This window comes from Thalassospira sp. GO-4 (genome assembly GCF_023588965.1).
In the GTDB taxonomy this organism is placed as follows: Bacteria; Pseudomonadota; Alphaproteobacteria; order Rhodospirillales; family Thalassospiraceae; genus Thalassospira; species Thalassospira povalilytica.
The window spans coordinates 2,462,713-2,520,383 of the sequence record NZ_CP097807.1 but is presented as its reverse complement, the minus strand read 5'-3'; the positions used below and the strand labels follow the sequence as shown (position 1 = coordinate 2,520,383).

The 57,671-nt window shown below is 55.5% G+C and carries 51 protein-coding genes and 1 riboswitch (2 of these 52 only partly in view); of the genes, 24 read left to right on the top strand and 27 right to left on the bottom strand.

What is annotated here, in order from left to right; genetic code table 11:
- Positions 1 to 1,624 carry the 5' portion of a heme lyase CcmF/NrfE family subunit gene (locus tag M9H61_RS11650; protein ID WP_114113195.1) on the bottom strand. The gene continues 359 nt to the left of window position 1, outside the view, so 1,624 of the gene's 1,983 nt are visible here — the first part of the coding sequence; it begins with the start codon at positions 1,622 to 1,624; its stop codon lies beyond the left edge, outside the window.
- A gap of 235 nt (positions 1,625 to 1,859) precedes the next feature.
- Between M9H61_RS11650 and M9H61_RS11645 the strand changes: the two genes are divergently transcribed.
- Positions 1,860 to 2,840: a cation diffusion facilitator family transporter gene (locus M9H61_RS11645; protein ID WP_228196060.1), complete on the top strand. Its 981-nt coding sequence runs from the start codon at positions 1,860 to 1,862 to the stop codon at positions 2,838 to 2,840.
- A gap of 82 nt (positions 2,841 to 2,922) precedes the next feature.
- Here the strand turns inward: M9H61_RS11645 and M9H61_RS11640 are convergent, their stop codons facing one another.
- The 8 genes from M9H61_RS11640 to M9H61_RS11605 form a co-directional block, all read right to left on the bottom strand.
- Positions 2,923 to 4,065 (bottom strand): ribonucleotide-diphosphate reductase subunit beta, encoded by a 1,143-nt coding sequence (locus M9H61_RS11640; protein ID WP_250280548.1) that lies wholly within the window; start codon positions 4,063 to 4,065, stop codon positions 2,923 to 2,925.
- 21 nt (positions 4,066 to 4,086) lie between these two features.
- Positions 4,087 to 7,053 carry a ribonucleoside-diphosphate reductase subunit alpha gene (locus M9H61_RS11635; protein WP_250280546.1) on the bottom strand — a complete coding sequence of 989 codons (2,967 nt, stop codon included), beginning with the start codon at positions 7,051 to 7,053 and terminating at the stop codon, positions 4,087 to 4,089.
- A gap of 107 nt (positions 7,054 to 7,160) precedes the next feature.
- Positions 7,161 to 7,386, bottom strand: a riboswitch (cobalamin riboswitch).
- A gap of 182 nt (positions 7,387 to 7,568) precedes the next feature.
- The gene (locus M9H61_RS11630; protein WP_250280544.1) at positions 7,569 to 8,330 is read right to left on the bottom strand and encodes a PhoH family protein; all 762 of its coding nucleotides are present in this window, start codon (positions 8,328 to 8,330) and stop codon (positions 7,569 to 7,571) included.
- Between the two features lie 338 nt (positions 8,331 to 8,668).
- On the bottom strand, positions 8,669 to 9,895 hold the full coding sequence (arsJ, locus tag M9H61_RS11625; protein WP_250280543.1) for an organoarsenical effux MFS transporter ArsJ: 1,227 nt from the start codon (positions 9,893 to 9,895) through the stop codon (positions 8,669 to 8,671).
- 11 nt (positions 9,896 to 9,906) lie between these two features.
- Positions 9,907 to 10,923, bottom strand: coding sequence for an ArsJ-associated glyceraldehyde-3-phosphate dehydrogenase (locus tag M9H61_RS11620; protein ID WP_250280541.1), 1,017 nt, complete (start codon positions 10,921 to 10,923; stop codon positions 9,907 to 9,909).
- A gap of 22 nt (positions 10,924 to 10,945) precedes the next feature.
- A complete protein-coding gene (arsB, locus tag M9H61_RS11615; protein ID WP_305879855.1) occupies positions 10,946 to 11,983 on the bottom strand; it encodes an ACR3 family arsenite efflux transporter in 1,038 nt (345 codons plus the stop codon).
- A 23-nt stretch (positions 11,984 to 12,006) separates the two neighbouring features.
- On the bottom strand, positions 12,007 to 12,519 hold the full coding sequence (locus tag M9H61_RS11610; protein ID WP_250280537.1) for an arsenate reductase ArsC: 513 nt from the start codon (positions 12,517 to 12,519) through the stop codon (positions 12,007 to 12,009).
- Positions 12,520 to 12,547: 28 nt separating this feature from the next.
- The gene (locus tag M9H61_RS11605; protein WP_068519890.1) at positions 12,548 to 12,886 is read right to left on the bottom strand and encodes a helix-turn-helix transcriptional regulator; all 339 of its coding nucleotides are present in this window, start codon (positions 12,884 to 12,886) and stop codon (positions 12,548 to 12,550) included.
- Positions 12,887 to 13,045: 159 nt separating this feature from the next.
- Between M9H61_RS11605 and M9H61_RS11600 the strand changes: the two genes are divergently transcribed.
- The 3 genes from M9H61_RS11600 (at position 13,046) to M9H61_RS11590 (ending at position 16,197) form a co-directional block, all read left to right on the top strand.
- Positions 13,046 to 13,411, top strand: coding sequence for a helix-turn-helix transcriptional regulator (locus tag M9H61_RS11600; protein ID WP_068519889.1), 366 nt, complete (start codon positions 13,046 to 13,048; stop codon positions 13,409 to 13,411).
- A 49-nt stretch (positions 13,412 to 13,460) separates the two neighbouring features.
- A complete protein-coding gene (locus M9H61_RS11595; protein WP_250280535.1) occupies positions 13,461 to 14,498 on the top strand; it encodes a permease in 1,038 nt (345 codons plus the stop codon).
- Positions 14,499 to 14,601: 103 nt separating this feature from the next.
- Positions 14,602 to 16,197, top strand: coding sequence for a peptide chain release factor 3 (locus M9H61_RS11590; RefSeq protein WP_068519888.1), 1,596 nt, complete (start codon positions 14,602 to 14,604; stop codon positions 16,195 to 16,197).
- Between the two features lie 72 nt (positions 16,198 to 16,269).
- On the opposite strand, the gene M9H61_RS11585 is transcribed toward M9H61_RS11590, so the two are convergent.
- The 3 genes from M9H61_RS11585 to M9H61_RS11575 form a co-directional block, all read right to left on the bottom strand.
- Positions 16,270 to 16,599: an AzlD family protein gene (locus tag M9H61_RS11585; protein ID WP_250280533.1), complete on the bottom strand. Its 330-nt coding sequence runs from the start codon at positions 16,597 to 16,599 to the stop codon at positions 16,270 to 16,272.
- A complete protein-coding gene (locus M9H61_RS11580; protein WP_250280531.1) occupies positions 16,596 to 17,408 on the bottom strand; it encodes an AzlC family ABC transporter permease in 813 nt (270 codons plus the stop codon). Before M9H61_RS11580 ends, M9H61_RS11585 begins: the two co-directional genes overlap by 4 nt.
- Before the next feature lie 166 nt (positions 17,409 to 17,574).
- Complete coding sequence (locus M9H61_RS11575; RefSeq protein ID WP_068519885.1) at positions 17,575 to 18,483, bottom strand: LysR family transcriptional regulator; 909 nt, start codon at positions 18,481 to 18,483, stop codon at positions 17,575 to 17,577.
- Positions 18,484 to 18,665: 182 nt separating this feature from the next.
- Here M9H61_RS11575 and M9H61_RS11570 point away from each other — a divergent pair, with 182 nt between their 5' ends.
- The 6 genes from M9H61_RS11570 to M9H61_RS11545 all read left to right on the top strand — a co-directional run bounded on the left by M9H61_RS11570 (position 18,666) and on the right by M9H61_RS11545 (position 24,533).
- Positions 18,666 to 19,766 (top strand): PotD/PotF family extracellular solute-binding protein, encoded by a 1,101-nt coding sequence (locus M9H61_RS11570; protein WP_101247269.1) that lies wholly within the window; start codon positions 18,666 to 18,668, stop codon positions 19,764 to 19,766.
- Positions 19,767 to 19,907: 141 nt separating this feature from the next.
- A complete protein-coding gene (locus M9H61_RS11565; protein WP_250280528.1) occupies positions 19,908 to 20,957 on the top strand; it encodes an ABC transporter ATP-binding protein in 1,050 nt (349 codons plus the stop codon).
- On the top strand, positions 20,954 to 21,805 hold the full coding sequence (locus M9H61_RS11560) for an ABC transporter permease (RefSeq protein ID WP_068519882.1): 852 nt from the start codon (positions 20,954 to 20,956) through the stop codon (positions 21,803 to 21,805). The genes M9H61_RS11565 and M9H61_RS11560 overlap by 4 nt, the downstream gene beginning before the upstream one ends.
- Positions 21,802 to 22,608 carry an ABC transporter permease gene (locus M9H61_RS11555; RefSeq protein WP_250280526.1) on the top strand — a complete coding sequence of 269 codons (807 nt, stop codon included), beginning with the start codon at positions 21,802 to 21,804 and terminating at the stop codon, positions 22,606 to 22,608. Before M9H61_RS11560 ends, M9H61_RS11555 begins: the two co-directional genes overlap by 4 nt.
- 65 nt (positions 22,609 to 22,673) lie before the next feature.
- Complete coding sequence (speB, locus tag M9H61_RS11550) at positions 22,674 to 23,726, top strand: agmatinase (RefSeq protein ID WP_101247266.1); 1,053 nt, start codon at positions 22,674 to 22,676, stop codon at positions 23,724 to 23,726.
- A 3-nt stretch (positions 23,727 to 23,729) separates the two neighbouring features.
- Complete coding sequence (locus tag M9H61_RS11545; protein ID WP_250280525.1) at positions 23,730 to 24,533, top strand: carbon-nitrogen hydrolase family protein; 804 nt, start codon at positions 23,730 to 23,732, stop codon at positions 24,531 to 24,533.
- A 74-nt stretch (positions 24,534 to 24,607) separates the two neighbouring features.
- Here M9H61_RS11545 and M9H61_RS11540 read toward each other — a convergent pair whose 3' ends face one another.
- Complete coding sequence (locus tag M9H61_RS11540; RefSeq protein ID WP_101247264.1) at positions 24,608 to 25,501, bottom strand: AraC family transcriptional regulator; 894 nt, start codon at positions 25,499 to 25,501, stop codon at positions 24,608 to 24,610.
- Between the two features lie 429 nt (positions 25,502 to 25,930).
- Between M9H61_RS11540 and M9H61_RS11535 the strand changes: the two genes are divergently transcribed.
- The 6 genes from M9H61_RS11535 (at position 25,931) to M9H61_RS11510 (ending at position 36,086) form a co-directional block, all read left to right on the top strand.
- Positions 25,931 to 28,048, top strand: coding sequence for a methyl-accepting chemotaxis protein (locus M9H61_RS11535; protein WP_228196075.1), 2,118 nt, complete (start codon positions 25,931 to 25,933; stop codon positions 28,046 to 28,048).
- Positions 28,049 to 28,357: 309 nt separating this feature from the next.
- Entirely contained in the window at positions 28,358 to 29,515 is a 1,158-nt protein-coding gene (locus tag M9H61_RS11530) for an efflux RND transporter periplasmic adaptor subunit (protein WP_250280522.1), read from the top strand.
- A 2-nt stretch (positions 29,516 to 29,517) separates the two neighbouring features.
- The gene (locus tag M9H61_RS11525; RefSeq protein ID WP_114113180.1) at positions 29,518 to 32,712 is read left to right on the top strand and encodes an efflux RND transporter permease subunit; all 3,195 of its coding nucleotides are present in this window, start codon (positions 29,518 to 29,520) and stop codon (positions 32,710 to 32,712) included.
- A 1-nt stretch (position 32,713) separates the two neighbouring features.
- A complete protein-coding gene (locus M9H61_RS11520) occupies positions 32,714 to 34,165 on the top strand; it encodes an efflux transporter outer membrane subunit (protein ID WP_250280520.1) in 1,452 nt (483 codons plus the stop codon).
- A 153-nt stretch (positions 34,166 to 34,318) separates the two neighbouring features.
- A complete protein-coding gene (locus tag M9H61_RS11515; protein WP_250280518.1) occupies positions 34,319 to 34,930 on the top strand; it encodes an alpha-ketoglutarate-dependent dioxygenase AlkB in 612 nt (203 codons plus the stop codon).
- Between the two features lie 109 nt (positions 34,931 to 35,039).
- Complete coding sequence (locus M9H61_RS11510; RefSeq protein ID WP_250280517.1) at positions 35,040 to 36,086, top strand: LacI family DNA-binding transcriptional regulator; 1,047 nt, start codon at positions 35,040 to 35,042, stop codon at positions 36,084 to 36,086.
- 35 nt (positions 36,087 to 36,121) lie between these two features.
- On the opposite strand, the gene M9H61_RS11505 is transcribed toward M9H61_RS11510, so the two are convergent.
- Together M9H61_RS11505 and M9H61_RS11500 are read right to left on the bottom strand one after the other, a co-directional pair.
- A complete protein-coding gene (locus M9H61_RS11505; protein WP_250280514.1) occupies positions 36,122 to 37,288 on the bottom strand; it encodes a glycosyltransferase in 1,167 nt (388 codons plus the stop codon).
- Positions 37,289 to 37,340: 52 nt separating this feature from the next.
- Positions 37,341 to 37,928 carry a DNA-3-methyladenine glycosylase I gene (locus M9H61_RS11500; RefSeq protein ID WP_250280512.1) on the bottom strand — a complete coding sequence of 196 codons (588 nt, stop codon included), beginning with the start codon at positions 37,926 to 37,928 and terminating at the stop codon, positions 37,341 to 37,343.
- Between the two features lie 470 nt (positions 37,929 to 38,398).
- Here M9H61_RS11500 and M9H61_RS11495 point away from each other — a divergent pair, with 470 nt between their 5' ends.
- Genes M9H61_RS11495 through folD form a run of 3 tightly spaced genes read left to right on the top strand, consistent with a single transcriptional unit; the run spans position 38,399 to position 39,939 of the window.
- A complete protein-coding gene (locus tag M9H61_RS11495) occupies positions 38,399 to 38,695 on the top strand; it encodes a YggT family protein (protein ID WP_068519870.1) in 297 nt (98 codons plus the stop codon).
- A gap of 16 nt (positions 38,696 to 38,711) precedes the next feature.
- Positions 38,712 to 39,047 (top strand): DUF167 family protein, encoded by a 336-nt coding sequence (locus M9H61_RS11490; protein WP_228196081.1) that lies wholly within the window; start codon positions 38,712 to 38,714, stop codon positions 39,045 to 39,047.
- Complete coding sequence (gene folD / locus M9H61_RS11485; protein ID WP_250280510.1) at positions 39,040 to 39,939, top strand: bifunctional methylenetetrahydrofolate dehydrogenase/methenyltetrahydrofolate cyclohydrolase FolD; 900 nt, start codon at positions 39,040 to 39,042, stop codon at positions 39,937 to 39,939. Before M9H61_RS11490 ends, folD begins: the two co-directional genes overlap by 8 nt.
- A gap of 62 nt (positions 39,940 to 40,001) precedes the next feature.
- On the opposite strand, the gene M9H61_RS11480 is transcribed toward folD, so the two are convergent.
- Positions 40,002 to 40,802, bottom strand: a complete 801-nt coding sequence (locus M9H61_RS11480; RefSeq protein WP_250280508.1) for a hypothetical protein — start codon at positions 40,800 to 40,802, stop codon at positions 40,002 to 40,004.
- Positions 40,803 to 40,826: 24 nt separating this feature from the next.
- Positions 40,827 to 42,821 (bottom strand): SLC13 family permease, encoded by a 1,995-nt coding sequence (locus tag M9H61_RS11475; RefSeq protein ID WP_250280507.1) that lies wholly within the window; start codon positions 42,819 to 42,821, stop codon positions 40,827 to 40,829.
- A gap of 231 nt (positions 42,822 to 43,052) precedes the next feature.
- On the opposite strand from M9H61_RS11475, the gene M9H61_RS11470 reads away from it, so the two are divergent.
- On the top strand, positions 43,053 to 44,273 hold the full coding sequence (locus tag M9H61_RS11470) for a winged helix-turn-helix domain-containing protein (protein WP_250280505.1): 1,221 nt from the start codon (positions 43,053 to 43,055) through the stop codon (positions 44,271 to 44,273).
- Positions 44,274 to 44,393: 120 nt separating this feature from the next.
- Here M9H61_RS11470 and M9H61_RS11465 read toward each other — a convergent pair whose 3' ends face one another.
- The 7 genes from M9H61_RS11465 to M9H61_RS11435 all read right to left on the bottom strand — a co-directional run bounded on the left by M9H61_RS11465 (position 44,394) and on the right by M9H61_RS11435 (position 51,827).
- The gene (locus M9H61_RS11465; RefSeq protein WP_068519864.1) at positions 44,394 to 45,164 is read right to left on the bottom strand and encodes an SDR family NAD(P)-dependent oxidoreductase; all 771 of its coding nucleotides are present in this window, start codon (positions 45,162 to 45,164) and stop codon (positions 44,394 to 44,396) included.
- An 80-nt stretch (positions 45,165 to 45,244) separates the two neighbouring features.
- Positions 45,245 to 46,252 (bottom strand): ABC transporter ATP-binding protein, encoded by a 1,008-nt coding sequence (locus M9H61_RS11460; protein WP_068519863.1) that lies wholly within the window; start codon positions 46,250 to 46,252, stop codon positions 45,245 to 45,247.
- A gap of 40 nt (positions 46,253 to 46,292) precedes the next feature.
- Entirely contained in the window at positions 46,293 to 47,123 is an 831-nt protein-coding gene (locus M9H61_RS11455) for a carbohydrate ABC transporter permease (RefSeq protein ID WP_068519862.1), read from the bottom strand.
- A gap of 10 nt (positions 47,124 to 47,133) precedes the next feature.
- The gene (locus M9H61_RS11450) at positions 47,134 to 48,006 is read right to left on the bottom strand and encodes a carbohydrate ABC transporter permease (protein ID WP_068519861.1); all 873 of its coding nucleotides are present in this window, start codon (positions 48,004 to 48,006) and stop codon (positions 47,134 to 47,136) included.
- Between the two features lie 154 nt (positions 48,007 to 48,160).
- Positions 48,161 to 49,471 carry a sugar ABC transporter substrate-binding protein gene (locus M9H61_RS11445; protein WP_250280504.1) on the bottom strand — a complete coding sequence of 437 codons (1,311 nt, stop codon included), beginning with the start codon at positions 49,469 to 49,471 and terminating at the stop codon, positions 48,161 to 48,163.
- Between the two features lie 198 nt (positions 49,472 to 49,669).
- On the bottom strand, positions 49,670 to 50,620 hold the full coding sequence (locus M9H61_RS11440; protein ID WP_068519859.1) for a sugar-binding transcriptional regulator: 951 nt from the start codon (positions 50,618 to 50,620) through the stop codon (positions 49,670 to 49,672).
- A gap of 184 nt (positions 50,621 to 50,804) precedes the next feature.
- Positions 50,805 to 51,827 (bottom strand): aspartate-semialdehyde dehydrogenase, encoded by a 1,023-nt coding sequence (locus tag M9H61_RS11435; RefSeq protein WP_068519858.1) that lies wholly within the window; start codon positions 51,825 to 51,827, stop codon positions 50,805 to 50,807.
- A gap of 449 nt (positions 51,828 to 52,276) precedes the next feature.
- On the opposite strand from M9H61_RS11435, the gene M9H61_RS11430 reads away from it, so the two are divergent.
- The 4 genes from M9H61_RS11430 (at position 52,277) to sigJ (ending at position 55,693) form a co-directional block, all read left to right on the top strand.
- Entirely contained in the window at positions 52,277 to 53,500 is a 1,224-nt protein-coding gene (locus tag M9H61_RS11430; RefSeq protein ID WP_101247253.1) for a cyclopropane-fatty-acyl-phospholipid synthase family protein, read from the top strand.
- Between the two features lie 128 nt (positions 53,501 to 53,628).
- A complete protein-coding gene (locus M9H61_RS11425) occupies positions 53,629 to 54,051 on the top strand; it encodes a hypothetical protein (RefSeq protein WP_068519856.1) in 423 nt (140 codons plus the stop codon).
- A 134-nt stretch (positions 54,052 to 54,185) separates the two neighbouring features.
- Positions 54,186 to 54,620 (top strand): carboxymuconolactone decarboxylase family protein, encoded by a 435-nt coding sequence (locus M9H61_RS11420; protein WP_228196089.1) that lies wholly within the window; start codon positions 54,186 to 54,188, stop codon positions 54,618 to 54,620.
- 149 nt (positions 54,621 to 54,769) lie between these two features.
- Complete coding sequence (sigJ, locus tag M9H61_RS11415) at positions 54,770 to 55,693, top strand: RNA polymerase sigma factor SigJ (protein WP_250280501.1); 924 nt, start codon at positions 54,770 to 54,772, stop codon at positions 55,691 to 55,693.
- Between the two features lie 35 nt (positions 55,694 to 55,728).
- Here sigJ and leuB read toward each other — a convergent pair whose 3' ends face one another.
- From leuB to M9H61_RS11400, 3 genes are all read right to left on the bottom strand, one after another.
- Complete coding sequence (gene leuB, locus M9H61_RS11410; protein WP_250285046.1) at positions 55,729 to 56,829, bottom strand: 3-isopropylmalate dehydrogenase; 1,101 nt, start codon at positions 56,827 to 56,829, stop codon at positions 55,729 to 55,731.
- Between the two features lie 95 nt (positions 56,830 to 56,924).
- Positions 56,925 to 57,536 carry a 3-isopropylmalate dehydratase small subunit gene (leuD, locus tag M9H61_RS11405; protein WP_068519853.1) on the bottom strand — a complete coding sequence of 204 codons (612 nt, stop codon included), beginning with the start codon at positions 57,534 to 57,536 and terminating at the stop codon, positions 56,925 to 56,927.
- A 4-nt stretch (positions 57,537 to 57,540) separates the two neighbouring features.
- Positions 57,541 to 57,671, bottom strand: the 3' portion of a protein-coding gene (locus M9H61_RS11400) for a hypothetical protein (protein ID WP_068519852.1). Its footprint extends 58 nt past the window's final position; the window shows 131 of its 189 coding nt (coding positions 59–189); the start codon falls outside the window, past its right edge; the stop codon is at positions 57,541 to 57,543.

The following is a 57,671-nucleotide window of genomic DNA, read 5'->3' as shown; positions in this document are numbered from 1 at the left end:
GGATCGCGCTAAGCGTAAAGGTATGATCGGCAATTTGTGCACTTTCCCCGACCGCAAGCGACTGCACGGCTTCTTCGGTCCAGGCTTGTGATCCGGTAATCCCGGCAACCACGATTGCCACCCCGGCATGGGCCAGCATGGTGCCATGGGCCGAACGCGGAAGGTTCTTCATCCGGCGCAGACTGGTGGCGAACGGTTCGCGCAAAAGTTTGATCCGCCCGGCCCATTCAAGGATCGATCCGACAAACAGCCAGGTCGCCAGTCCAAGCCCGAACAGGGCAAAGGCCGGCCCGCCGGCAAGCCACAAGGTGACCAGAACGACCACAACCGTTGCCGCCAGCGCGATCTTGAGCTTGTTGAACACGCCCAAAAGGTCGGCACGTTTCCATGGCATCAGCGGACCCAGTGCCATGGCAATGATGACCGGGGTCATGATCGGCACAAAGGTCGCGTTGAAGAACGGCGCGCCTACTGAAATCTTTTCCCCGGTCACGGTTTCAAGCAACAGCGGATAAAGCGTGCCCAGCAACACCATGGCCGCCGCAATCGAAAGCAGCACATTGTTAAACACAAGTGCGCCTTCGCGTGAAATCGGCTGGAACAGTCCGCCACCCCGAAGGTTGGGCGCACGCCATGCATAAAGGCCAAGCGACCCGCCAACCGTAATAAACAGCAAGAACAGAATAAACACGCCACGCGTCGGATCGGTGGCAAAGGCATGAACCGATGTCAGCGCCCCGGAACGCACCAGAAACGTTCCAAGCAGCGAGAACGAAAACGCCAGGATCGCCAAAAAGATCGTCCAGCTTTTCAGCGCATCACGCTTTTCGACCACAATCGCCGAATGCAACAGCGCCGTACCGGCAAGCCAGGGCATGAAGGATGCGTTTTCCACCGGATCCCAGAACCACCAGCCGCCCCAGCCAAGCTCGTAATAGGCCCACCAGGAACCAAGCCCGATCCCGGCGGTCAGAAACACCCATGCCGCCAGTGTCCATGGACGGACCCAGCGTGCCCATGCCGGATCAACCCGTCCTTCAATCAGGGCGGCAACTGCAAAGGCAAAGGCAACGGAAAACCCGACATAGCCCAGATACAGGAAGGGCGGATGGATGGCGATGCCCGGGTCTTGCAGCAACGGGTTCATGCCCTCGCCGTCAAGCGGCGGGTTGATCACGCGCTCAAACGGGTTTGAGGTCAGAACGATAAACAGAATGAAGCCAACACCAATCAGGCCCATCACGCCCAGCACGCGGGCCAGAAGCGTTGGCGGAAGATTGCGCCCGAATGCGGCAACCGCACCACCAAACAGGGTCAGGATCATTACCCAAAGCAGCATCGATCCTTCGTGATTCGCCCACACACCGGTGATCTTGTAGATCATCGGTTTGGAGGTATGGCTGTTCGACAGAACATTGAGAACTGAGAAATCAGACGCCACATATGCATAGGTCAGCGCCAGAAAACTGGCGGCGACCAGCGCAAAACAGGTGATCGCCAGTCGCGGCGCCACCATCAAAAGAACCGGGTCTCTGCGCGATGCGGCCAAAAACGGCAAGGTCGACTGGGCGAGTGCCACAACAAGTGACAATATCAGTGCGTAATGTCCGATCTCTACAATCATTAGGTTCTCTCTTGTGCGCCCGATTGCGAGATATAATCCCTTAAAACAGGCTTGGAAACCTTGCGGAATATCAAATATGCGCTATTTGCTGCACAACGCTGGGCGAAAATATGGCAATAGTCATTACATATTATGCTCAAACAGGCTATAAAACCGCTGTCAGGTGGCAGATTGGGCGGCCAGAGGTCAACAACGTATGAGTCAATGTCCCGTCATTGACATAGCGCAGAAAGAAATGTGGGCACGTCGTGCAACGACGGCCTCCATTGTCATTGCTGCGACCCTGATCATCATCAAGGCTGTTGGCTGGTTCCTGACGGACTCGGTTAGTCTGCTGTCCTCCATGATTGATAGTATGCTTGATGTCGGCACGTCTGTGATCAACTTCATGGCGGTCCGTTCGGCATGGCGCCCGGCCGATCATGATCACCGTTTCGGCCATGGCAAGGCAGAACCCCTTGCCGGGCTGTTTCAGTCGGCCTTCATGATCGGGGCGGCTGTTCTGGTCCTGGCAGAGGCCGCATCAAGGCTCAATGAACCCAAACAGATTTCCTTTGCCTATGAAGGCATCTGGATCATGGCAGTGTCACTTGTCATGACAGTCGGTCTGGTACTTTTGCAGCGCAAGGCGGTGCGAATGTCGGGCTCGGTGGCGGTTGATGCCGATTCCATGCATTATAGCAGCGACATTCTGGCCAATCTTGCCGTGATCATTGCCCTGTTTGCCGGGGTATCGGGATTTGCCTGGGCCGATCCGGCAATCGGCGCACTGGTGGCAAGCTTCCTGCTGTTTTCCGCGATCAAGGTCGGACGCAATTCGGTCAAGGTCCTGATGGATGCGGAACTGCCCGATTCCGACAGCCAGCGCATTATTGAACTGACCATGAAAAACGCATCGGTGATCGGCATTCACCGCCTGCGCACACGGTCATCGGGCGTGCATCGCTTTGCCGAGATCGAACTGATCATGGATGGCGGGATGTTGATGCGCGAAGCCCACACCATCTGCCATCAGGTAATGGACAGCATCCGTTCCGAATATCCCGATCTTGATATCACCATCCATCCCGAACCGCCCGAAGACATCCATCTCGATGAATATAGCGGCTATACCGAAGACCCGGAATTCTGGCACACCGGTCGCGCCAAACGCGCCGGCCAACACGACATCCCGGTGTCCAACGCCGGAAGCGAAGTCGCCGCGATGGGGCGCTAACCGCCAAAAGACTAGGCTTGAATGAAAACGGCTGGAAACATGTTCCCAGCCGTTTTGTTTATGATGATGTTGGGTGTGGCAATCAGTCCCAGCTAAGCGCGCCGCCGTTCTGATATTCGATCACCCGGGTTTCAAAGAAGTTCTTTTCCTTTTTAAGATCCATGGCTTCTGACATCCAGGGGAATGGATTTTCGACCTCGTTAAACACCGGGGCAAGGCCAAGCTGACCACAACGGCGGTTGGCGATGAAATGCATATATTGCTCACAGAGCTCGGCATTCAGGCCAAGGAAGCCATTGGGCATGGTGTCGCGTCCATAGGCCGCTTCAAGTTCGGCAGCGTCACGCAACATCGCACGAATTTCTTCCTGAAATTCCGCTGTCCAAAGATGCGGGTTTTCAGCCTTGATCTGGTTGATGACATCAATCCCGAAATTGAGATGGATGCTCTCGTCACGCAGGATGTACTGATATTGTTCGGCGATACCGACCATCTTGTTGCGCCGGCCAAGTGACAGGATTTGCGCAAATCCGGTGTAAAACCACATGCCTTCAAACACGACATAGAACGCCACCAGATCGCGCAGGAAATCCTGATCGCGTTCGGGCGTGCCGGTGGCAAAATTCGGATCATCAAGGTGCTTGGTATAATTTAACGCCCATGCCGCCTTGTCGGTGATTGACGGCACTTCGCGGTACATGTTGAAAAGCTCGCCCTCATCCAGACCCAGGCTTTCGACGATATACTGGAAGGTGTGGGTATGAACCGCTTCCTCGAAGGCCTGACGTAAAAGATACTGGCGGCATTCCGGGTTGGTCAGGTGGCGATAAATTGCCAGAACGATGTTGTTGGCAACAAGGCTTTCGGATGCGGCAAAGAAACCCAGATTACGTTTCAGCATCCGACGTTCATCATCGGTCAGACCATCGCGCGATTTCCATAATGCAATGTCGGCCTGCATGGAAACTTCGGTCGGCATCCAGTGATTGTTGCAACCCGCAAGGTACTTGTCCCAGGCCCAGCCGTATTTAAGCGGCAGAAGCTGGTTCACATCGGCCCGCGAATTGATCATCGCCTTGTCACTGACCGTGACACGACCGCCGGAACGGTCAATCTCTCCAAGGCCGGTAGCATCATTTGTGTTGTCACCGGTGTCGGGTGAAGCCGGGGCGTCGGTTGTGTGGTTGGACGCGATCGGGGCGTCGTTTTCAATCCAGTCAAGCATGGTTCTTCTTCCGGTTTCTGTTTACTGGCAGGCTTCGCAATCAGGGTCGTCAAGGGAACATGCCTTGCCCCAGACGTCCCCGCCGGTAATCGCATCGGATGCGGCGCTCGCATCAATGACGGCGGATGGACGATTGCTGACTGCGGGCGCTGGTGCTGGTGCTGGTGCAGGTGCGGTAACAGGCGAAGGCGATGGGGCAGGGCTTGCTGCTTGCGGGGCATTCACCACCGCATTCAGGCGACCATCGGTGCCCTTAAGTGTCGATTTCTCGACATGGGTTGCAGCACTTGATCGCAGGTAATAGGTGGTTTTAAGCCCGCGTAACCACGCCAGACGATACAGATCATCCAGCTTCTTGCCAGACGGATTGGCGATATAAAGGTTCAGCGATTGTGCCTGATCAAGCCACTTTTGACGCCGTGATGCCGCCTCGATCAACCAGGAAGAATCAAGTTCAAACGCGGTCGCATAAAGTGCCTTCAGATCATCGGGAATGCGATCAATCTGCCCGATACTGCCATCATAATATTTCAGGTCGGAGATCATCACCTCGTCCCAAAGACCACGTTCTTTCAGGTCATGGACAAGGGCGGCATTGACCACCGTGAAGTCACCCGACATGTTCGATTTCACAAACAGGTTGCGATATGCCGGTTCAATCGATTGACTGACGCCGCAGATGTTGGAAATCGTCGCAGTCGGGGCAATCGCCATGGTGTTGGAATTGCGCATTCCAGTGGTTTTGACCCGTTCGCGCAGACCATCCCAGTCAAGGCGATGGCTTCGGTCAACAGTGAATTCCGAACGAACGTCGGCAAGCAGGTCAAGCGAGTCAATTGGCAGGATGCCCTTTGACCACAGTGATCCGTCAAAGCTTTCATACCGGCCGCGCTCGGCCGCCAGGTCAACAGATGCGGAAATGGCGTGGAAGGAAATGGCTTCCATGCTTTCATCGGCAAATGCGATGGCCTCTGACGAGGCATAGGCGATTTTCAGTTTCTGTAACGCATCTTGAAAACCCATCAGGCCAAGGCCGACCGGACGATGGCGCAGGTTGGAATAGCGTGCCTCCGGGATGGTGTAGAAGTTGATGTCGATCACGTTATCAAGCATCCGCATCGCGATTTCGACCGTTTGTGCCAGCTTGTCGTGATCAAGGCCGTCTTCGGTGACATGGGCCAGAAGATTGATCGAACCAAGGTTACAAACCGCGACCTCGTCAGCAGATGTATTGAGCGTAATTTCCGTGCACAGGTTTGACGAATGCACCACGCCACGATGCTGTTGCGGGGATCGGATATTGCACGGGTCCTTGAAGGTGATCCATGGATGACCGGTTTCAAACAGCATGGTCAACATGCGCCGCCAAAGATCCACCGCGCGCACGGTTTTGAAATTCGTGATTTGGCCGCTATTGGCCTTGGCTTCATATGCCTCATACGCGGTCTTGAATTTCGCACCATAAAGATCATGCAAGTCCGGCGTGTCATCGGGCGAAAACAGGGTCCATGGCGCATCTGCCATCACCCGTTCCATGAACAGGTCCGGCACCCAGTTGGCCGTGTTCATATCATGCGTGCGACGGCGGTCGTCGCCCGTGTTCTTGCGCAGATCAAGGAACTCTTCGATATCGATGTGCCATGTTTCGAGATAGGCACAAACAGCCCCCTTGCGCTTGCCACCCTGATTAACCGCAATCGCGGTGTCATTGGCGACTTTCAGAAACGGAACGACCCCCTGGCTTTGGCCATTTGTACCCTTGATATGCGCGCCAAGACCACGCACCGGGGTCCAGTCATTGCCAAGACCGCCGGAATATTTGGCCAAAAGCGCGTTGTCCTTGACCGATTTGAAAATGCCATCAAGGTCATCGGGCACGGTGGTCAGGAAGCAGGATGACAATTGCGGGCGGCATGTCCCGGCATTGAACAGGGTCGGGGTCGATGCCATGAAGACAAAGGTCGAAAGCTGATCATAAAATTCGATTGCCTTGGCTTCGCGGTCGATCTCACGGATGGCAAGACCCATGGCAACCCGCATGAAAAAGGCCTGTGGCAGTTCAAACCGCGACCCTTTGACATGCAGGAAGTAACGGTCATAAAGCGTCTGAAGTCCAAGATACTGGAAATTCAGATCACGTTCCGGCTTGATCGCCGCCGCGATTTTTTTCAGGTCAAACTTTGACAATTCCGGATCAATCAGGCCGGACTTGATGCCAGCCGTGATCGCGGCGGGGAAATAGGTCGCGTATCGTGCGCCCATCTCGGCCTGGGTGGCTTGTTCGGGCTGGTCGAAGACAAAGCTCAGGGCTTCTGTCCGAAGCTTGTCAAGTAACAGGCGTGCGTTGACAAAGGCGTAATTCGGTTCGCGCTCTACCAGTGTTCGGGCTGCCATGATCGGGGCAAGTGCCAATTCCCCGGTGGTGACACCGTCATAAAGGTTCTTTCTGGTTTCTTCCATGATCGGTGCTGTGCTGACGCCATCAAGGTCGCCACAGGCCTCGGCAATCACGGTCGCCAACCGGTCAATATCAAGCAACCTTTTGCTGCCGTCGGGCAGGGTGATATGAAGATCGGGCTGCCCGGCCTTTTTGCTTTTCTTGCGTGCATCAAGCTTGGCGCGTTCGCGCGCACGGTCTTCACGATACAGGACATAGGCGCGCGCAACCTTGTGATGTTCGCTGCGCATCAGGGCCAGCTCGACCTGATCCTGTATATCTTCGATCTGAAGGGTATGGCCCGGCGCGGCCCGCTTTAACAAGGTCGTGGTAACCTGATCGGCCAATCCATCGACAATGTCATGTACCCGACGTGATCCCGACGCGGTTTCGCCCTCGGCGGCAAGAAATGCCTTGGTCAGGGCTGTTTTGATTTTGGTTGCATCAAAGGCCGTGACCGATCCGTTGCGACGGATCACCTGATAGATGGTGTGTGAATTTGATGAAGGATCGGAAACGGCTGGCCGTTCCAACTCGACTGTTTCTGACATCGTAAGCCCCAATCATATGGGGGCAAAGGCCAAACGGAGGTATGCAGGGATGATTGGCGGTCTGCCAGTCAGATCACAAGCACTCCACCGGGACACCCCGCCCGTGAATGTTTACGTTCGCTCACGGCAGGTCTCCTGGCTTGCGGATCGATGCTTCATCCGGCCTTCCCGAAATGCCAAGCATTTCAGTGACCATGGTTGGATTAAAGCTAGCCGCTTACAGTTGCGGGGGCAGCTTCGGCATTGTCGTGCATATGCAAAACGCACCGAATTCCCTCTTAGCCTTCAAACCGATATGGTTCGGTAAGAAGGACCGTGATGTCTATATATTGGGTTCGGATTGAAAATTTCGTCAATATATATGTTTTCTTGACAGGTTTTACCGATCCCGGTGATCGGGCGCGAAGCCAAGAATTATCAGTCTATATAAGCAGATCCAAAAAAAGTGACGGGCCCTTTCGGGGCCCGTCCTTTTTTCTTCTTTGGTTTGCTGTGTCGGAACTTGATGACCGAAATCAGAGAACCGTAAGCATGCATGCAACCAGCGGATGGCGGACAATGTCCTTGTCGCGCAGCTGGACACAGGCGACATCTTCGACATTTTCAAGTCGTTCCGACATTTCCGAAAGACCCGACATTTCCGGCAGAAGGTCGGTCTGATCCGGATCGCCGGTCAGGATCATGGTGGAATTCCAGCCCAGACGGGTCACCAGCATCTTGAGCTGCCCGTATGTGCAGTTCTGGGCTTCGTCGATGACGACGAAGGCATTGTTCAGAGTACGGCCACGCATATAGCCGATCGGGGCAATCTCAATCGTGCCGTCCGAAAGGTATGTGCGCAGGCGCTTGGTGCCAAGGCGATCATTAAGCGCGTCATAAAGCGGGCGAAGATAAGGTGCCATCTTGGCTTCGACATCGCCGGGCAGGAAGCCGATATTTTCCCCGGCTTCAACAGCCGGGCGGGCCAGAACGATACGGCCGATATCACCCTTATCAAGGGCTTCGACCGCTTTGGAAACCGCGATATAGGTTTTACCGGTGCCTGCCGGACCAAGGGCAAGGACCAGGTTGAAGGCATCAATGGCCTCCATCAATGCGGCCTGGTTTTCACTTTTCGGGCGGATGTTGCGGCGGTAGCTTTGATCGCGTTGTCCTTTCTGTTCTGCGACTTCCCCCTGAAGCGGGTGCCAGTCAGCGTTCTTTTCATCAAACAGTTCATGGACATTGTTGTCGGACTGTTGCGGACGGTTACGACGGCGTGCTGCGCGCTTACCCATGACGATCACCTCATCAAATGTGCCAAAAAAGCAAAACGCGCCATTCCGTCATGGAAAGGCGCGCATTCAATTTTCATCTTGCGATGGAAGTGGCGGTAGGAGTTTCCGCCGGTCACAACATGTTGCATGTGCGATCCGGGGGGCGAAAATTCTCGTTGTAAGACGCTTTTTCGCGGCACTCGGGAACCCCTCCTGCGGTCCAGTGATTGACCGTTGATTGGAATCGTACCCCTATATGCAGTGTCTTGTCACGGTTTTTTGCACGATGAAATTTTCGTGAATCCGGATTGTGAGTCTTTTCAGTCATTTATCCCGCATCTGCGAAAGAACTTTTTTGTTCAACTCTGCGGTGTGACGGCGCTTCTTGCCGGAAGGGCGGCACTGATGATCCAGCTGATGGTCAAAAACGCGATCGACGTCACAAGGCATCCGACCAGCCCGCCATAGGAATAGGCAACGCCAGACAGAATGGTCCCGCAAAGCCGCCCGATGGCATTGGACATGTAATAAAACCCGACATTCATCGCGACCTTGTCGCCATCGGCATAGGCAAGGATCAAATAGGAATGCAGCGACGAGTTCACGGCAAAGACAATGCCGAACACCAAAAGCCCGCCCAGAACTGCAAGTTGCGGCGCAATCCCCTGTGTGACGGCAGCGGCAATGGCAGTGGTCACCGCGATCAGGGCTGCGATCCAGAACCGGGCGGTGCGGCCATCGGGTTCGTGTGATCCGGCCCGCAGCATTTTGGGCGCGAAGGCCTGAATGAAGCCGTATCCGATCACCCAAAGCGCCATATAGGTGCCAACCTCGATATGGTTCCAGCCCAGTTCGGCCGCCAAAAACACCGGCAGGCCGACCACAAACCAGATATCACGCGACCCGAACAGGAAAAGCCGTGCCGCCGACAGGACATTGATCTTGCGGTCACGCGAAAAGACGTCACGGAATTTGGGTTTGATCTTTTCTGACGGTCCGGACATCGCATTGCCCAGTGACAGTGCAACCGCGATCAGTGTGATGGCAAGACCGACTGCCATGGCAAGCAACGCCCCGGAAAATCCAAGCCAGGACAAAAGCGCACCGCCCATGAAAAAGCCGACGCCTTTAAGGGCGTTTTTCGACCCGGTCAAAAGGGCAACCCATTTGAAAAGCGCACCCCCGGCATCGGCAGGCACCAGAACCTTGATTGCCGATTTGCTCGACATCTTGGTCAGATCCTTGGCCACACCCGATGCGGCCTGAAGTCCCATGACATAGATAACCGAAATGGCCGGTGCCCAATCGGCCTGTGTTTGCGAAAGCGCGGCAAGCGATGCGATCTGAAGGATCAATCCGCTATAAAGGGTAAAGCGCAGCCCGCGTGTTTGTGCCAGCCATCCGCCAACCAGATTGGTTACAATCCCCGCCACTTCATAGAGGATGAACAGAAGGGCAATTTCAAATGCCGAATAGCCAAGGGCATGGAAATGCAACAGCACCAGCATCCGCAACGCCCCGTCAGTCAGGGTAAAGCCCCAATAGGCCCCGGTCACAAGTGCATAATTGCGAATGGCAGATGACATGATCGGCATTCCTAAAGCGATTGCGCGACTTTGGCAGCCAGATCCGCCATACGACAGACATAGCCCCATTCATTGTCATACCAGGCCAGTATTTTGACCTGTCGCTTGTCGATCACCATTGTCGATCCGGCATCAATGATCGAAGACCGGCTGTCATTAAGGTAATCAACACTGACCAGCGGGCGGTCTTCATAGCCCAGAATACCGGCAAGATAGGTTTCCGATGCCTCGCGCATCAGGCGATTGACCGTTTCAACATCGGTATCGCGTGCCACTTCAAACACGCAATCGGTCAGCGATGCGTTAAGAAGCGGCACACGCACGGCAATCCCGTTCAATTTGCCCGCCAATTCCGGATAAATCATCGTGATCGCGGTGGCGGAGCCGGTGCTGGTCGGGATCAATGATTGCAGGCACGACCGCGCCCGGCGCAGGTCATTATGCGGAAGATCGACAATCGTCTGGGTGTTGGTCACATCATGGATGGTGGTGATCGAACCATGCTTGATGCCAAGTTGTTCATGCATGACCTTGACCACCGGGGCCAGACAATTGGTGGTGCAGCTTGCCGCGGTCAAAAGATGATGTGTCGCCGGATCGTAAAGATCATCATTGACGCCATAGACGATATTAAGCGCACCTTCCTTGACCGGGGCTGCGACAATGACCTTTTTCACACCCTGATCAAAATAGGGCTGAAGCGTTTCGGGCGTTTTGAATTTGCCGGTGCATTCCAGAACGATGTCGCACCCCATGCCGGTCCAGTCGGTGTCGGCCGGTGTGGCGTTTTCGGAAAACGAAATCTTGTGGGTCTGATCAATCACCACCTGATCGTCGATGCAATCAACCCGGTTGGGCCAGCGGCCATGAACCGAATCAAATTCCAGAAGATGGGCCGCGGTTTTGGCCCCGCCCCGGATTTCATTGATATGAACAAATTCAAGGTTCGGGTGGCCCCAGCCCGCCCGTAAAACCAGCCGCCCCATGCGGCCGAAACCGTTGATGCCGATGCGTATTTTCTTGCTCATCTCGATAACCTGAATGCGTGGATTACTTGTTTTGCGGGGCGGTGTTTGATGCGAACCAGCCACGTGACCGGTTGGCAATGGCAACCAGCGACAACATCACTGGCACTTCGACCAGAACACCGACCACGGTCGCCAATGCCGCACCCGATGAAAAGCCGAACAGGCCAATGGCGGTGGCGACGGCCAGTTCAAAGAAGTTTGATGCACCGATCATCGCCGACGGGGCGGCAATCCTGTGCTCCACCCCCAGAAACTTGTTGGCGGCATAGGCGATGGCGGCAATGAAATAGGTCTGCAAAATGATCGGCACGGCGAGAAGCGCGATGATGATCGGCTGGGCAATGATCTGTTGCCCCTGAAAGGCAAACAGCAAGACCAGTGTTGTCAGTAGCGCAATCATCGAAACCGGTTTGAGCCGGGCATCAAATGCATTGAAATGATCAATGCCGCCCTTCATTACCCGACTTCGGATCACCTGACCGGCAATCACCGGAATGACGATAAAGGCGACGACCGAAATGGTCAGGGTTTCCCACGGAATGGAAATCGCCGAAATACCAAGCAACAGCGCAACAATCGGGGCAAAGGCGAAAATCATGATGGTGTCGTTAAGGGCCACCTGCGTCAGGGTGAAATTGGCATCCCCCTTGGTCAGATGCGACCAGACAAACACCATCGCCGTGCACGGTGCTGCCCCCAAAAGGATCAGGCCTGCGATATAGCTTTCAATCTGGGCCTCGGGCAAAAGCGGGCGAAACAGAAACCCGATAAACAGCCAGCCAAGGGCTGCCATGGTGAACGGCTTGATCAGCCAGTTCACGCCAAGCGTCACGCCAATGCCGCGCCATTGCCGACCGACTTCGTGCAGGGCGCCAAAATCGACCTTCATCAGCATCGGCACGATCATCAACCAGATCAGAACCGTCACCGGCAAATTGATCTCATAGGCCGTCAGATTGCCGATCGCCTGAAACAGGGCCGGAAACAGTTCGCCAAGCACAATGCCGGCCACGATGCTGACCGCAACCCAGACCGTAAGGTAGCGTTCAAACAATCCCATGGCGGCGGTCTCCTTTTTCTGTGTCATGCATCCTCGCGATCTGAAATATGGCCGATCCTGTCGATTTCCTTTTGCAGCGACAGGCGATCAAGCGATGCAAAAGGCAGGCTTGTGAAAATCGAAATCCGGTTGCGCAGCATCCGATAGGTATCGGCAAAGGCCAGCCGTTTTTCGGCGTCGCTGCCGGTAACCGCGGCCGGGTCGGGCACACCCCAATGGGCGGTCATCGGGGATCCGGGGAAGATCGGGCAATCTTCATTGGCGGTGGCGTCGCAAACGGTGAAAACGAAATCAAATTTGATCTCGTCCTGTTCGGAATAGACCTCCATCGCCTTTGAGGAAAAGCTGCTGATATCGTGCCCAAGGCTGCTCAGAAGCTCCTGCGCATAGGGGTGAATTTCGCCCCGTGGGTAGGACCCGGCGCTAAAGCCAAAGAAATGATCGTGACCTTCCTTTTTCAGGATGGCTTCGGCCAGGATGCTGCGCGCTGAATTGGCCCGGCACAAAAAAAGCACGTTATAGGTTCCACCAGACATGTGTTCGTCCCCTGAAAGGCAGATTGAATTAACAGCATTCTGTCTTTGGTGCCGTTACCGGTGCCAGCCCGCAAAGCTCCGGGCGCCCCTGACAGCAATCATCGGTCAGAAATCCCAGCAATGCCCGCATGGCGGCGGGTACAATGCGATAAATCATGGATCGGCCATCGCGCGTGGCGGTGATCAGTCCCGCATTGCTCAATGTCGCCAGATGCGATGACATTGTGTTGTGCGGGATGCCGATCTGGCGTGCCAGTTCCCCGGCGGCCATGCCGGTTTCCCCGGTCGCGGCCAGCAAGCGAAAAGCAGCCAGTCTGTGTTCCTGCGCCAATGCGGCCAGAGCGGTAATTGCGTTGTTTGTGTCCATATGTCTGGAATTATCGACATATCGATCGCTTGGCAAGTGACAATTGCGTGTCACGATGCTGTTTCAGGCCAAAAGTCGATTTTTATGATTTAGTATCAATACCTTATTCACAGCACAAAAATATGTTTAAATAACTAGAAATATAGTTATGATTGCGACATGAAAGAAAAAGACATTGCACCTGCCTTTGCTGCACTGGGTCACGAAGCCCGATTGAAAATCTATCGCCAACTGGTCAAGGCCGGACGCGATGGGTTGAATATTGGTGATATTGGCCGTTTGCTTGGATTGCCGGCATCGACCCTGGCGCATCATCTTGGCACGCTGGTTCAGGCCGGTCTTGTCACCCAGGAAAAACAGGGCCGTGAAACCCGCAACCGGGCGGATTTTGACGTGATGCAAAATATCGTCGGCTTCATTGCCGATGAATGTTGCAGCGGTGTTGATCTTTCACCCTTGTCATCAGGCGGTTCTACAACCGAAACCGATGCCACAAGTAACAAGGATTCCAAGGCCCTTGCATAAGCGGGTCTTTTGTTTGGGATAATATAACTAATTTTCTAGGGATATGGATATGACTGCCCTGACATTGCAACTCCGCCGTATCGGCGTTTCAGCCCGTCATTTTGACCGCGTTCTGTTGGCGGGACTGGCGATTTTGCTGGCGGTCTATCTGTTCGATCCTGCGCAACTGGTGCCAAGCATTGAATTCACCCTTGATGCCTTTATGGGAACCGCGCCCTATTTGTTGCTGTCGATTGCGATTGCTGCCTATGCCACGGCAAGCGGGGCGGATAACCTGATCTCGCGGGCCTTTGCCGGGCATCCGGTGCGCATGGTCTTTACCGCAGCCGCATTCGGGGCCTTGTCACCGTTCTGTTCCTGCGGGGTTATTCCGCTGATTGCCGCCCTGCTGGCCATGGGGGTTCCGCTTGCCCCGGTTATGGCATTCTGGCTGGCATCGCCGGTGATTGATCCGGCGATGTTTGTTTTGACGGCGGGCACCTTGGGAACCGATTTTGCGGTGATCAAAATGATTGCCGCCATCGCGCTTGGTCTGATGGGCGGGTTCGTCACCATGTGGCTGGTGGGGCGCGGGTTCCTGTCTGATCCGCTGCGCGACGGGGTTGGCAATGGCGGATGCGGCGGGGCCAAGGTGCGCGCGCCCAAGGAAGTCGTCTGGAAATTCTGGCAGGATGGCGACCGGGTTACCAGGTTCCGCAAAGCGGCGCTTTCAAACATGATCTTCCTTGGCAAATGGATGGCTTTTGCCTTTTTGCTCGAAAGCATGATGGTGGCCTATGTTCCGGCCGAAAGTGTCAGCGGCCTGCTTGGCGGGGATGGCGTTGGTCCGATTGCCATTGCCACCCTTGTTGGTGTTCCGGCCTATTTGAACGGTTATGCCGCCCTTCCGGTGATGCAGGGCCTGATTGCCCAGGGCATGCAATCGGGGGCGGCGATGGCGTTTCTGGTCGCGGGCGGGGTGTCGTCAGTTCCGGCGGCAATTGCGGTGTTTGCCTTGGTGAAAAAGCCCGTCTTTGTCCTGTATCTGGCCTATGCGCTGGTCGGATCGTTCGCAATCGGGGTGATTTCGCAGATTTGGCTGGGCTGATTGCAGCCCTACATGCCCGATATGACGATTTCACGGTGGCATTGGGCGTAAAAATCGCTACATTGCGCGCCAAGAAATTCATATCGGATTAAAGTTGATAACCATGTCGATGATTGACCAGCAGGTATCGCGTCGCCGTACCTTCGCCATCATTGCCCACCCGGATGCGGGTAAAACGACCCTGACCGAAAAGCTGCTGCTGTTCGGGGGTGCCATTCAGATGGCCGGTGCGGTGAAGGCAAAAAAGGAGCAGCGCGGCGCACGTTCGGACTTCATGAAGATCGAACAGGACCGCGGTATTTCCGTGTCTTCGGCTGTGATGACCTTCGAGTTTGAAAAGAACATCTTCAACCTGCTTGATACGCCGGGCCACGAAGACTTTTCCGAAGATACCTATCGCGTGCTGACCGCGGTTGATTCCGCCGTCATGGTGATTGACGGTGCCAAGGGTATCGAGGCCCAGACCCGCAAACTGTTTGAAGTCTGCCGTCTGCGTGACGTGCCGATCACGACGTTTGTCAACAAGCTTGACCGTGAATCCCGCGATCCGTTCGAACTGATTGATCAGATCGAACAGGACCTGGCCCTTGATGTGTCGCCGGTAACATGGCCGATCGGGTCGGGCCGTGATTTCCATGGTTGTTACGATGTGGTCAATGATCAGCTTCTGTTCATGGAAAAAGGCGGCAATGTCGTCAAGGAAGCCATCCCGATCAAAGGCCTTGACGATCCGAAGCTTGATGAGCTGATCCCGGATTATCTTCTGGAAAAGCTGCGCGAAGAAGTCGAAATGGTGCGCGAAATCTGCCCGCCATTTGATTTGCAAAGCTATCGCGAAGGGCATCTGACCCCGGTCTTCTTCGGGTCGGCTGTCAATAACTTTGGCGTGCGTGAATTGTTGCGCGGCATTGGCGATATCGCCCCAACCCCGCGCCCGCAAGAAGCCGCAACCCGTCTGGTCGAAGCAGTCGAACCCAAGGTCGCAGGCTTTGTATTCAAGGTTCAGGCAAACATTGACCCGAACCACCGCGACCGTATTGCATTCATCCGTCTGTGTTCGGGCCATTTCAAACGCGGCATGAAGCTTAAGCACGTCCGTGCTGGCAAACAGATGGCGGTGCATAACCCGATGCTGTTCTTTGCCAATGAACGTGACATTGCCGAAGAAGCATGGCCGGGCGACATTATCGGCATTCCGAACCACGGCACGCTGCGTATCGGTGATACCCTGACCGAGGGTGAAGACCTTCGCTTCCGCGGTGTTCCGGCCTTTGCCCCGGAATTGCTGCAGAAAGTCCGTCTTGATGACCCGCTTAAGGGCAAGCACCTTCAGCGTGCCCTTGAACAGCTTGCCGAAGAAGGCGCATCCCAGGTCTTTAAACCGATGATGGGGGCGGACTGGATCGTCGGTGTGGTCGGGCAGCTTCAGTTCGAAGTTCTCAAGGAACGCATCGCGGCTGAATATGGCATCAAGGTCCATTTCGAACAGACCCCGGCCTATGCGGCGCGCTGGGTCATGGGCGATGATCCGCTTGAGATCAAGAAGTTCCGCGATTCAAACCAGTCGGCACTGTTTGAAGACCATGACGACACACTGGTCTTTATCGCGCGTAACGCCTGGCACCTTGAAACCACGCAACGCGATTGGCCGAACCTTAAGTTCGAGTCCACCCGCGAACAAAATATGGTTGCTGCCTGATACAGGCATTCCTGCCAAATGCAAAAAGCCGCCCATCGTCGGGCGGCTTTTTTATTGGAATGACGCTGTTGCCTACGTGCCGATAAAATACCGCCCGACCGCCACCAGAACCATCCCCACGGCCATGGCCGCAAACAGGTTGCGCGCAAGCGCCATGGTAATGACAGTGGCTGCCGCACCGGCAATGCCGATGGCCCCGGCCGAAAGCGCACTGGGCACCCAGACCGAAATCAGAACCGCACCGGGAAGACGTTCGAGCACATGCGCCCAGCGGCCATGTTGCGGCAACCGATCGGCCATCAAAAGCCCGCCCAGACGCATGCCATATGTTACAGCCGCCATGCCAAGGATGGTCAAAACGGCTTCAAGGCTGAAAGTCGTCAGATCAGGGAACTGGGTCATTTGCTGGCCTCCGGGCTGAGTGTGCCTGTGGTGTCAGTGCCCTCTGGCGCGCCATAGGCATCACGGCCTTCCACGGCAAATTCGGCCTTAAGGCTGTCATCATCCATATCCGGGCGCCATGTCAGGGCCGCGGTGACAACACCGGCCCCCGCGCCGGCCAGGATCGACCAGGTGCCGGGCAGGGTATAATGCCCGATGATCGATCCGATTGCGGCGGCCACCCACGGTAAAAGGTCAACCTTGCCCTTCCACATGCCGATGGTCAGGGCCGCAAACACAGCGGTAAAGGCGAAATCAAGCGCATAGACTTCCGGGTCGGGAATACCCCCGCCCAGCAGGTAACCGGCAATATTGCCCGTCGCCCAGACCACACCAAGAAAGATCCCGCCACCCAGCAGAAAGCCCGGATTGGCAAGGTTTGGCTGGGTCATGGTCACCGCCCAGTTTTCATCGGCCACCATATGCATGCCGCAAATCTTGACCCAAAGCGGACGGCTGCGAAATACCGGGCGAAGCGACGCACCGATCAGGATATAGCGCATATTGATCACCGCTGTTGCGATGATGATGGTGGCGGCCGGAATGGTTTCGCGCCACAGATCAACCGACACGAACTGGGCCGATCCGGCAAATACCGTCAGGCTCATGAATAAAAGTTCGCCCAGCGACAAGCCGCGCTGGGACGCAAGAACGCCAAGCACCGCGCCAAAGATAATGGTGCTTGGCAAAAGTGGCAGGCACGCGATCGCGCCGCGTCTGATGGTATCAGGGTCGAAATGCCCGATTTGGGCAGGTCCGGGGCGTGACATTTCCGACATTTCCTATTGTTTTATGCGCCAGTTCATTTGGGGGCGACTGGCGGTTCCGGTTTGCTGGTGGGCGAGGAGCCAAGTCTTACAGGCTCCACTATCGGGCAGATCAGACAGGGCGTATTGGACGATATTGCTATTGCCCGATCAGGTGGTGATTTGAAATTCACACCCGCTTTGCGCCAAAGTCTTCGATCAGAAGGTCAAGAAACAGCTCGGCAACCGGATCAAGCTGCTTGTTGGAATCAAAGCTTGCCTGAAACATTGCCTCGACAAAGAACTGATCGGGGCGGATCGGGCGCATCCGTCCGGCTTCGACGAACTGTTTGGCATAATGTTCGGGCAAATAGCCCAGAAACGCACCCGACAGAATCAGGCGTGCCTCGGCCTCCATATCCGAAACCGTGGCGTGCGGGCGGGCGATCGCAAAATCCTTAAGGTCGCGGCCAAGCCAGAATTTGCGCCCGACAATCCGGAAACGCCGGATTTCGTCAATGTCGATTTCACTGTCGGGCTGATGATAAAGCGGGTGATCCACCCCGCAATAAAACCGGTGCATTTCCGGATAAAGCGAGATGTAGCTTAACCCCAAAACCGTTTTGGGAAAGGCACAGACACCGACCTGAATGGCGCCGGTCACGACTTCGCGCAGCAAATCATTGGGCGGATAGGTCACAACATTCAATGTTACATCCGGGGCCTGTTCGACAAAACGCGCGATGGTTTTTTCAATCTGGCGCGCCCCCGGATCGGTGATGGTGTTGTCGGTCAAACCGATGGTCAATGTGCCATTAAGCTTGTCGCGGAGCGACCGCATCTTGGTTTCATAATGCGATACCGATTTGAACAGGCGATGGGCTTCTTCGAATACCACCTGGCCTTCACGGGTCAGGGAAAAGCCGCTGCGCCCGCGTTTGCACAGACTAAATCCAAGCCTTGTTTCAAGGGCGGTGACATAACTTGAAATGGTCGACAGTGACAGATTGAGTTCACTTTGTGCGGCTGCAAATCCGCCGGCTTCAACGATGGTCAGAAAAATACGCAAAAGCTTGAGATCGGTTTGTTCCATCGCCATTCCGACACATCCCCCGTGACTTACTTTGAAGAATCCCAAAGTAAGTTTCAGCATTACGTGATTTTTTCGGGTCGCGCAATTTGATCTGCTAGGCAAACGACATCGCTGTTCTGGGAAAAGGCGGTGGCAAGAAACAAAAACACAGGCGGGCCAAGACCCGCCAATTATCAGAGGTGGATCACATGGACGACATGAAAAAGGGTATCAGCCGCCGTTCCGTGCTGGCAGGGATTGCTGGCGGTTCTGCGGTTGCGATGGCGGGGATCACGGGTTTTCCGGGCATTCTGAAAGCCCAGGAAAAAAGCCTCAAGATCGGGGCTTATGGCGGGTATTTCAAAGACAGCTTTGACAAGCATATCTTCCCCGAATTCACCAAGGCGACCGGCATTGCCGTCGAATCGATTGCCCAGCCGACGGGCGAAGCATGGCTGGTGCAGCTTGAACAGGCAGCGCGCGCCGGTCAGGCACCAGCCGACGTATCGATGATTTCACAGGTCAGCATGCTGCGTGGTTCAGCCGCTGGCATCTGGGCGAAACTTGATCCGGCCAAAATGCCTAATGTTGCAAACGTCATCCCGGCCTTTATCAACAAATATGATGATGGCAGTGTTTGCGGGGTTGGTGCGGTTACCTGGTACATCACCCTTGTTTCCAACTCTGACGTGATTGGCGAAGCACCGACCAGCTGGGCCGAACTTTGGAAACCCGAACGTGAAGGCCAGCTTGGTCTTCTTGCGCTTGTCACCAACTCCTTCCTGCTGGATGTCACGGCCAAAACCTATTTCGGTGGTCAGGAAATCCTTGATACCGAAGAAGGCATTCTCAAGGTCATGGACAAGCTGGCCGAACTCAAAGACAACGTGCAGCTTTGGTATCGTGACGAGGCCCAGTTCGAACAGGCACTCAAATCGGGTGAAATCCCGATGGGTCAGTATTACCACGATGTTGCCGGTCTTGCGGCGGCCGATGGTTATCCGGTGCGTTCGACCTTCCCCAAAGAAGGCGGCATTAACGATTCCGGCAGCTGGGCGGTTTCCAAGGCTTCTGAGAAGCTCGATCTGGCCCATGTCTTTATCGATTTCATGAGCCAGCCGGAAATCCAGGCATTGCTGTCGCGCAAGGTCGGCACATCCCCGACCATTCCGCGGGCCAAAACCGGCCTGACCGATGCCGAATTCGCGTCGGTTTCCTCGGAAATCGAACCGATCATTCCGCGTTATGACATGTATCAGCAGCGCGCCGACTGGCTGTCGCAGAAATGGACCGAACTGATTGTTGGCTAATTGCCAATCAGGGTCCGGCTTTTAACAGCTGATCTTGCAGACAGGCAGCATGCCCGGGGTGCAAATCACCCTGCCGGTCATCGACCATGGCCACGGCATGCTGCCTGGTTGCCTTGTCCAATGTCATAAACAGGATGCCCAATGTCTGGTCTGGTCTTTGATTCCATCGAAAAGAAGTTCGGTGACTTTACCGCCGTTCATGAAACCAGCCTTACGATCCCCAACGGGAAATTTGTGTGTCTTCTGGGGCCGTCGGGCTGTGGAAAGACGACCTTGCTGCGGATGATTGCCGGGCTCGAAGATCCGACCCATGGCCGGATCTTGCTTGAAGGAAACGACGTCACGCGCATTCCCACCCATCAGCGTGACTTCGGCATGGTGTTTCAGAACCTGGCGCTTTTCCCGCATCTGACGGTGGGCGAAAATATCGCCTATCCGCTGCGTATTCGCGGCGGATCAAAGGCCGATTGTTTCAAGGCGGTCAAACGTCTTCTCGAACTGGTGCAATTGCCAGATATGGCTGACCGTCCGGTCGCCAAACTGTCCGGCGGGCAGCGCCAGCGCGTGGCGATTGCCCGTGCGCTTGCACTTGAACCCAAGCTTTTCCTGCTTGATGAACCGCTTTCGGCACTGGATGCCAAATTGCGCGAAAGCATGCAGATCGAACTCAAACAGCTTCAGCAAAAGCTGGGAATTACCACCATTGTCGTCACCCATGACCAGCGCGAAGCCATGACCATGGCCGATCTGGTGGTGGTAATGTCCCAGGGCAAGGTTCATCAGGTTGCCCCGCCGGTCGAAATTTATCGCAAACCCAAGGATGCCTTTGTTGCCGACTTTATCGGCATGACCAACCTGATTACCGGGCGGGTCAACGGGGCGGACCAGATCGCCGTTGCCGGTGGTGTATTGCTGGCCGATGATGTCCCGGCATCGGGGGATGTGACCATTTCAGTCAGGCCGGAAAATATCCGCCTTGCAAAAGATGATTGTGCAAATACCCCGGGCATTTTGACAGGAACGGTGTCCTATATCCGTGATCTTGGTGCCAGTATCGAATTCTATCTTGATGTGTCCGGTCAACAGATTACCGCGATAACCACCCCGTCAGACCGCCCCGACGTTACGGCAGGTGACCGGGTTTCTGTGTCCTTCCCGCGGGAAGCCTGTGTGGTGTTGGGGGACGCATGAAGCTTAAACCGCAAAAATATGCCGACTACGCCACCATCGCATTCCCGGCCGGAATGCTGACGGTTTTCTTTGTGATCCCGTTCGGGATCATGATTGCCGTTTCATTCTTTCAGCGCGTGCAGGGGGCGTTTTACGAACCGGCCTTTGTTTTTGAAAACTATGCGCGCTTTCTGACCGGGTTCTTTGGTGGAATTCTGGGCTTTTCGATTGGTTTGGCAGCACTGGTGGCGGTGGTTTCGGTCGTTCTGGCCTTCCCGTTTACCTATATCCTGACCCGTATGAGCCGCCAGGCACAGGTTGTCTGGCTTGTGTTCCTGTTATCGGTGTTGTCGCTGTCAGAAGTCCTGATCGGCTTTGGCTGGTCGACCTTGCTGTCACGGACGGCCGGGATCACCAATCTTCTGGTGTCGCTAGGGATCATGGACAAACCGATGTCCTTGTCGCCCGGTTTCGGCGCGGTCATGACCGGTATGGTCTATCAGACATTCCCCTATACCGTGCTGGTGCTGTATCCCGCCCTGTCGCGTCTTGACCCGTCCCTGGTCGAAGCCGCCCGGACTCTCGGATCCGGACCGGTTCGCAGCTTTGCCAATGTTGTGGTGCCAGCCCTTCGCAACAGCATCGTTTCCACCCTGATCATGGTGTTTGTCTTTGCGCTGGGCTGTTATCTGTTGCCGCAATTGCTGGGCAAACCGTCCCACTGGACATTGTCGGTTTTGATCACGGATCAGGCGATCTATCAATCCAACATGCCATTTGCAGCGGCAATGGCGGTATTTCTGGTGCTGGTCAGTCTGTCGCTTGTCGCGATCTCGTTGCTCTATGGCAAAAAGGAGCACGCGGCATGATCAACAAATTTGTCCTGCGTCTGTTTCTTGGATCGCTTGTGCTGTTTCTGTCGGCCCCGCTTGTCGTGGTTGCCGGGGTGTCATTCAACGAAAAGAAATCGCTGTCCTTCCCGCCACTGGGTTTCTCGCTGGACTGGTATGCCCAGATTTTCACCGATGACGGTTGGCGTCAGGCCCTGTTTAACAGTGTCGGTGTGGCGATCGGGGCATCCTGTCTTTCGGTGATTGTCGCCTTTCCGCTGGCATGGTTCCTGTGGCGGTTTCATGCGCCCTGGGCCCGGATTGTCCAGGTGCTCGGACTGGCACCGTTTATCTTACCCCCGGTCATAACCGCGCTTGGATTCCTGAGTTTCTGGACCACGGCCGGGGCCTATGGGCAGCCATGGACGGTGGTGATCAGTCACGGCATTTTCTTTGTCACCTTGCCGCTGGTCACGCTCACACTCGGGTTTGATGCCGTTGATGACAGTCTGGTCGAAGCAGCCGCCACCATGGGCGCAGATGACAAGACCATTCTGCGCACCGTGATCCTGCCTTTGATCCTGCCCTATATCATTTCGGGCATGGCCTTTGCGTTCGTGCTGTCGCTCAATGAATATATCGTTGCCTATATGGCGGTCGGCTTCACGGTCGAGACCCTGCCGATCAAGATCTTCAACTCCCTGCGATATGGCTATACGCCGACCATGGCGTCCGTGACGGTCCTGTTTGTGGCTGTGGCGGTGATTGTGTTCGGCCTGATTGCACGGTTTGGCGATTTGCCACGATTGCTTGGCGCCTGGCGCCATGACGAGGATGGCTGATGCAATTTTTGATCTGCCATATCCCCAACAATAAACGTCCCACCCGACCCTAGGAGGCCACCATCATGAACAGTGAAAAACTCGCAAAACTGCGCGAGAAATATGGCAACGCCAAAGGCGGAGACATGTTCGATCCGCACTTCAAGGAAGTGGCCGAAACCCAGTTTTCCGCAAGCGGCGAACGCAAATGGCCGTTTGCCGGGGTGCCGACTTTCCTTGATGCGCCTTTTGCTCCCGATGCGGCAAAAAACAACTTTGATGGTCTGGATGTTGCCCTTGTCGGGGTGCCGATGGATTTGGGCGTGACGAACCGGGCAGGCGCACGTCTTGGTCCGCGTGCAGTGCGCAACATCGAACGCATTGGCCCGTATGAACATGTGTTGCGCATGGTGCCCGGTGCCCATTGCAATGTTGCCGATATCGGCGATGTGCCGTTCCGCAGCCGCTTCTCGCTTGAAAGCTGTCACGAAGACATTGTTGATTACTTCACCAAAATCGTTGATGCCGGGGTGATCCCGATTGCCATTGGCGGTGATCATTCGATCAGCTATTCAATCCAGCGCGCTGTTGGCAAGGACCGCCCGGTCGGCATGATCCATCTTGATGCCCATTGCGATACCAGCGGCGAATATGAAGGGGCCAAGTTCCATCATGGCGGCCCGTTCCGCCAGTCGGTGATGGACGGGGTTCTTGATCCGGAACGCACCATCCAGATCGGCATTCGCGGGGGGGCGGAATATCTTTGGGAATTTTCCTATGACAGCGGCATGACCGTCATCCATGCCGAAGAAGTCCCGAAAATGGGTGTCGATGCGGTGATTGCCAAGGCACGCGAAGTGATTGGCGATGGCCCGGTCTATCTTTCATTTGATGTGGATTGTCTGGATCCGTCCTTTGCGCCGGGGACAGGCACGCCTGAAATCGGTGGTCTGACCTCGCGCGAGGCACTGGCGATTTTGCGCGGGCTCAAGGGGCTTGATTTTGTTGGTGCCGATATTGTCGAGGTTGCCCCGCAATATGATGCCACCACCAATACCGCCCATGTCGGTGCCCAGGTGCTGTTTGAAGAACTGTGCCTGGTGACCGATGCAATCAAACGCCGCAAGGGTGAGGGATAAGTCATGAAAATCGCGGTTTATCAGTCCGGTCAGGACGCAGTCATTGATAAACCGACCCGGATCGCGAACCTTGCGCGCCGCGCGCGTGAGGCCCGCGATGCCGGTGCTGATCTGATCATCGCACCCGAGATGTATCTGACCGGCTATAATATCGGGCGCGCCGCCATTCTTGCGGAATCTGAAAAACTGTCGGGTGACAGCCTTACCGCGGTAAGCCGGATGGCACGCGAAACCGGGATTGCCATTGTTGTCGGTTTTGGCGAACTGGGCGATGACGGGCGCAATTACAATGCCTGTGCGCTGTTTGACAAGACCGGCAAACGCCGGTTGCTGCATCGGAAAATCCAGCTGTTTGGCGATCTTGATCGCAGTTGCTTTGCGCCGGGTAACAACCTGCCGCTGGTGGTGGACTGGAACGGCATCAAGGTATCGATGCTGATTTGCTATGACGTCGAATTTCCCGAACTGGTGCGCAGCATCGCGCTTAAGGGATGTGATCTTTTGCTAGTGCCGACCGCCCAGATGGCACCCTTTGACCGGGTCGCCGAAATGATGGTTCCGATCCGTGCGATGGAAAGTCAGATGTTTCTGGCCTATGCCAATCGCTGTGATCAGGAAGGCGATCTGGATTATGTCGGCAAAAGCGTGATTTGCAGCCCCTGGTCCGACCTTGCGCGCGCCGGTGGGGAAGATTGCCTGATCCTTGCCGAGCTTGATTTTGACGCCTTGAAAAAATCGCGCACGGAATTCCCCTATCTCGCGGATCGTCGCCCGGAAAGCTATGCGGGATTGCTCGACGAAAACTGATCGGGGCAGGGATCGCGATCAACTGCGATGCATCATCAAGGCATCTTGAAATGATCTGTGATCAGGCTTGATGATCATGCCTTGCGGTCAAGGCTTGCGATAAAGGCACCCGGACTGACGCCCCACATGGTTTTGAAATGCCGGTTCAGGTGACTTTGATCGGCAAAGCCGGTGGCCGCGGCCGCATCGGCGATTGTGGCGCCGTCAAACAGCATGCGTTTGGCCCGGCGCAGGCGCATGTGATTGAAATAGGCATGGGGCGGAAGCCCGGTTGCCTCGCGAAATACCCGCAACAGATGAAACCGGCTCAGCCCGGTGATGGTTGCCAGATCTTCAAGCGCGATATTTTCATCAAGATGGGCCGCCATATAGTCGATCACGGTCTGCACGCGCTTGTCTTCCGATCCCGGGCGATAGACAAAGGGCGGCGCATCCGCATGGCGCAGGGCCAGACGTGCCGCACTGTAAAGAAGCTGGCTGTCGCGTTCGAGCAAGCTTGTCGTTGCCGACAAATCCGGGCGGAACATGCGATGAAGCTGCTGCAATTGCAGATGCAGTTCCCGATCATCGACCACACAATTTCCAAAAAACGGAAGCCCGGTATTGGTCGGGGATAATTCACGCACCAGATCACCGAAAATCTCGGGTGCGATGAACATGATCTGATACTGATACCCGTCATCGGATGCCGGTCCGCCATCATGGACCTGCATCGGATTCATCATCAAAAGTTGCCCGCGCGATGCGACATAATTGGTTCCGCGCGTCATGAACTGTTCCGCCCCGTTCAGGATGGTGCCGAACGCGTAATAGTCATGGCTGTGCTTGGGAAAGGTGAAATTCTTGTAATCGGCTTCGAACAAATCAATGCCGTCAGCTGCCCGCCAGTGACGGGCAATCTCGCGGGGGCGCCGGGCCGCAGTCGGATGCGGTCGTGCGGCACCATTATGCGGCAAACCTGTTCCCATGTGCCAAGTATAGCGCCAAAAAATCCCCCGGCTTGAACAATATTGTCACGGTGACATTTTCGGCCAAGCCCCGTTTTTGCCGCATGCGGGCTATCGGTTGCTTTTGCCAATCCGCCATCATGTGTCCGGCGATGGCCGGGCAGGGGTTCACCCATGTTCGCCGCCCCGAATAGCTGCGAGTCGCCGCCGATCCTTGAAAAGTTCCAGAAACAGCGCCTTTGACAAGGTATCGGTCGCCCTCAACAGATGTATAGGGCGATGTTCATATGAACATTTTGATGCGCGATTCCTGTTGTTTTGCACCTGCGAAGTGATCGGAACGGTCAGGAATGGCGCGACAAATGCGGATTTCATCTAAGTGTTACAAAACGAAGCGATGCACCGTTGTAAGGATCGCGCCAAACGTCCCATTTTCTGTTTGGATCTTACATGTTTCTTGATCGAATTCGCATTGGATCACGCATCTTCGCAGGCTTCTTTGTTCTGGTTGTCCTGCTTGTCGGCCTCAGTGCACTGTCTTCGACATATCTGCTTGGCTTCGGGGCCCATGCCGACCGCATCGCCAAAAGCACAAGCCTCGTTGGTCTTGCCAATGACTACGCCCTGAAACTTGAACGCCTGTCAAACCAGGTTCTTCTGTTTGCCCAAACCGTCGATCCGCTTGATCGCGAAGGCATCGCGACCATCCGCCAGAATGCCGAACAAAGCGGCGCGACCCTGGTCGAAGCCCTGCGGGCATCGGGTGATGTTGCCCGTGCCGACACACTCGAAAGTTTGAGTGCCGATTACATCGCGACCCTTGAGCCATTGGTTCTGCGGGCCGAAAACCTGACAGCCGCATCCGACACCATGTTGCTGGGTGCCAATCAGCTTGGCAAATCGGCCGCCAAACTCGAAGAATTCATCGCCAAGCGCGATCCCGAAATCGCCGACAAGTTCGGAGACAAGCTGGGCGAGGCCAATCTGGCCGCCATCGTCAACAGCCTGCAATATTCCATCCTGCGCACGCCGGAATCCCTTGATCAGGCGCGCGCGAACACATCAGCGCTGACCGATCTTCAGGATGAAATCAAAAACGCGGTTGGCAAATTGTCCCGTAATGACAAAAAGCTTTTCTCCTATGCCGTGCGCGACAATGACCTTCTCAAACAGGGTGCAAACCAGCTTGAAGGCTCAATCGGCGGGTTCCGCCAGTCGATGGATGATTTCAAATCAGCCGTCCGCGAAGTTCAGACCATCACCCAGAATATCCGTGCCGAAGCCATGGAACATCAGACCATTCTGGTTGATGCGGCCCACGCGCAATCTGAAAAATCCGCACTGACCAACATCATTGTTGCGGCAATCGGCGTTGCGCTGGCGCTGGCCTTGGCGCTTGGCATCGCCATGAGCATCCTGCGCCCGCTCAAACGTGTGAATGGCGACATGACACGCCTGAGCGAAAATGACACCGACATTGATCTGGTTGATATCGACCGTCGTGACGAATTCGGTGCCATGTCGCGTACCGTTGCGATCTTCCGCGAAAATGCGCTTAAAATCGAACAGATGGCCGAAGAACGCATCACCCTGCAACGGATCGAGGAAGAAAAACGCCGCGCATCCCTTGGTGCCATGGCCGAAACCATCGAAGGTGAAACCACCGGTCTGGTCAAATCGGTCAACCATCAGGTCACCCGCATGCGCGAAGCCGTGACCGAGGTTGCCGCGGCTGCCGAACGTGTCACCACCCAGACCCAGAATGCCACCGATGCCGCACAGGACAGCCAGTCGCATTCCAACGCAATTGGCGATGCGGCCATCCGCCTGACCGAAGCCATCGGGTCCATCGCAAACCGCGTCGAACGTCAGCGCGAAATTGCCCAGAATGCGGTTGGCTCCACCGAACAATCGGCCAAGGCGGTCGATGACCTGCGCGAAGTCGCACTCAGCATCGAACAGATTGTTGATCTGATCCGTGGTATCGCCGGCCAGACCAACCTTCTGGCCCTGAATGCCACGATCGAGGCCGCGCGTGCCGGCGAAGCGGGCAAAGGCTTTGCCGTTGTCGCGGCCGAGGTCAAAAACCTTGCCGGTCAGACCGAACGTGCCACCGAACAGATCACCGAACATGTCAATGCCATGGGGGCTGTGACCGACCGGTGTGTTGCATCAATGGAAGATGTCGGCGTGACCGTGCGCTCGATGATGTCGATTTCCGATGAAGTCGCAGGCGACGTCGAACATCAGCGCCGCGAGACCGAGGAAATTACCGGCGCCATCGCACTGGCCGGGGATGCGGTACGCAATGTCGGTGCTGCCATTGTCGAAGTCTCCAACGACATCGAAGTCACCCGCAAGCTCAGCCTTGATCTTAACCGTCGCGCGGACGAGGTCGAACGCAATGTGACCGAACTGACCGCATCGCTTGATCGTGCTGTGGCCTCGGCCGCAAGCGACGATGAAGCATCGGTCAACGATGATCTGGCCCTTGATGACGGTTCTGACATCTGGCAACAGGACAATCTGGTGGCATTTCCGAAATCGGGGATGCTGGGCGCTGCCTGATCACGCCTTTATTTTCAAACAATTGGCCCGCACGTCACTTTGACTGTGCGGGCCAATTGTATTTTGATGTCACCATGGGTCAAAACAGCGACCAAATCGTGCAGAAAGATACAAACTGCGACGTTTCTGATACACTTTTTCTGTGGTTCTGCCCAACCGGTTGCAATATCTTTCCCGGTACAAGTGTTTCATAAAAAGAACAAGCACCCGTCACGGGTAATGAATTGAAATACGGAAACTTTCCCGGACGGGAACAGGGCTCTCTTGGGGAAGATCATGTGATCTGCCCGACTTGGAAGTATCAATGCGATGGCGCGTAAATCAACGCTTCTGATCGCAGGTGTCGCACTGGTTGCAGTCGCGGCGTCTGCCTATATTTTTGCCAAAGACGAAATCACGGCACTTGTGTCGCCCGGCGCGCCGTCCCAGCAGGCGCAGCAACGCGGCGGTGATGCCGGTGGTGAACGCAGTCTTCCGGTCATTGCCGAATATGCCACTTTGATGGATGAAAAGACCGTTGTTGAATCGGTCGGGACCGGTAAATCCGCACTCGGGGTTTCGATCTATCCGGCTGTTTCGGGCGAAGTATCAGACGTTTTGGTCCGCGCCGGTGACAAGGTCACCAAGGGCCAGGTTCTTGTTATCCTTAATTCAGAACGCGAACGGCTTGCCCGCAACCTTGCCGCGGTTCAGGTCAAGGACGCCGAACAGCTCCTTGCCCGCTATGAGCAGGCCCGCCCGCTGGGTGCTGTTGCCGCAAGCGAAGTTGATTCTGCGCGGACGGCCCTTGCCGAAGCCCGGATTCAGCTTGATCAGGCCGAAGTCGATCTTGCCGACCGCACCATTCTGGCCCCGTTTGACGGAATCGTCGGCATCCCGCAAATCGAGGCCGGTGACCGTGTCGACAGCTCAACCGTTCTTGTCACCCTTGATAATATCGAAAGCATTCTGGTCGATTTCGAAGTCGCCGAAACCCGGTTCGACAATGTTAAGCCCGGTCAGTCTGTCCGTGTCGAAACCTGGAGCCTGCCTGGCGAACTCTTTACCGGTGTTGTTGATTCCATCGGCAGCCGTATCGACCCCGAAAGCCGCACATTCGCCGTTCGGGCCCGTGTGCCCAATCCCAATGGCCGCTTGCTTGCCGGGATGTCCTTTGCGGTTTATGTCGATATCGAAGGCAAACGATATCCGTCTGTTCCTGAAATCTCTGTGTTGTGGGGCGATGGCGGGACTTATGTCTGGCGCATTGATGATAACAAGGTCGCCCGCATTCCGGTCCGGGTTGTCAAACGTACCAATGGCCGCATCCTGCTTGATGGGCCGATTGCCGATGGTGATCTGATCGTGGTCGAAGGCGTGCTGCGCCTGCGCCCCGGCCGGACGGTTTCGGCCAGTATCCGCAATGATGTTCGCAATGACACCCGCAACGGTGTTGCCACCCGCGAGGGTGACGGTGAGGGATCCTGATCATGACCGATCATTCCGGCAATCAGGATCAGAATGATCTTGCCTCGCTCAGTATCCGCCGTCCGGTGCTGGTCTGTGTTGTTTCCCTGCTGATCATCCTTGCCGGTCTGGCGGCGATGCTGGGTGTGGAAATCCGCGAACTGCCCAACGTTGACCGGCCGACCGTGACCATTACCGCAACCTATAGCGGCGCATCGCCGGAAACCGTCGATGCCGAAGTCACATCGGTTCTTGAAAGCGCTGCCTCACGCGTTAGTGGTGTCAAGGACATCAATTCCCAAAGCGAAGAAGGCAGTTCACGCGTTCGCATCGAATTCTTTCCCGATGTTGAAATCAATGATGCCGCAAGTGACATCCGCGAAGCCGTCAGCCGCGCCACCAGAAGCCTGCCCGACGAGGTCGAGGAAGTCCGCGTGGTCAAGGCCGACGCCGATGCCAGTGCCATCATGCGCATGGCCGTGGTCAGTAACCGCCTGACCGAGGAAGAACTTGCCAATATCGTAGATGACCAGATTTCCCCGGCATTGCTGGCGGTGCCCGGTGTTGCCGAAATCACGGTCAATGGCGACCGCGAAAAGGTCCTGCATGTGCGTGTTGATCCGCTGCGCATTGCAAGTTACGGCCTGTCGGTCAAAGACATCGCCGATGTGTTGCGCACGGCCCAGTTCGATATTCCGGCCGGCAGTTTTGAATCCACCGATCAGAAGCTTTTTGTCCGTGCCGATGCGTCGGTCTGGGAAGTCGACAAACTCAATCAGATGCTGGTCCGTGACAGCATCCTGCTTGGCGATGTTGCCGATATCTATTACGGCCCTGATGATGCGTCTTCCTATGTGCGTCTCGACGGGCGTGCGGTGATCGGCCTTGGTGTGGTGCGCCAGGCGCAATCAAACACCATTGCGATTTCCAATGGCATTCGCGATGCGGTCGAACGGCTTAACAATCAGTATGACGATATCGAAATCTTCGTGAACTCCGACGATGCGGTCTTCATCGAAGGGGCCCTTTGGGAAGTGATCACCAGTCTGGCGCTTGCCATCATAATCGTGATCGGTGTGCTGTATCTGTTCCTGCGCTCTTTTTCTGCCACACTGATCCCGACGGTAACCATTCCGATCGCGCTGGTTGGTACGGTCGCCGCGATCTGGGCGATGGGCTTTTCGATCAACATCCTGACCTTGCTGGCACTTGTTCTGGCAACCGGGATGATTGTCGATGACGCGATTGTCGTGCTTGAAAACATTCAGCGCCGCCGTCATCAGGGACTTGGATCCATGGCGGCTGCGGTGCTTGGCACCCGTCAGGTCTTCTTTGCGGTCATTGCCACCACGCTGACCCTGATTTCGGTTTTCGTGCCGATTTCCTTCCTGCCCAGTACGGCAGGCCGTCTGTTCCGGGAATTCGGTTTCGTTCTGGCCTTTTCGGTGGCGGTATCTTCCTTTGTCGCACTGACCTTGTGTCCGATGCTGGCATCGCGCCTGAAACATATCGATCCGCATGACGGTGATACAAAGGCCGAACCCAACCTGCTCGAACGGGTCGGGATATTCTTTGCCGGGATTTATCGCGTGATCCTTGAATGGGTGCTGCGCAATCCGGTGATCACCCTGATCATTTGTATCATTGCCGGCGGGATGGCCTTTGGTGCCTATAACGTCGTGACCAAGGAATTGCTGCCCAACGAGGATCGCGGCCGTATCCTGGTATCGCTGCGCGGGCCTGATGGTGTCGGCATTGATTACATGGATCGTCAGGTCGAAGCAGTCGAAAACATTCTTCGCCCGATCGTCGATGCGGGCGAAGCCCAGAATATCTACACGATTGTCGGTCTTTGGGACCCCAACCGTGCGCTGGTGATTGCGCCGCTGGTGCCATGGGATGAACGCGCCAGAAGCCAGCAGGACATCACCAACAGCATCCGCGGCAAGCTTAATGCACTGCCCGGTGTGCAGGCATTCGTTTGGCAACCCAACAGTCTTGGCCTGCGCGGGGGCACCGGCGAAGGATTGCAGTTTGCCCTGACCGGGACGAACTATCGCAATCTTGCTGCCAATGCCCGTGCCCTTCAGGCCGAGATCGAGGCAAACAATCCCAATCTGACCGGTATCCGGGTATCCTATCAGACCACCCAGCCACAGCTTCTGGTCAATATTGATCGCAAACGCGCCTTTGATCTGGGCATCGAAATCGATGAACTTGATACAACCTTGCGCGCGATGATCGAAGGATACGAAGTCACCGACATCAATGTTGATGACCAAAGCATCCCGGTCAAATTGCGCAGTGCTGTGGGCAGCATCAATGATCCGTCCGATCTGGAAAATCTGTTTGTCACCGGCACCAATGGTCGCATCCTGCCGCTATCGTCTGTCATCACGCTTAGCGAGGAAGCCGTTGCATCCGAACTTGAACGCGAAGGTCAGCAACGCGCGGTTGGCGTGTCGGCCAACCTGGCACCGGGCTATACCCTTGATCAGGCGGTCAATGACGTCAATGCGGCTGCTGACAAGGTACTGCCGCCCGGGATTGGTGTTCTGTTCCTCGGGGATGCCGCGGCCCTTGGTGAAACATCAAGTGACGTCCAGATCACCTTCCTGATTGCGGTTCTGGTGGTGCTTCTGGTTCTGGCTGCCCAGTTCGAAAGTTTCATGTCCGCACTTGTGGTTGTTCTGACCGTGCCATTCGGGCTGGCTGCGGCGATCTTTGCGCTCAGTCTCAGTGGCACTTCGATCAATATCTATAGCCAGATCGGGCTTGTGATGCTGGTCGGGCTGATGGCCAAGAACGGCATTCTGGTGGTTGAGTTTGCAGATCAGCTGCGTGATTCCGGACGCTCCGTTCGCGAGGCGGTCCATGACGCGGCAATGGTGCGTCTGCGCCCGATCATGATGACGATGATTTCAACGGTTCTGGGCGGGCTGCCGCTGGTTCTGGGGTCCGGTGCCGGGGCAGAAGCCCGTGCGGCAATCGGTTGGGTGGTGTTTGGCGGGCTTGGCTTTGCCACCGTCTTTACATTGTTCCTGACACCTGTTCTGTATCTGTTGCTGGCACCGCTTGTTTCCGCACGTGCCGATGGTGGTCTTAAACTGCAAACACAGTTGCGGGCTGCGGAATCCATTCCTGATACGGGTGAAATTCCCGACGAATTCCCGCATGGTCCGGATGGACGCGGCGGCATTGAAGGAAGTGCAAAATAACATGACCAAAAATCGTCTGTTTGCTGTTTCGGGCATCGCACTTCTGACCGCACTTGCCGGGTGTCAGTCCGTCGGGCCGGATTATACCGCACCGAACTTTGATCTGGTCGGGGCCTATACGCCGGAAGTTCCGGTGATTGCCGCCTCGCAGGCCGATCATGGCCGCTGGTGGGAAAGCACCACCGATCCGGTGCTGCAAAGCCTGATTGACGAAGGTGTGACCAACAATATCGACCTTAAAATCGCGATTAGCCGTATCCGTGCTGCCGCGGCCGCTGCACGCGGGGTCGGCGCGGCCAATGGTCCGACTGTTGGCGCGTCCCTTGACGGTTCGGCCGAACGGTCAACATCAAGCCGGGCCAGTGGCGATCATGTCGATGAACTGGGCTATGGCGCGGGGATTGATTTTTCCTGGACGGCGGATATCTGGGGTGGTCAGGCCCGCGAAGAACAGGTCGCCGAGGCCGACTATCTTCGTCAGGTTTATCTGCGCGAAGATGTCTATCGCACCATGATCGCCGATATCATCACCAACTATATCGAGTTGCGCGGCGCCCAGAAACGTCTTGCGCTTTTGCAGGACTCGCTCGATCTGCAACGCCAGACCAGCAACATTGTTCAGGTCCGTTTGCAAACCGGTCTTGGCTCCGAGCTTGATCTGTCGCGTGCGCGTGCCGAAGTTTCCGACCTCGAAGCAACCGTACCGACCTTGCAGATCAGCATTGACCGGTCGATCAATGCCATTTCAATTCTGGTTGGCGCCCAGCCGGGCACCCATCGCGATTTGCTTCTTGATGCATCGCCATTGCCCGAATTTCAAAGCAGCCCGCCAATCGGCATTCCGGCCGATCTGTTGCGCCGCCGACCCGATGTCCGTGCTGCCGAACTGGCGTTGATCGGTGCGACCTCGCAGATTGGCGTTGAAACCGCCACCCTTTATCCTGAATTGACGCTAAGTGGCTCGCTCGCACTCGGGGTAACGGGGTATGGCACCGGGCCGATTGTCCGAACGGCCATGGCGGCGATTGGCGCACTTCTTGACGCGACCCTTTATGATGGCGGCGAACGCCGTGCCAATATCACGGTCGCCGAAGAAGAAGCCGAGCAGGCGTTTCTGACCTATCGCCAGACGCTTTTGAATGCGATTGATGATGTTGAAAGTGCGATCTATGGCTATGTCGGTGCCATGCAGCAACGTGATTCCCTGATTGCATCTGTTCAGCATCACCGCGATGCCTTTGAACAATCGCGGGTCCGCTATGTTCAGGGATTGTCTGATTTTCTGGATGTCCTAGATTCCCAGCGCAGCCTGACATCTGCACTGCAATCGCTGGCCGATGCCGAAACCGATCTCGAACTTGAAACCATCAATCTATACAGTGCGGCGGGTTTAAGTGTTGAGGATGTCGAACGTTATGCTGCGCAACATGGCGTGACCCTGATCAACGGCTGACACCGGCAATATCTGCAATGGCACGGAAACCGGCGCGGATTGCGCGATTGTGCGCCTCAACTTCCTGTGAAAACAGATATATCAGCGAACTGTGGCTTGAGTTTCTCAATCGTTCGGCATAGGTCTTTGGCAGTGTGACTTCCGGGGATAATCATGACCGGCGATCTGTTTGCCAATGAACCACCACGTAATCTTCTGCCTTTTGATGGCGAAGTATTGCTGCTGCGTGAAATCATGACCCCCGATGATGCCGACCGCGCCTTTGCCCGCCTCAAAAGCGGGATTGTCTGGCAACAGGAAATCGCCAAAATCCATGGCAAGGAAATCCCGGTGCCGCGTCTGACGGCATGGTTTGGCGAGGTCGCCTATCGCTATAGCGGGGTCTATCATCCGGCCGCACCGTTTCCGTCGGTTGTCGCGCCGCTGCGCAAACTGGCCGAAGACCTGTCTGGTGCGCCATTCAATACGGTGCTTTTGAACTATTATCGTGACGGGCGTGACAGTGTGTCATGGCATGCCGATGATGAAGATGTTCTGGGCGAAAATCCGGTAATCGCCAGCTTGTCCTTTGGCGAAGAACGCCGCTTTCATTTTCGCCACAAAAAGACCGGGGACCGGATCAGCATCGATTTGCCCCATAACTCGGCCCTGATCATGGCGGGTGAAACCCAGCATTGCTGGCTGCATCAAATTCCCAAAACTGCCCGTCAGGTCAATGGGCGCATCAATCTGACATTTCGCAATACCCAACCTGAAACCAGATAGTCCAAGACCCGGATAATGTGTTCTGGAAGTAATGCGCTGCTTTTGGCTATAGTGTAGGCAAATCAGATCAATATCAGTGTGAAACACACGGGTTCGGGGAAACAGGCGCATGGCGAAACGCGTAAAACTTCTGGATGTCGCAAAGGCGGCCGGGGTTTCGCAAGGAACGGCGTCCAACGCGTTTGGCAAACCCGATCTGGTCCGCCCCGAAGTCCGCGAACGGATTTTCGCCGCGGCCAAGGAACTTGGCTATCGCGGGCCACATGTCATGGCGCGCATGTTGCGTACCGGCAAGGCCGGGGCACTTGGCGTGGTATTTCCCGATAATCTCGAATATGCCTTTACCGATCCGGTGGCGATTGAATTGCTGCGCGGGATCGGGCGCGAATGTGCCCAGCAGGGCGTCAATGTCATGATCATTTCGGCCCAGAACCAGCAACAGGCAATTGCCGCGGTCAATAATGCGGCGGTCGATGCCTTTCTGGTCCATTGCTATTCCGACAATAACGATATCATCGCCGCCATTCAGCGCCGCAACCAGCCGCTGATCAGCATTGATACCGATATTGCCGGTGCCGCTGGCACTGTCGCACTGGATGATTTTGCTGCCGGGAAAAATGCTGCGCAGCATTTGCTTGATTGCGGGGCAAAATGCTTTGCCATTCTGTCGCTTCAGGCAACCGACCATGATCATTTCGGCCCCATGAATGCCAACCGTGTCGGTGCTGCCAGTCACCGGGTGGTGCGCGAACGTCTTGCCGGCTATCACGCAGCACTGGCCGGTGCGGGCATTGCGCCGTCCGATGTGCTGCATGTCGAATGCGACAATCAGTCCGATCACAGTGCGAAAATGACCGCTGAATTGCTGGCGTCCCATCCCGAAATCGATGGCATTCTGGGCATGTCTGATGTGATTGCCATTGGCGCGATTGATGCTGCACGCATGTCTGGGCGCAAGGTGCCGGACGATCTCAAGGTGATCGGAATTGACGGTATTGCCGCTGGCGAACGCACCGACCCGCCCCTGACCACCATGTATCAGGATTCCGTTGAAAAAGGCCGCCTTGCCGCCGAAATGGCCCTGTCGGAAACCCCGGGCAAAACCATCACCCTTAAAACCACATTACTGCTCCGCGGATCAAGCAAACCGCTCTGACCCTGTTTCGGGATAAGGGGATCTGATGGGGCGGGCTATTTGCTGCTGTCGGTGCCGGGAAAATCGAAATCCGGCAGATCACGCTTGCCTGCCAGCCCATTCCAAAGTGCCAGATAGCGATCATTCATCGCCCGCAGGCTGTAATGATCGATGATGCGCATGCGGGCCGCGGTTTTGCGATAATTGCGGCTGTCCACATCCTCTGTCAGCAATTCGACGATGGCGTTGGCCAATTTGTCGGGGGCATGCAGCGGCACCGTCTTGCCCGTGCCGTCCAGAATATCTGCAACATCGCCGACATCATTGCCAATTGCCGGGACACCGCATGCCATGGCTTCACCGATCACGTTCGGGAACCCTTCGCCAAAGCTTGATGACAGGACCGCAATATCAAAACCCGGCACCAGCACAGCCACATCACGGCGCAGGCCAAGGGCTGAAACATGTCCGTCAAGCTCGTCGGGAATGATCAGCGCATCGGTTTCGTGACCGATCAAGACCAGATGGGCGTCATGACCCTGGGCGCGGACAAGTCTGATGGCCTCAAACAGGGTGGCGTGGTCTTTGGCCGGATCTTTGCGGGCGACCATCCCGATCAGATATTTGTCCGGCGTGATGCCGATCTGTTTGCACAGCCGGTATTTCGCGCCCGGATCGGGATGCCATTCGTCTGTATCAAACCCGTTGGGCAGATAGGCCCATTTTCGGGGATGGTATCCGCAACTGATATGGTGACGCTGCCCGGCATGTGAATTGGCGGCAACGATTGCTGGGCGACCCGATAATTTTGCCAGCAATCCAAGCACGATCCGGGTTGATCGCCCATATTGCGCAAGGTCCATTTCCGCGCAACGGATATTCCATGCCAGCCGTCTGGTACCGCGCCCCGACAGCAATGCAGCAAGGGTGGCGATAAAATCGGAATGATAAAGCCACGACATGATGGCATCGGGCTTTTTGCGTCGCATCAGGCGCGACAGCCTGAAAATCGCCGCTGGTAAATCGCGTATGCCCGATGTCATGCCAAGACAATGCAGCTCAACGCCGGCCTCTATCAAATCCGGGCCATAAACGCCTTCGTCCATCAGCGATACGACAATCTGGCGCGGGGCATCGGGATCGGAATTTCGGGCATTATGGCACGCAATCCGGGTCAGGACACGTTCCGCCCCGCCAGCGTCCAGTTCGTTGATGATATGCATTACCGTTGCCATACCAAGCCTATAGCAGGCCTTGGCGGTTCCGAACAGATGGCTATTTTGCCAACTGATGGTAGCGGTAACATTCCTTCGTGTGATCCATCACAAGGCCGGTGGCCTGCAGGAATGAATAGATGATGGTGGTGCCGACAAATTTCATGCCGCGTTTTTTCAAGTCCTTGGAAATCCGGTCGGAAAGCTCGGTTGATACCGGAACTTCGGACATGGTGTTCCAGTGATTGATCACCGGGCGGCCATCGACGAATTTCCAGATATAGGCATCAAAGCTTCCGAACTCTTTCTGGATGGCAATGAATGTTTGGGCATTTTTAATAGTCGCCGCGACTTTTAGTTTATTCCTAATAATCCCCGGATCGGCCAGAAGTGCTTCCTGTTTGGTCGCGTCATAGGCCGCGACCTTATGCACATCGAAATCATCAAATGCCGCGCGATAGGTATCACGCCGTGCCAGAATCGTAAGCCAGCTCAACCCGGCCTGCGCGCCTTCAAGGGTCAGCATTTCAAAGAAAAGCCGGTCATCATGGACCGGAACACCCCATTCGGTGTCGTGATAATCGACATAAAACGGTTTGTCGTGATGGGTTTCCGCCCAGCCGCAACGCCGGTGATCCTGATCAGGCATGTGTTTCATCCTTTGATGGTTTGGCGCATTCTTGGCCCAAGGCCGCCCTGCTGCAAGCACAGATCGGCTGTGCCCTGACATCTCCTGACAGTTTCTGGCAGGGGCGTCGCAATACCGGGCCCCGGAATGCGAGGCTCCGGAATGCGAGGCTCCGGCGTGTGCGGTTTCAGCGTTTCAGGCTTCAGCATCCCAACCAGATCCGGTGCTACTTATTTCGATGCAACACAACCGGGCGCAACACAATCCGGTGGAACATCATCCTGTGCAAAACAATCAACTGCGGCACGCAAAGCAGCGCAGAAGCCACCTGTCGGGTGACGGGGATCACAAAGCGATGAAAACTTGCGCTTTGACGGGGTAAAATCAACGCTCTGCGCTTGCGTTGCCGGTCATTGCCGACTAGGTTTTGCTGCGTGCAAACATCTTACCGGGCAAAAATCGAATATGCCCGGCGATCGTAAGGAGCGGCGATGCTGGCGATTTTTTGGCTGATTGATACTGTGGTTGGGATCTACATTTTCATGCTGATTGCATCTGCAATCCTGTCATGGCTTGTGGCATTCAACGTGATCAATACCAGCAACCGATTCGTCTATATGGTCGGTGATTTCCTGTATCGGGTGACCGAACCGGCCCTGCGCCCGATCCGGCGGATCATGCCGGACCTTGGCGGCATCGACATTTCGCCGATCATTCTGATTCTGGTGCTGCAATTTGCCAATATGCTGATCCAGACCGATGTCCGGATGGCTCTTTTAGGTTACTAGATGTCTCAATCAGACAATGACTGATCCCGTTTGCGAGATACTCTCTGACCAAACCGGGATCCGTCTGTTTGTGCGTTTGACGCCAAAGGCTTCGCGTAATGCGATCAACGGTCTGATTGAAGATGCCAACGGGCGTTTGCAGCTCAGGGCATCGGTAACAGCAGTGCCGGAAAACGGCAAAGCCAATCAGGCCCTGATAAAACTTTTGGCAAAAGCGGCCAAATGGCCTAAATCCTCGGTCGGGATCGTTAGTGGGCATACAGACCGCAACAAGGTGCTGGTGATTTCCGGCACCCCCACAGAGCTGATGGCGCAAATTACCGAACTGACGGGCGGACAGACACATGAGTGACGCAAAAATCATCGATGGCAAGGCATTCGCAGCCAAACTGCGCGAAGACATCGCAGCAGAAGTCTCCAAGCTGAAAGCGGACCACGGTGTGACCCCCGGTCTTGCCGTCATTCTGGTCGGTGAAGACCCGGCCAGTCAGGTCTATGTCCGCAACAAGGGCAAGCAGACCATTGAATGCGGCATGAATTCCTATGAACACAAACTGTCGGCCGAGACCAGCCAGGAAGATCTTCTGGCCCTGATCGCCAAGCTCAATGCCGATGAAAACGTTCATGGCATCCTGTGCCAGTTGCCAGTTCCCAAACATATCGACGAACAGGCGATCCTGGCGGCCATCGACCCGGCCAAGGATGTGGATGGCTTCCATGTCGTCAATGCCGGCGCACTGGCCACCGGCGGCGAGGGTTTTGCCCCCTGCACGCCTTATGGCTGCCTGATGCTGCTCAAAGATACCCTTGGTGATCTGTCGGGCAAACGGGCGGTTGTGGTTGGTCGTTCCAACATCGTTGGCAAGCCGATGGCGCAGCTTCTGCTGAAAGAAAGCTGCACGGTGACCATTGCGCATTCGCGCACCCGCGATTTGCCCGAAGAAGTCCGCCGTGCCGATATCGTCGTTGCCGCGGTAGGCCGCCCGAACATGGTCAAGGGCGACTGGATCGCCCCGGGTGCCACAGTGATTGATGTCGGCATCAACCGCGTTGAAGGGGCCGAGGGCAAAATGAAGCTGGTCGGTGATGTCGAGTTTGAAACCGCATCCAAAGTCGCCGGTGCTATCACCCCGGTTCCGGGCGGTGTCGGCCCGATGACCATTGCCTGCCTGCTCAACAACACCCTGATTTCAGCTTGCCGTGCCAACGGCCTTGAAGCGCCGAACCTTGGTTTTGATAGCTAAGTTGACCGACATTTTTTTGAAAATACTAAGGGCAGCCATTGGCTGCCCTTAGTATTTGCGGACTAAAGGTTCTGATATCTATCTAGTTTAATCTTCTGATTGTCGATCACGTGCCAAATCTTCCAAGGGCTTTGATACGTATCGATCAAAAATAATTCGTGAGGAATGTTCTCACATTTCGTACAGAGCTTCTCGATTTTGCTGATGATGTTCGGATGAGCCGATAAGGCGAGGTCATCAAACTCAAACACAAGCACTGTCAGTGCCGTTTTCGAGTTTTCTTGAGAAAACTTTGAAAGTTTTTTAGCTAGGGCATTTTCAATGACCGAAAATCTTAGTTCTTCAAGATTACTTGGAGATTGCCTCTGCGGTCTTAATTGACCTCTGAAAATCTCAGGAGCGCGGACAACTAAATCGATATCTATTTGATCGATATTTGTTTTGAAAACTTCAAATAATCTACCTTCGTTAAGGTTTGGGCTTTTAGGTAACGTAACTTCGACCCAGTTCATTACTGCTTCGAAGAAGTTGTGAATTCTTGAGTCCGGGATCGTATGTATCGCATAGGATAAATTGAGTTCGGCCGACATTTCATTCGAAATTCTTTGTGAACCCCTATCGGAGAATAGTGCGCAGAATTTTTGAAACTGGGCGTCGCTTTTACGAGATTCTGGATATGGCTGTATTGTCGTGTGTTCGATTAGGTAGCGTGTTGGGCCTAGTTCTATATATCTGTCAGCAGCTTTGTTGTTTCGGTCAACGAGATCGGGAATAGTCTCCGCAGACCGGTTGTAACCAGTCTTCTTTTCTAGAAGTTGTACAACAATTTCACAGCATTCGGACTCGTTCTTTGTTTTCTTCATTTGAGAAGTCCATCCAGACTCGGGTTACAACGGCCAAACCCACAGCAGCATTGGCACGCCAACTGCCACCACGATAATCTCGATTGGCAGGCCGAGTTTCCAGTAGTCGCCAAAGCGGAAGCCGCCGGGGCCGAGGATGAGGGTGTTGTTTTGGTGGCCGATCGGGGTCAGGAAGGCGCAGGATGCGCCAATGGCGACCGCCATCAGGAACGGGTCGGAGCTGGCATCGAGTTGGGCAGCACTGCCAATGGCAATCGGACACATGACGGCCGCGGTGGCGGCATTGTTCATGAAATCCGACAGGGTCATGGTCACGATCAGGATCAGCCCGACGGCGATCACGGCATTGCCCTGGGCGATGGTTTCAAGCAGGAAGCGTGCAATCAGATCGGCACTGCCGGTGGTTTCCATCGCGGTGGCAACCGGGATCAGGGCCGCCAGCAGGACCACGACCGGCCAGTCGACCGCATCATACAGGGTGCGCGGGGCAACAACGCCAAACAGCAGACTTGCCAACACACCAAGCGCAAAGGAAATGGCAGCCGGCACGATGCCAAAGGCCGCAAGAGCGATGGCAATGGCCATGATCGCGCTGGCCTTGAAGGCCTGTGACTTGTCGCCAAGATGAAGCGCGCGTTCAGCCAGCGGCGCACAGCCCATGCGATTGCCAAATTCGCTGATGGCGGCGGGCGATCCTTGCATCAACAGAACGTCGCCGGCTTGCATTTTCATGGTGCGCAGGCGCGACATGGAGCGCTGTCCCTGGCGCGAAATTGCCAGCAGGTTGATGCCATAATGGCTGCGGATGCGAATATCGGCTGCTGACCGCCCGATAAAGGCGGCATTTGGCAGGATCACGACTTCGATCAGGGAAATGTCATCCGATTGCAGTGCCTTTTTATGAAGCTCGGCCGTTTGTTCGGCGTCGGGTGATTTTTCATCGCCAGGTTTTGCGTCGGTCGAGATTACCTTTTCGTCAGGTTTTCGGGCATTTTGTGCTTTGGTCGTTTCCGTGACCGTTTCAGTTGCGGCTTCCTTGGTATCTGCGCCGGCGTCCTCTTTGTCCTTGTCCTTGTCTTTTTCCTTCTCTTTCTCGGCAGCTTTGGCCTTGGCTTCGGCCTGAATGCTGCGCCATTCGGCTTCGAGGGTGAGCTCAAGACCGGAAAGGGCGCTTGCCAAGCCTTCGGGCTCTGCTTCGATCAGAAGGATGTCATTGTCATGAAGTTCCCGATACGGGTTCGGGGCCGGAATGCGTTTTTCGTTGCGGATCAGGCCGATGACCTGGGCGTCGGATTTTTCCAGCTCGTCATTGATGTCACGGAGCAACATGCCGGCGGCTTTGCTGCCTTCGGTGATGCGGGCTTCGGTCAGGTAGGAGCCGGTTTCAAACCCTTCGGCACCGGCACGTTCGCGCGTCGGAACAAGGAAACGCCCGACAAGAATGACAAAGGCCAAACCGGCCAAGGCGATGGCAATGCCGACCGGGCTGTAATCAAACATTGAAAATCCGCTGCCATTCAAACCGGCACGGAAGCCCGAAACAATCAGGTTTGGCGGCGTCCCGATCAGGGTGGTCATGCCACCCAGGATCGAGCCGAAAGCAAGCGGCATCAAAATCTTGCCCGGTGGCACGCCCTGTTTGTTGGCAATCTGAAGGGCAACCGGCATCAAAAGTGCCAAGGCCCCGACATTGTTCATAAAGGCCGACAGAATGGCGGCCAGAAGACTGAGTGCGGCAAGCGTCACAAACGGCCCGGCCGATTGCGGCAATACCGTCCGGGTCAGGGCATCAACCGCGCCGGATTGCTGAAGGGCGGATGACAGGATCAGGATACAGGCCACGGTAATCACGGCCGGATGGCCAAAACCGTTAAAGGCCTCGCCAGTTGGGACAAGCCCAAGCACCACACACATCAAAAGAGATGCCATGGCCACCATGTCATGGCGCCAGCGCCCCCATAAAAACAGGGCAACTGTGCCGACAAGGACAGTCAGGATCATGATTTGTGCGCTATCCATTTATGCCGTCCGATCTTGTTGTGCCCGGTATGGGGATGTTGAATGCTAGGGTGCGGTGGTTCGGGTGGTCAAGTGGTGTCGAAAGGGGGCAGGATAATTTACGTTTTGGTTGCTACTGCCATATTTGTCAGGAGAATATGTTAGGGTTCGGACCCATGCACATGACCGTAGCATCATCCTGTTTTTATTTGCCAATTTGAATGTTGTATCATGCCAGTTGACACTGCCCCAATGCCCACTGCCAGCGTTGCCATTTCGGTCAAACAGGCCCGTAATCTTGCACTGTGCGGGCAGGGGTTCGAACAGGATGACAACCGGCCGGTGACCAAACGCCGGATCATGAAGGCCATCCGCAAAACCAATATGCTGCAGGTTGATAGTGTCAATGTTTTGACCCGCGCCCATTACATGCCGGTCTTTAGCCGGTTGGGCGCGTATGACCCGACGATGCTTGATGACATTGTCTGGGGTAAATCGCGCGAACGCAAATTGTTCGAATATTGGGGCCATGAGGCGTCAATGATCCCGGTCGAGGATTATCCGCTGTATCGCTGGCGGATGGAGGATGCAAAACAGGGTTTGGGTACCTGGGGGCGGGTTGCCCGTATCCAGCGTGAAAAGCCCGAACTGATCCAGGGCATTCTTGATCATATCGAACGCAACGGCCCGGTCGGTTCCAGTGATCTTGAGGCAAAAGGGGCCAGCAGTTCCCAATGGTGGGGGTGGTCGGAAACCAAGACCGCGATGGAATATCTGTTCTGGAGCGGACAGGTCATGGCGCAAAAGCGCCGGTCAAGTTTCGAGCGGATTTATGATTTGCCGCACCGGATCATCGGGGATGCGGCCCATGACCCGGCACCGATCAGGATCGAGGCGCAATCGGATCTGATCTGCAAGGGGATTGCGGCGATGGGCATCGCGACCGAGGCCGATTTGCGCAAATATTTCCGTCTGCCGACAGCCGATGTGAAAGAGTGCCTGATCAAGCTGGTCGAAGAGGGGCGGTTGCTGTGTGCTGATGTCGAAGGATGGAAACAGGCGGGGTATTTGTGCCCGCATGTCAATCCGCGTGCGCGCGCCAAGCCGACCTGTCTGATGGTGCCGTTTGATCCGGTGATGTGGGAACGCGACCGGGTGGAACGCATATTCGGCTTCAATTACCGGATCGAGATTTATGTGCCGGCCGAAAAGCGCCAATACGGTTATTACGTCCTGCCATTCATGTTGAATGGCGAATTTGTTGCGCGTGTCGATTTGAAGTCAGAGCGCAAAAAGGGCGTTCTTCTGGTGCAAAGTGCGCATCTGGAAGACGGATGCAATCAGGGGGATGTGGCCGGGCCATTGATGACGGAATTGCGCCGTCTGGCCAGCTTCCTTGGTCTTGAAAACGGGGTCGAGATCGCAGGCGACAATGCGTTTTCACGCTATTTGGGCAGTGTTCCGGCCTTGTGAAAGGTCAGGGGATAAACAGGTAAACGGGGCGCAGGTCCCACATCTGCGCCCCGTTTCACCATTGTTCCGACTTGGCTACAAATAGCTTCAGGACATTGTAGCCATTAGTTGCACCTGGCCTTACCAGCAGGTGTAACCCCCATCAGCCAGAACAATGGATCCGGTCATCAGGCTGGACGCGTCAGATGCCAGGAACAGCACAACCGATCCGATTTCCTCGGTCAGGCCAAGGCGGGCCATCGGGGTGCCATTGATCCAGGCGTCATACATTTCCGGCTTGGATTTGACGAATTCATTCAGCGGGGTCGCAATATAGGTCGGTGCGACCGCATTGACGCGCACACCACGACCGCCCCATTCCGCCGCCAGCGACTTGGTCAGGTGATGAACGGCTGCTTTGGATGCGTTGTAATAGGCCTGTTCCTGGGGCTTGTTGACGATAAAGCCTGACATGGAACCGACATTGACGATCACACCGTTCTTTTTGGCCAGCATCTGTTTGCCAAATTCGCGGCAGCACCAGAAAGTGCCGTTCAGATTGACGTCAATGACATTCAGCCAATGTTCGTCAGTGACGGTTTCGGCCGGGGTTTCCGACCGGGCAATCCCGGCATTGTTGACCAGAATATCGATGCCGCCCTGCTTGGCCATTTTTTCCGCACTGGCGCGGACCTGATCGGTGTTGGTGACATCCATGATGTCGATATCGGCGGTGTAACCTTTGGATTTCAGGTAATCACGGCCTTCTTCGGCGACAGCTTCGCTGATATCGCCGATGACAACATGGGCACCGGCTTCGGCCAGTGCTTCGCAGCAGGACAGACCAATGGCACGACCGCCACCGGTGACATAGGCACGACGCCCGGAAAGATCGAACTTTTTAAGATACATTTTGGACTCACAGTTAGCTTGATTGGTAAGGCGGGACCGCAATGCTGGTGTGGGGCAGTGCGGCCCGGATTGTGCACGTATCAGGAAGGTCCAAGCGCAAGACCATGGGCGTCAAAGCGGTGGATGCGATCCTGTTCAGGTGTCAGGAAGATTTTGTCATGTTCACCAAGGGGCATTTCGCCGGTGGCGCGGACCGTCATCGGGCCAAGGCCATCAGCTTCGACATGAAGATATGTCTCGGCCCCAAGATGTTCGGCGATCTTGACTGTTGCAGCGATATCGCCGCGATCAGTGCTGACCGTCAGATGTTCGGGACGGATGCCAATTTCATGGCAGTTATGTTTTGCTGCAAGCTCCCCGCCCAGGAAGTTCATTTTCGGTGAGCCGATGAAACCGGCGACAAATTTGTTGGCCGGGCTGTTATAAAGTTCCATCGGTTTGCCGACCTGTTCGACACGGCCGGCCTGAAGAACCACGATCTTGTCGGCCATGGTCATGGCTTCGACCTGATCATGGGTCACATAGATCATCGTGGTTTTGAGTTCCTGATGAAGGCCGGTGATTTCAAGACGCATATTGACGCGAAGGGCCGCGTCAAGGTTTGAAAGCGGTTCGTCAAACAGGAAGGCCGCCGGATTGCGCACGATCGCACGTCCGATGGCAACACGTTGACGCTGCCCGCCCGAAAGTGCGCCGGGGCGACGGTCAAGGTAGTCGGTCAGGTTGAGGATTTTGGCCGCGGACTGGACTTTCTGATCAATAACATCCTTGCTTTCGCCCGCCATTTTCAGGCCAAAGGCAATGTTGTTATAGACCGTCATATGCGGATACAGCGCATAGGACTGAAAGACCATCGACAGGCCGCGTTTGGCCGGGGCTTCGTTGGCAACGTCGGTGCCGTCAATCAGGATTTTGCCATCGGTGACATCTTCGAGACCGGCAATCAGACGCAGCAGGGTTGATTTCCCGCAGCCCGACGGACCGACAAAGACCACGAATTCACCATCATTGATATCAAGATCGACACCGGGAATAACATCCAGCGTTCCGAAGCTTTTCTTGACTTTTTCCAGTCGGATAGCACCCATTTTGGTGTTCCTTCTTTCTCTATTTCGATTGGGCCTGCGGTTACTTGACCGCGCCGAATGTCAAACCACGAACAAGCTGTTTCTGAGAGAACCAGCCAATGACCAGAATGGGCGCCACCGCGAGCGTCGATGCAGCTGAAAGCTTTGCCCAGAACAGCCCTTCGGGGCTGGAATAGGAGGCAATGAAAGCGGTCAGCGGTGCGGCATCGGACGTGGTGAGGTTGAGCGTCCAGAACGCTTCGTTCCAGGCCAGGATCACATTGAGCAGCATGGTCGAGGCAATGCCGGGCACGGCCATGGGCAACAGCACAAAGATGATTTCCTTGGGCAGGGTTGCGCCGTCCATGCGTGCGGCTTCGAGAATGTCGGTCGGGATTTCCTTGAAATAGGTGTAAAGCATCCAGACCATGATCGGCAGGTTCATCAGGAACAGAACCATGATCAGACCAAAGCGCGTATCAAGCAGTCCCCAGTCGCGGAACACCAGATAGATCGGCACCAGCACGCCGACCGGCGGCATCATTTTGGTCGACAGCATCCAGAGAAGCGCATCCTTGGTGCGTTTGGTCGGGTTAAAGGCCATGGCCCAGGCACAGGTCACGGCAAAGACCAGCCCGACCAGTGTTGACCCGACCGCAAGGATCACCGAGTTCATGGCGAACTTGAAATAGTTCGACCGTTCCTGGACCTCAGCATAGTTTTCAAGCGTCCAGTCAAAGGAGATGAAGCTGGGCGGGATCGAAACGGCTTCAAGCTCGGTCTTGAAGCTGGTCAGGACCATCCAGAAAATCGGGAAGAAGATCAGAAGACCGACGATCCAGGCAAAGACCGAGAAGCTGATATAGCCAAGGGGTGTTTGTTTGTTTTCCATGTCGCGCCCCTTATTTGTCCAGGTTTTTGCCGATAAGGCGGATCAGGAAGATCGCCACGATATTGGCCAGAATGACCGCGACAATGCCGCCGGCAGATGCACCACCAACATCGAACTGCAACAGCGCCTGAGTATAGACGAGGAAGGCGATATTGGTCGTTGCCAGACCCGGGCCACCACCGGTGGTGACAAAGATTTCGGCAAAGACGGTCAGCAGGAAGATGGTTTCGATCAGCACCACCACCGTGATTGCACGGCTGAGATGGGGAAGCGTGATATAGAAAAAGATCGCAACCGGACCGGCGCCATCCATCTGGGCGGCTTCTTTCTGATCGCGGTCCAGCGATTGAAGTGCGGTCAGCAGGATCAAAACGGCAAAGGGCAACCATTGCCAGGACACCATGATGATGATCGAGGTCAGCGGCGCATTGGTAAACCAGTCAATCGCGGGCAGGCCAAACAGGCTGGCGATCCACGCAAACATCCCCGAAACCGGGTCCATCAAAAGGTTTTTCCAGACCAGTGCATTCACGGTCGGCATAATAAAGAAGGGGGCAATCACCAGAAGACGCAGAATACCGCGCCCGAAAATCGGTTGATCAAGCATCAGTCCCAAAAGGACGCCGCCAACAACGGTGATGACCAAAACAGATCCAACCAGCAAAAGCGTGTTTGCCAGTGATGCAAAAAAGGCCGGATCGGTCAGGAAAAATTCGTAATTAAGTGTGCCGATCCATTCTTCCATTCCCGGCGACAACAGGTTGTAGCGCAGGAAGGAGAAGTAAATCGTCATGCCCAGCGGGACGGCCATCCACAAGAACAGGACAATGATCGACGGTGCGGACATGATACGCCCGGTCAGGGTCGAGGCCCGTGTCGACATGATGTGCTCCCCGAGATTGATGTTGCGGATCCTTTTCCGGATGGAAAGAGGGCGGTGCGTTTTGCAACCACCGCCCCAAGTTCATCAGGTCAAGGAGGCGCAGGCCAGAAATCATTTCAGATGTGCGATGAGATGACTTCCGGCCTGTGGTGTATCAGTAGTACCCAGCCTTGCGCATGGTGCGGTCAGTGCTTGACTGTGCGGCCGAAAGGGCCTGATCGACAGACATCTGACCGGCAAGAGCTGCGGAGAACTGCTGACCGACCGTGGTGCCGATACCCTGGAATTCCGGGATCGCAGCGAACTGGACACCAACATAGGGTTTCGGTTTCATGGTCGAATTGATCGGGTCTGCACTGTCGATGGCAAGAAGGGTCTCGTCAGCAAACGGTGCGGCTTCGAGGTATTTCGGGTTCTGATAAAGCGACATGCGGGTGCCCGGCGGTACGTTTGCCCAGCCTTCTTTCGACGCTACCAGTTCGAGATAGTTTTTCGAGGTCGCCCAAGCGATGAATTTCTGGGCGGCTTCGACTTTCTGGGAACCCATCGGGATGCCAAGGTTCCATGCCCAGAGCCAGTTGGCACCGGTGCAGGTCGCAGCGCACGGCGCTTCGGTGAAGCCGACCTTGTCTGCAACTTTGGATTCTTTGGGGTTGGTTACGAAGGATGCAGCAACGGTTGCATCAATCCACATGCCGCATTTGCCCGAGTTGAACAGCGACAGGTTTTCGTTAAAGCCGTTCGACGTTGCACCCGGAGGACCATAGTTACCAAGGATATTGGTATACATGTCCAGTGCTGCTTTCCACTCGGCACTGTCGAAGGTCGGGTTCCATTTTTCATCAAACAGACGCGCGCCATAGGCATTGCCCATGGTGGTGATCAGCGCCATGTTTTCACCCCAGCCGGCCTTGCCGCGCAGGCAGATGCCGTAGACGCCTTCGTCCGGTTTGTGGAGTTTCTTGGCGATTTCAAGGGTCTGATCCCAGGTCAGGCGACCATCGATGGTGATGCCGGCCGCATCGAACAGGTCCTTGCGGTACATCATCATCGAGCTTTCACCGTAGAACGGTGCAGCATAAAGCGCGTCATCCTTGGAAACAGCCGAACGGATGGCAGGCATGATGTCATCGACATCATAGTCGGCACCCAGATTGTCGAGCGGTGCGAGCCAGCCCTTTTCGGCCCAGATCGGAACTTCGTAGGTGCCAATGGTCATGACGTCATACTGACCGCCCTTGGTGGCGATATCAGTGGTGACGCGCTGACGCAGGGTGTTTTCTTCGAGGGTTACCCACTCAAGCGTGATGTCCGGGTTCTTGGAGGTGAAATCATCCGTCAGCTTCTGCATGCGGATCATGTCACCGTTGTTCACGGTTGCGATGGTCAGTTTCGTTTCGGCATTGGCGTGTGCGATACCGCCTGCCAACAGCGCGCACAGCGCTGCTCCCATTACGCGTTTCATATTTCCTCCCAAAAGGACTGTCTACCCGTTGGACAACTTTGGCTGTCCGTCTTGATCATTTGTTCAGGTAATGAGCATTCACTCAATTTCGCGGCATATTGTCAAACGAATTCGTTTTTGCGGCGCACAAAACAAAACCCTGTCAGGCGGCCTGACAGGGTGGCTATGCGTTATATTGTCGCAGCCTGGCGCGCGGTGCTAGCGCAGCAAAGCTTCGGCGGTGGCTTCGTCGGTGATCAGGGTCGAAATCAGTTTTCCGCGCATGGCTCCGCGAATCGCTGCGACCTTTTTGGCCCCTTTGGCGACGGCGATGGTGTTGGTGGCCGGCTGAACCGCCGGGGCGCTGGTGACGCAATGATTGACCGGGTGATCAAGGATATTGCCGTCTTCGTCAAAGGACCAGCTGATCACTTCGCCGATTGCACCGCTTTGACGCAGGGATGTCAGTTCATCCCTGGTGATGAATCCGTCAATATGAAGCGGTGCGTCATCGCCCAGATGCCCGACACCGATAAAGCGGATATCGGCTTCGCGGGCGAGCTTCAGGATATTGTCCATCGGCGGTTGCTTTTGCATGCGTTCGCGCATTTTCGGATCTTCGATGATCACCGGGATCGGCAACGGATAATGCGGGGCGCGCGTGCGGTCGGCCAGATCGGTGACCGCATCATAAAAACTTGCCGCCCCGTCATGGGCGATGGTGCCAACCAGCGAGACGATCTTGTGGTGACTGCCATCAATGCGGCCGATTTCATCGACCATGGCGCGCATGGCACGCCCGGTGCCAAGAGCGATGATTTTGGGATCAGAAGACTGCAAGGCGCGCTCAAGATAGGTTGCGGCGGCCTGTGCCATGCCAAACATTGCCTCGGGGGCGGAGGGGTCAGTGGGCACGACATCGCAATTGGCCAGACCGTATTTTTCGCAGATCGCCTTGCCCAGTTCCATGCAATGGGTGATGGGATGATCAAGGCGGACTTTGACAAGTCCTTCGCTGACGGCCGCCGAGACCAGACGTTGGGCAGTCGGACGTGAAACGCCAAGCTTCTGGGCGATTTCGTCCTGGGTATTCCCGGCACAATAGTAAAGCCAGCCTGCGCGGGCTGCTTCATCCAGACGGGCTGCTTCCTTGCGCGTTCTTTTGACCATCCGATTCCCCCCGACATATCTTCTTGTTCATCATGCGCCAACTGGGTGATGAACGCTTTTATCGCTGAAGTCTTGTCTTTTTCCCTACCGTCTTTTTGGAATTGTTACCAGCGTCCATGCGTCTATCAACGACAAAACCCGCCCCAAAAAGGGCGGGTTTTGCAAAGGAAGCTGTTGGTTTTCCTTATTTCTTGGGCAGGAAATCCGCAACCAGTTTTTCGGCAATCTGAACCGCGTTAAGGGCCGCACCCTTGCGCAGGTTATCGCCGACACACCACAGCGACAGGCCGTTTTCGACCGTCGGATCCTTGCGCACGCGCGACACAAAGACATTGTCTTCGCCCTGGACTTCCTGCGGGGTGACATAGCCTTCGTCCTGGCGGTAATCGACAACCGATACACCCGGGAAATCTTTCATTGCCTTGCGGGCGTCTTCGACGGTGATCGGCTTTTCGAACTCGATATTGACCGCTTCGCCGTGGCCGACAAAGACCGGAACACGCACACAGGTTGCGTGAACGGCAATTTCCGGATCCAGGATCTTGCGGGTTTCGACCGTCATTTTCCATTCTTCACGGGTCGCACCATCATCCATGAAGCTGTCGATATGCGGAATGACGTTAAAGGCGATCTGTTTGGTGAATTCTTCCTTTTGCGGGGGATCATTCACATAGATGCCGCGCGTCTGGTTGAACAGCTCGTCCATGGCGGCACGACCGGCCCCGGATACCGACTGATAGGTCGCAACCACGATACGCTTGATCGATGCCATGTCATGAAGCGGTTTAAGGGCCAGCACCATCTGAATGGTCGAGCAGTTCGGGTTGGCGATGATGTTCTTTTTGGCGTAACCGGCAAGGGCATCGCCATTGACTTCGGGCACGATCAGCGGAACGCCCGGTTCCATGCGCCAATAGCTGGAATTGTCGATGACAACACAGCCGGCCTCGGCGGCCTTGGGAGCCAGTTTCTTGGCGGTTTCCCCGCCGGCCGAGAACAGGGCAATATCAACGCGCGAGAAATCGAAATTGGCCGCGTCCGACACGCTCAGATCATCGTCTTCGCCATAGGAGACGGTACGACCGATTGATTTCGAGGATGCCAGTGCAAAGACTTCATCGGCGGGAAATTTGCGTTCGGCAAGAGTGTTGAGCATTTCGCGCCCGACATTTCCGGTCGCGCCGACAACGGCGATTTTATAGCCCATCAGGTGCCTCTTTTCAGTCTGGTCGGCATGGAGGCCGGACCCGGGCCAACGCAGGCAATAAGCCGCATGGCGGTTCGGACGGCGCAGGCGCATGCCTGTGGATAATGTCTGATAATCTGGCGCGAGATGTAAGGCTTTCACGACAATTGCGCAAGCGCATCCTTGTCATTCCACCTATGATTACTACTTGAGATCGCAGAAAAATCTGGCAAAATCGTATACGGGGTTCATGTGTCGAACCCGAAATCAGAATCGTTTCGCATCCTGCTTGGTTGATTTCTGCTTTCGGCTCGGATCGCATCGCGAAACCGCTGCCACCATCTGACGACCTTCCAAATGGCAAGATAAAACGATCCTGACAAAGGGTTAGATGCAGATATGCGGCATTGCTGCATATGGGGCGATCAGTTTTCCGACTTTTGCAAAAAGGACGGCCGATGACGTACCCGATGAGTTTGGATTGGACACAGAAAAAGGTTCTCGATTTCTTTCGGGAACATGTAACGCGCGGAACGCTGGTTTTCCGCGTGGATGACAAACATGAAATTGTTCTGGGTGATGGTTCGGAACCGCGTGCGGGCATGACCGTGCCCGACTGGACCAACACCCTTAAAATGGCGCTTAGTCCCGATCCGGGATTTGGCGAAGCCTATATGCATGGCGGCTTTGACCTTGTCAGCGGTGAAATGGAAGATCTGATCCGCGTGTTGCGCCTTAATTTCGAAGGCGGACATTCGTCGAGCGGCTTTGGCACCTTTATCGAAAAGTTGCAGGCGCTCAAATTCCAGATTGCCCAGTTTACCACCGTCAAGGCAGCATCAAAACGCGTCCGCCATCACTATGATATCGGCAATGATCTTTATACCCGCTTCCTTGATCCGGAGATGCAATATTCATGTGCCTTCTGGGATGACGGGGCGCAAACCCTTGAAGAAGCGCAACACCGCAAAATGAGCCTGACCACCCAGCGGCTCAAGATCAACGAGCCGGGATTGCGGGTGGTCGATATCGGTTGCGGCTGGGGCGGGTTAAGCCGGTTTATCCGCCGCGAAACCGGGGCCGAGGTCCACGGTATCACATTGTCGACCGAACAATATAACTGGGCGCAGCAAAAGCGGGCCGAGATGGGCGACAATGCCAAAAGCGGACTGGATTATCATTTGCTTGATTACCGGGTCTTTGCCGATGCCAATGCCGGAAAATATGACCGGGTGGTATCGGTGGGCATGTTCGAACATGTCGGCCGCCATCAGTTCAAAACCTATTTCGAAAAGGTTGGCCAACTGCTTAAGGCCGGTGGGCGGGCGGTCATTCACACCATCATCAAGCCGCGCGCCGAATTTACGTCCCCCTGGATCGACAAATATATCTTTCCGGGCGGCTATATTCCGGCGGTTCATGAAGTGATCGAAGCCGCCGAGCACGCCAATCTGATGGTCGAGGCATCGCATTTCCATGCCGGGCGCAACTATGCCCGGACATTGCGGGCCTGGCGTGACCGGTTCCGGGCGGTGCGTGATGAACTTGACCCGGTCAAATATGACGAGGAATTCCGCAGAATGTGGGAATTCTATCTGGCGGGCTGCATCAATGCCTTTGACGAGTCAGAAGGCGGTGGCGGCATGCGGGTTGGCCAGTTTGTCTTTACCAAGCCGGGCTTTGACTATGCCTGAGGATACAGGGCGGGGAACGATGGTTTCCCGCCCTGACTTGTTTAAGGGTTCCAAGACACATCGCGTGATCGACCGGCACGACAGATGTGAAAAAGCGATCAACCGGTCTTTTGTCGGGAGGAAACGACATGCTGAAAGTGATGAACTGGGATGACACCGATCATCAGGGCAGCGAGACATCGCTAACAAGCCGGGCCCCGCATATCGGGCAGGTGGAAGATTACGTCAAGGCACTGGGTGCGATCGAACTGTCGAGTTGCGAACGGGACATGTTGCGTGCCCACGCACGGGCACCGGGGCGCGAAATTACCGGTCTTAAGCTGGCTGAAACGGTCGGGCATTTCGGATGCCGGATCGGGCACAAGAAATATGGCCGACTGGCCGGGAAAATCGCAACGGCTGCGGGGCTGCCGGTCTGCAAATCCGATGTCAGTGACTATCTTGCGGCAATCTTTACCCTGGCCGATGGCAAACAGTCGGCGGGGGAGGATTGGCAATGGGTGATGCATGCGCCCCTGGCCGATGCATTGAAAAAGCTTGGCATGGCCTAGGTTTTTCAGGCGCCTTTACCGGGTGAACGCGGAAAAAGAAAAAAAGACGGACGGGCCGTGTAACGCGGCCCGTTTGTGTTTCGTCCTTGTGGGCAGAAGGGACGTGATCCCGTTACCGAGCAAGGAGAACCATGATGAGCCGTTTTTCATTCCCCGATACCAGCCCGGCCCTGTTCAAATCGATGTATGGTCTGGCCACGGCCATTGTTGAAAATGGCAAGGTGCCAGCCGTTCTGCGTGATTTGATCGAATGCCGCGTGTCACAGATCAATCAGTGTTCGTTTTGCCTGCGCATGCATGCCAAAAGTTTTGCCGAACATGGTGGCGATGCGGCCAAACTGACGATGTTGCCGGTCTGGCGCGCCGCAGACGGGTTTGACGATGCCGAACGTGCCGCACTTGACTGGGCGGAATGCCTGACCCGGATTGAAAGCCAGGAACGCATTGCGCAAAGCCACCGTGCGCTTTTGGCACATTTTGAAGCCGATGCGATTTCCGAACTGACCTGCGTGATTTCAACCATGAATGCCTGGAACCGTCTTGGCATCGCCCAGCACGAATTTGCATGACCGGGCTTTCCGCGCCCGTTGCCCGGGAGACAGATGATATCGTCTCTTTGCAACAGGAAGGTCCATCGGGCAGGATGAAGCAACGCAAGCAACAAGATCAGGCGGTACGGGGTAATCCCGTGCCGCTTCACCCGTTTGATGGGTACAGGATGTCAGATACGATTTTTGAACAGCATCGCGCACGTCTGACGGCGCTGGCCTATCGGATGCTGGGCAGTCATGCCGACGCCGAAGACGCGGTGCAGGATGTGTGGCTCAGATGGCGCAAGCAGGATCACGCAGAGATCAAGGATGCAACCGGCTGGCTGGTCCGGGTGTGCAGCAATATTTGTCTGGATGTTCTGAAATCGGCCCGGCGCCAGCGTGAAAACTATGTCGGCAACTGGTTGCCCGAACCGTGGATGCCGCCCGAACCGCCCAAAGCCGAAACCAACCTGATTGAACAGGAAGGTCTGGGGCAGGCGTATCTTTTGATGCTTGAACGTCTTGCGCCGGTCGAACGGGTGGCACTTGTCCTGTATGAGGTGTTTGACTGGGCACATGATGATATTGCCCCGGTGATCGAACGCACCCCGAACAATACCCGTCAGATCCTGTTTCGGGCCCGGCGCAAAATGAAGCGTGAAAATGACCGCGATGCGACACCGGAAATCACCGGGCAACCGTGCGATCAGACACGCATGCAGGCCTTTGTCACGGCGCTTAGTCTTGGTGATGTCGGTCAGCTTCTGACCCAGCTTGCCCCGGATGTCATTTTGCATTCCGATGGTGGTGGCAAGGCACTGGCCACTGCCAATCCGCTATATGGTCCGGATCATGTTGCACGGTTCTTTGTCGGTGTCTGGCGCAAACGCAATCCACGTGAACGGGCGTTCTATGTGGTGCTGGACGGGGAATGCTGGCTTCTGATGATGGTGGATGGTGTGGTTAAAACCGCACTAAGCGCAACGGAAAAGGATGGTCGGATTGTGGATTTGTTCGTGCATCGCAATCCCGACAAGCTTGCGCTGTTTGAGGCGGTCGTCGGCAATGCCGTTGAAATCGACCCGGATAGCAAAAAGGCCGGGCAATAAACCCGGCCTTTTGAATTTGTGATCAGAACGAAGGATCAGACAAGTTTGTCGAGTTCGTTGATCAGCGACTCACCCATGACGGTGGTCGAAACTTTTGCCATGCCCGGCTGCATGATGTCGCCGGTGCGAAGGCCGCCCTTAAGGACGTTCTGAACCGCATTTTCGATCAGGGTTGCATCGTCGCCCATGTCGAACGAGTAACGCAGCATCATGGCGAAGGACAGAATGGTTGCCAGCGGGTTGGCGATGTCCTGACCGGCGATGTCCGGTGCGGAACCGTGTACCGGCTCATAAAGTGCTTTGCGTTTGCCGTCAGCGTCGGCCGCGCCAAGCGATGCGGATGGCAGCATGCCGAGCGACCCGGTCAGCATGGCAGCGCAATCCGACAGAATGTCGCCAAACATGTTGGTGGTGACCATCACGTCGAACTGTTTCGGGTTACGAACCAGCTGCATGGATGCGTTATCGACATACATGTGGCTGACTTCGACTTCCGGGAAGTCCTTGGCAACGCGTTCAACAACTTCGCGCCACAGAACGGTGGATTCCAGAACGTTGGCCTTGTCGACCGAGCACAGACGCTTGTCACGTTTCATGGCCATGTCAAAAGCAACGCGCGCGATGCGTTCGACTTCCGGTTCGGAATAGACAAGGGTGTTAAAGCCGGTGCGAACACCGTCGCGTTCTTCGATGCCGCGCGGCTGGCCGAAATAGATGCCGCCGGTCAGTTCGCGCAGGATCATGATATCGAGACCCTTGACGACTTCTTCTTTCAGGGTCGATGCACCAACAAGCGCATCAAATACCAGTGCCGGACGCAGGTTGGCAAACAGGCCCATTTCCTTGCGGATTTTCAGAAGACCGCGTTCCGGTTTGATATCAAACGGAAGATCGTCCCATTTCGGACCACCAACAGCACCAAGCAGAACCGCATCCGCCGCCATTGCATCGGCAAGGGTTTCGTCGGTCAGCGGGTTGTTATGTGCATCGATCGACGCACCGCCAATCAGGCCTTCGGTGATTTCGAAGTTCACATTGCGCTTTTTCGCCATCCAGTCCATGACGCGCTGGACCTGACGCATGACTTCGGGACCAATTCCGTCGCCCGGCAGCATCAATACTTTTTTGGTGGTGATCATAAAAGAATCCTTCCCAGATATTTTCGGGGCCGCTCACCCCGTAGCGATAGAAAAGGGGCGGCAAACGAAACCGTTCGCCACCCCTTTTTGAATTAGAGCGACAACCAGGGCTGCGACGCAGCACGCTTGGCTTCGAATGCGTTGATGGCATCGGATTTCTGCAAGGTCAGACCGATGTCATCAAGACCGTTCAGCAGGCAATGCTTGCGGAATTCTTCGACTTCGAACTTGATGCAGCCGCCATCCGGACCGGTGATTTCCTGGTTTTCCAGATCAACGGTGACCGTGGCATTGGCACCGCGTTCGGCATCGGCCATCAGCTTGTCGACATCTTCCTGCGGCAGACGGATCGGAAGGATGCCGTTCTTGAAGCAGTTGTTATAGAAAATGTCGGCAAAGCTCGGTGCGATCACGCAACGAATGCCGAAATCAAGCAGCGACCAAGGCGCGTGTTCACGCGACGAACCACAGCCGAAATTGTCGCCAGATACCAGGATCTGCGCATTGCGATAGGCCGGCTTGTTCAGAACGAAATCGGGGATCTCGTTGCCATTGTCGTCGTAACGCATTTCATCAAACAGGTTCTTGCCAAGGCCAGAACGTTTGATGGTTTTAAGGAACTGTTTGGGGATGATCATGTCGGTATCGACATTGATCATCGGCAGCGGTGCAGCAACACCGGTGAGCTTGGTAAATTTTTCCATCGTCTTATCCCTTGCTTCCGGTTTCCCAGGCCAGGCCCAGTGCTTCGATCAATTCTTCGGTCGCGTCGAGTTCCTGTGCGACAAAGTCGGGCAGGTTGATGCCGGTCAGCTGGGGCAGAAGTTGCTCCAGCACGG

Bases quoted from the DNA above. Each gene is read 5' to 3' on its own strand.
- M9H61_RS11575 (WP_068519885.1), bottom strand. From the start codon at position 18,483: ATGGCGATGGAACAAACCGATCTCAAGCTTTTGCGTATTTTTCTGACC.
- M9H61_RS11605 (WP_068519890.1), bottom strand. From the start codon at position 12,886: ATGGACACAAACAACGCAATTACCGCTCTGGCCGCATTGGCGCAGGAA.
- M9H61_RS11500 (WP_250280512.1), bottom strand. From the start codon at position 37,928: ATGCCTGATCAGGATCACCGGCGTTGCGGCTGGGCGGAAACCCATCAC.
- M9H61_RS11585 (WP_250280533.1), bottom strand. From the start codon at position 16,599: ATGACCCAGTTCCCTGATCTGACGACTTTCAGCCTTGAAGCCGTTTTG.
- M9H61_RS11620 (WP_250280541.1), bottom strand. From the start codon at position 10,923: ATGAGCAAGAAAATACGCATCGGCATCAACGGTTTCGGCCGCATGGGG.
- M9H61_RS11560 (WP_068519882.1), top strand. From the start codon at position 20,954: ATGAAGCTTAAACCGCAAAAATATGCCGACTACGCCACCATCGCATTC.
- M9H61_RS11630 (WP_250280544.1), bottom strand. From the start codon at position 8,330: ATGGGTAAGCGCGCAGCACGCCGTCGTAACCGTCCGCAACAGTCCGAC.
- arsB (WP_305879855.1), bottom strand. From the start codon at position 11,983: ATGGGATTGTTTGAACGCTACCTTACGGTCTGGGTTGCGGTCAGCATC.
- M9H61_RS11435 (WP_068519858.1), bottom strand. From the start codon at position 51,827: ATGGGCTATAAAATCGCCGTTGTCGGCGCGACCGGAAATGTCGGGCGC.
- M9H61_RS11535 (WP_228196075.1), top strand. From the start codon at position 25,931: ATGTTTCTTGATCGAATTCGCATTGGATCACGCATCTTCGCAGGCTTC.
- M9H61_RS11495 (WP_068519870.1), top strand. From the start codon at position 38,399: ATGCTGGCGATTTTTTGGCTGATTGATACTGTGGTTGGGATCTACATT.
- M9H61_RS11430 (WP_101247253.1), top strand. From the start codon at position 52,277: ATGAGTTTGGATTGGACACAGAAAAAGGTTCTCGATTTCTTTCGGGAA.
- sigJ (WP_250280501.1), top strand. From the start codon at position 54,770: ATGTCAGATACGATTTTTGAACAGCATCGCGCACGTCTGACGGCGCTG.
- speB (WP_101247266.1), top strand. From the start codon at position 22,674: ATGAACAGTGAAAAACTCGCAAAACTGCGCGAGAAATATGGCAACGCC.
- M9H61_RS11510 (WP_250280517.1), top strand. From the start codon at position 35,040: ATGGCGAAACGCGTAAAACTTCTGGATGTCGCAAAGGCGGCCGGGGTT.
- M9H61_RS11505 (WP_250280514.1), bottom strand. From the start codon at position 37,288: ATGCATATCATCAACGAACTGGACGCTGGCGGGGCGGAACGTGTCCTG.
- M9H61_RS11475 (WP_250280507.1), bottom strand. From the start codon at position 42,821: ATGGATAGCGCACAAATCATGATCCTGACTGTCCTTGTCGGCACAGTT.
- M9H61_RS11610 (WP_250280537.1), bottom strand. From the start codon at position 12,519: ATGTCTGGTGGAACCTATAACGTGCTTTTTTTGTGCCGGGCCAATTCA.
- M9H61_RS11565 (WP_250280528.1), top strand. From the start codon at position 19,908: ATGTCTGGTCTGGTCTTTGATTCCATCGAAAAGAAGTTCGGTGACTTT.
- leuD (WP_068519853.1), bottom strand. From the start codon at position 57,536: ATGGAAAAATTTACCAAGCTCACCGGTGTTGCTGCACCGCTGCCGATG.
- M9H61_RS11445 (WP_250280504.1), bottom strand. From the start codon at position 49,471: ATGAAACGCGTAATGGGAGCAGCGCTGTGCGCGCTGTTGGCAGGCGGT.
- M9H61_RS11455 (WP_068519862.1), bottom strand. From the start codon at position 47,123: ATGGAAAACAAACAAACACCCCTTGGCTATATCAGCTTCTCGGTCTTT.
- M9H61_RS11590 (WP_068519888.1), top strand. From the start codon at position 14,602: ATGTCGATGATTGACCAGCAGGTATCGCGTCGCCGTACCTTCGCCATC.
- M9H61_RS11490 (WP_228196081.1), top strand. From the start codon at position 38,712: ATGACTGATCCCGTTTGCGAGATACTCTCTGACCAAACCGGGATCCGT.
- M9H61_RS11645 (WP_228196060.1), top strand. From the start codon at position 1,860: ATGTGGGCACGTCGTGCAACGACGGCCTCCATTGTCATTGCTGCGACC.
- folD (WP_250280510.1), top strand. From the start codon at position 39,040: ATGAGTGACGCAAAAATCATCGATGGCAAGGCATTCGCAGCCAAACTG.
- M9H61_RS11540 (WP_101247264.1), bottom strand. From the start codon at position 25,501: ATGGGAACAGGTTTGCCGCATAATGGTGCCGCACGACCGCATCCGACT.
- M9H61_RS11555 (WP_250280526.1), top strand. From the start codon at position 21,802: ATGATCAACAAATTTGTCCTGCGTCTGTTTCTTGGATCGCTTGTGCTG.
- M9H61_RS11600 (WP_068519889.1), top strand. From the start codon at position 13,046: ATGAAAGAAAAAGACATTGCACCTGCCTTTGCTGCACTGGGTCACGAA.
- M9H61_RS11460 (WP_068519863.1), bottom strand. From the start codon at position 46,252: ATGGGTGCTATCCGACTGGAAAAAGTCAAGAAAAGCTTCGGAACGCTG.
- M9H61_RS11515 (WP_250280518.1), top strand. From the start codon at position 34,319: ATGACCGGCGATCTGTTTGCCAATGAACCACCACGTAATCTTCTGCCT.
- M9H61_RS11480 (WP_250280508.1), bottom strand. From the start codon at position 40,802: ATGAAGAAAACAAAGAACGAGTCCGAATGCTGTGAAATTGTTGTACAA.
- M9H61_RS11640 (WP_250280548.1), bottom strand. From the start codon at position 4,065: ATGCTTGACTGGATTGAAAACGACGCCCCGATCGCGTCCAACCACACA.
- M9H61_RS11525 (WP_114113180.1), top strand. From the start codon at position 29,518: ATGACCGATCATTCCGGCAATCAGGATCAGAATGATCTTGCCTCGCTC.
- M9H61_RS11530 (WP_250280522.1), top strand. From the start codon at position 28,358: ATGGCGCGTAAATCAACGCTTCTGATCGCAGGTGTCGCACTGGTTGCA.
- M9H61_RS11595 (WP_250280535.1), top strand. From the start codon at position 13,461: ATGACTGCCCTGACATTGCAACTCCGCCGTATCGGCGTTTCAGCCCGT.
- M9H61_RS11470 (WP_250280505.1), top strand. From the start codon at position 43,053: ATGCCCACTGCCAGCGTTGCCATTTCGGTCAAACAGGCCCGTAATCTT.
- M9H61_RS11425 (WP_068519856.1), top strand. From the start codon at position 53,629: ATGCTGAAAGTGATGAACTGGGATGACACCGATCATCAGGGCAGCGAG.
- M9H61_RS11545 (WP_250280525.1), top strand. From the start codon at position 23,730: ATGAAAATCGCGGTTTATCAGTCCGGTCAGGACGCAGTCATTGATAAA.
- M9H61_RS11440 (WP_068519859.1), bottom strand. From the start codon at position 50,620: ATGGTCAAAAGAACGCGCAAGGAAGCAGCCCGTCTGGATGAAGCAGCC.
- M9H61_RS11635 (WP_250280546.1), bottom strand. From the start codon at position 7,053: ATGTCAGAAACAGTCGAGTTGGAACGGCCAGCCGTTTCCGATCCTTCA.
- M9H61_RS11450 (WP_068519861.1), bottom strand. From the start codon at position 48,006: ATGTCGACACGGGCCTCGACCCTGACCGGGCGTATCATGTCCGCACCG.
- M9H61_RS11580 (WP_250280531.1), bottom strand. From the start codon at position 17,408: ATGTCACGCCCCGGACCTGCCCAAATCGGGCATTTCGACCCTGATACC.
- M9H61_RS11520 (WP_250280520.1), top strand. From the start codon at position 32,714: ATGACCAAAAATCGTCTGTTTGCTGTTTCGGGCATCGCACTTCTGACC.
- arsJ (WP_250280543.1), bottom strand. From the start codon at position 9,895: ATGTCATCTGCCATTCGCAATTATGCACTTGTGACCGGGGCCTATTGG.
- M9H61_RS11570 (WP_101247269.1), top strand. From the start codon at position 18,666: ATGGACGACATGAAAAAGGGTATCAGCCGCCGTTCCGTGCTGGCAGGG.
- M9H61_RS11420 (WP_228196089.1), top strand. From the start codon at position 54,186: ATGAGCCGTTTTTCATTCCCCGATACCAGCCCGGCCCTGTTCAAATCG.
- M9H61_RS11465 (WP_068519864.1), bottom strand. From the start codon at position 45,164: ATGTATCTTAAAAAGTTCGATCTTTCCGGGCGTCGTGCCTATGTCACC.